Raw genomic sequence first — 54761 nt, 5'->3', positions numbered from 1 at the left:
GTGGGCCTTGGTGATGAGGCGTGGGGACTCGCCGCCGCCGACGCTCTCCTTGGTCACGATAACCTTGGTGATGTCGAGGTCGCTCGGCAGGTCGAACATCGTGTCCTGCAGCGTGGCCTCGCAGATGGCGCGCAGGCCACGCGCGCCGGTGCCGCGCTCGAGCGCCTGGCGCGCGATCTCCACGAGCGCGTCATCCTCGAACTCCAGCTCAACGCCCTCGAGCTCGAACATGCGACGGTACTGCTTCACCAGCGCGTTTCGCGGCTGCGTGAGGATGGACACGAGGTCGTCCTCGGTGAGCTCACGGGTGGCGGTGATCACGGGGATGCGGCCGAGGAGCTCGGGGATCATGCCGAACTTGTGCAGGTCCTGAGGCATGACCTGCGCCATGAGGTAGTCCTCGTCCTTCTCGGCGTTGCGACCGACCTCGGCGTTGAAGCCGATGCCCTTCTTGCCGATGCGGTCGGCCACGATCTTGTCCAGCCCGACGAAGGCGCCGCCGCAGATAAACAGGATGTTGGTGGTGTCAATGCGAATGAGCTCCTGCTGGGGATGCTTACGGCCGCCCTGGGGTGGGACGCTCGCCTCGGTGCCCTCGAGGATCTTGAGCAGCGCCTGCTGCACGCCCTCGCCGGAGACGTCGCGCGTGATGGAGAGGTTCTCGGCCTTGCGCGCGATCTTGTCGATCTCGTCGACGTAGACGATGCCCACCTGCGCGCGCTCCACGTCGCCGTCCGCAGCGGTGATGAGCTTGAGCAGGATGTTCTCGACGTCCTCGCCCACGTAGCCGGCCTCAGTGAGGGTGGTGGCGTCGGCGATGGCAAAGGGCACCTCGAGGAAGCGCGCGAGGGTCTGCGCGAGCAGCGTCTTACCGGTGCCGGTGGGGCCGAGCAGCAAGATGTTGCTCTTTGCGATCTCGACCTCCTCGACGCCCTCGGCGACCTCGTCGTTTCCGGACAGGATGCGGCGATAGTGGTTGTAGACCGCCACGCTCATGGCGCGCTTGGCCTGCTCCTGGCCCATCACGTACTGGGAGAGCTCGTCGTAGATCTCATGCGGCGTGGGCAGGTCCTTGATGGGGAGCTCGTCGGCGGGAAGCTCCGTGACGTCGTCGGCGGCGTCGAACTCCGCCTCGTCGATCATGTCGGAGCAGGCATGGACGCACTCGTCGCAGATGAAGACCCCGCCGGGCCCCGCGATGAGCTTGCTCACCTGGCTGCGGCTCTTGCCGCAGAAGGAGCAGTGCACCTCGTTGCCCGGGAAGCCGGGACCGGACTGGTCGAAGTTGGACATGCGCTACTCCTGGCTCTGGTCGACGCGAGAGGAGATGACCTTGTCGACAAGGCCGTAGGCGCAGGCCTCGGCGGCGCGCATGTAGTTGTCGCGCTCGGTGTCGGCGTTGATCTTCTCGATGGGCTGGCCCGTGGCGTCGGCGAGGATCTCGTTCAGGCGCTGGCGGATCCAGCGGGTCTCGTCGGCGACGATCTGGATGTCGGTCTGCTGGCCGGAGACGCCGGAGCTCGGCTGGTGGATGAGCACCATCGAGTTGGGAAGCGCGAGGCGCTTGCCCTTGGCGCCGCAGGCGAGGATGGCCGCGCCCATGGAGGCCGCCATGCCCACGCAGATGGTGGAGACGTCGGGCTTGATGAAGTTCATCGTGTCGATGATGCCCAGGCCCGCGTAGACGTCGCCGCCGGGCGAGTCGATGTAGAGCGAGATGTCCTTGTCGGGGTCCTGGCTCTCGAGGTGGAGGAGCTGGGCGATCACGAGGTTGGCTGAGTCGCGCGTGACCTCCTCGCCGAGAAACACGATGCGGTCGTTGAGCAGGCGCGAGTAGATGTCGTAGCTGCGCTCGCCGCGCGGCGTCTGCTCGACCACGTACGGGATGAGCGGGATGTTGGTGGGCTGGTGCATTCGAACTCCGTTCGTTCGACGTTTTTTGTAGAAAGCCCCGGACGAGTTGCTCGCCCGGGGCTCCGTGAACGTGAGAGAGAGGCTACTCGGCGTCCTCGTTCTTCTCGGCCGCGGCGGCGCGCTCGGCGACCTCGTCGACGACGGTCACCTTGCAGTTGTCGACGAGCCACTCGAGGGCCTTGGTGCGACGGATGGAGTCGCGGACGGCGGGCAGACGGCCCTCGTTCTTCCACTCCTTGTAGGAGGCGTCGACGTCCTCGACGCCGGCGCGCTCGAACTCGCCGCGGACCTCGTCCTCGGTGACCTCGAGGCCGAGCTTGGCGGCCACGGCGTCGAGCGCGAGGGACTGACGCGCGCGCTCCTCGGCCTGGACGCGCAGGTCGGCGATGAAGTCGTCGGACTTGATGCCGCGGGCGCGCAGGAACATGTCGAGGGAGACGTTCTGACGCTGAAGCTGGCCGAGAAACTCTTGGGCGAGCTCGTTGAAGATCTCGTTCTGATAGGCCTCGGGCACGGTCTCGAGGTCGAGCAGCTTGCCCACGGCCTCGACGACGCGGTCCTCCTTGAGGTTGGGGATCGTGGTCTTCTTGTCGCCCTCGATCTCCTCCTTCACGGCCTCCTTGAAGGCGTCGACGGAGTCGTAGCCGTACTTCTTGGCCATCTCGTCGTCGAGCTCAGGAGTGACGGCCTTCTTGATGGCGTTGAGGGTGACCTTGACGGAGAAGGTGTGGGAGATGGTCTCGCCGTCGTGCTCGTGGGAGCGCGTCCACTCGATGGCCTTCTCCTCGCCCTTCTTCATGCCCTCGATGCCCTCCTGGAGCTGCTCGGGGAGCTGCTGGCCGTCAAGGGCGAGCAGGCGGTTCTTGCCGGCGAGGTGGCCGGCGCCCTCGACGTTCTCGATGTCGACGGAGACGATGTCGCCGGGTTCGGCGGCGCGGTCCTCCTCGACGTCCTCGTAGGTCACCTGGTAGCTGAGGAGCTGGTTGATCTGCCAGTCGATCTCCGCCTCGGTGGCCTCCTCGGGCGGGAGGTTGATCTCGGGGGCGTCATAGGAGGTGAGCTCCGCGGTGGGGCGCACGCCGATGGTGGCGTCGACGACGTAGTCGGTGCCCTCGGCGGCGAGCTCGGGGTCGGCGCCCTCGGGGCCAAAGCTCACGCGGCCCACGGGGGTGACGTCGAGCTCCTCGAGCATCATGGGCTCGAGGGCGGTGAGCAGGTCGTTGGTGGCCTGGGCGAGCACGGCCTCGCGGCCGATGATGCCGTCGATCACCGGACGGGGCGCGTGGCCGCGGCGGAAGCCCTGGAAGTTGTACTTCTTGGCGATGTCCTTGTAGGTCTTCTTGATGGCTGCGTTGACGTCGGCGGCGGGAACGGTGACCTTGGCGGCCATCTTCTCGTCGACGGGCTTCTCAGCGGTGACGGTGATCTTCAACGTTCCTCCAGTGTCTCGTGCCTGGCGGGCCTGCCCCGCCATGTTTCCTTGCGTGGTGCGGGCGAAAGGACTCGAACCTTCACGGGGTCTCCCCCACTGGAACCTAAATCCAGCGTGTCTACCAGTTCCACCACGCCCGCGGATTTCACAGCCTTCATATAGTAGCAAACTTCCGCAGGAAGGCCGCGTCTCGGCAGATATTTCACGGTTGGGGGCGGCGCGAGGCTCCGGAGCGAAGCTCCCTTGCGGGCGAGGGCATTTGAGGGTATGTACACCGCCCCTTCAAGGTATGTACACCCCGGTCAGAGGCTCCTCTCGCAAATCCGCAGCTCAAAGGCCTGGGCGATAAGAACCTCTCTCCCGTGATCGTACATACCCTGAAGGGCGGTGTACATACCCTGTGGGCTGTGCCGGCGGGCGCTCACTCCTCGTCCGGGACGTACTCCAGGATGTCCCCGGGCTGGCAGTCCAGCACGCGGCAGATCGCGTCGAGCGTGGAGAAGCGCACCGCGGAGATGCGCCCGGTCTTGATGCGGGAGAGGTTGACCTCGGAGATGCCCACCCGCTCGGCGAGCTCCTTCGAGCGCATCTTGCGGTCCGCCAGCACACGGTCGAGGCGCAGCACAATCATCGCGCGGCCCTCACAGCGTCTCGTCGTCCTGCTTCTGCAGGATGCAGCCGTATTCGAAGACCCGGCCCACCAGCACCAGCACGATCCCCAGCGAGACGAGCATCAGGTCCTGCGGCTCGAAGCTCGCCGTGAGCGCGTAGCTCAGCATCTCGCCGGACTCCACCAGGGCGTTGACCACCGCGGCCGCGATGGCCTCCAGGACCATGTGGAGCAGCGTGGGCGCGCACCCGGCGAGAAGGACCAGCCACCCCACGCGCCCCAGCTCACGCGCGCGCTCGGGCGCAAACGGCACGCCGGTCTGACGGATCTTGGAGCACATGAGCGCCGCGAGGGCAAACGCCGCGCACGCCAGGCCGCCAAAGACGACGCCGTTGGCGAGGCTCGAGATTGGACTGCCGGAATAGGAGACCTCGCCACCCATGACCTGCGAGCGACCGACCTCGTTGCCGCCCTCGTCGTAACGAATCTCCGGCGGCTGCTCGTCCGTCTCGCTCACGAGGAAATTGCCGCTCGCATCGCTCGTGGTAAAGAAGGCGGTCGCAGCGTCACGGCCGGACTCCCGCATCGAGGCGGTCGTGAGGAAGACCGTCGACCACGCGTTGAACAGGGCCAGGAGCAGGGCCACCAGGGCGGCGACCCAGCAAAAGCACGTCGCCACGCGCGCGGCGCCGCGGATGCGCCCGTCCGCCTGCGCCCTTGTCAGCATCTCGTGTTTCATCGCAACCCCTCCATTCTTCTCGTCTGTCTGCTCTTATCGTTCTTGTACCACTAATTATCGTTTGTCGATAAAGTCGAGAAGAACGTCCGGCAGACGGCATCATCCGCTCGGCAGACGCGCGCCTAGCCCCCCACGCTGGGTACAAGCTTGGAAACGGCAGCGATTCGGCTGCCGGCCCTTACGAAAGGGGCGACCATGTACGAGAAACCTCCGGTCACGATGAACTCGCCCAAGATGCGCGAGAATCTGCGGGCGCGCGGCTATAGCAAGCGGACGGCGGCAGTGATTGCGGTGCTTATCGCGGTGTTTCTCGTGGTCAACGTCGTGCAGTTTGCGGTGCGGTTTGGGAGCAGCGTCTCGGAGCAGCTTGACGCTCCGACAGAGGACCGCGTCGCGCTCCCCTATTACGAGCTCACCGCAGACGAGCGGGCCGCCGTGGACGCGACGGGCGAGAGACTCTCCGCCCTGAAAGAGAAGCCGAGTTCCAGCGACCTGGCCGCCGAGCTTGCGGGCTGGCTCGAGGGCAGGCTCAGGCGGGGCCTGCGCCACACGCCCGAGGACCTGGGGATCGACGCCGAGGCGTGGGCGGGTCAAATGGTCTCCCGGCTCACGTACTCCATCGAGGACGTCGGGCTCTCCGGCGACGCAGCGGTCGTCGGCGTGCACGTCTGGGCGCCCCGGGCCGGCGAGATCGTATCCAAGGCCAGCGAGGGCATGAGCACCTACTTCTACAACCAGGGCGTACGCGACGGGGAGCCGCTCTCGGAGGATCTTCAGGAGGACGTCCTCCGCACATTCGAAACCGCGACGGAGGCGGCTCCCGTCGAGGAACGCACGCTTGACGTTGTCCTCACACGCTCCGACGACGGATTCGTCGTCGACGAGAGGGCTCTCGAGAAGGACCTCCTGAACGCATTTGGCGCGGTCGCGTGAATGTTGCGAAGGGACTGTCCCTTCGTATCACAGCGGGAGGCTATCGCTCATCGATCTTTGTGTCGAGCATCACCTATGCAACGGTCACTCCGCGAATCGGAGCGAGAAACTCATCAACGTCAAAGTAGAGATTGCTCAAAATGGGGACGAGGTCGATGTACTCCTCGACCGGCTCCGGGCAGCCATCGTATTCTGCGTTGACCACGAGATAGCCCTTGTACCATTCCCGAACATCAACGTACCTGACGAGGTTCTTGGGCGTTCGAAAACGAATGTCATGTCCGCCGAACGAGAAGCTCGTATAGGGACCATCGCAGCTCAGAACTGCACAGCTGGAAGATGAGACACCCATAGCCTCTCTCTCGTCGTCTTTACTGAACTAGGCCGAGCGCGTCGCCCAACCTTTTGCACATGGTACCCAAGCGGGGGGCAGGCGCCCCGGCTCGGCAGGCAGCTCTCGAGGAGCGGTCGACAACATACCTCGCACGACGCCCATTTTTGTAGAGAGAAACCGTAAGAAATCGGGCGTCGTGCGAGGTGTGCTTTTTACAAATCGCGCCTCAGCATGACGAACTCATCGCTGCGCCACTCCTCGACGAAGCCGTGACGCAGGAAGAGACCGATAGCCGGGTTGTCCAAGGCGACGTTGTCGCGCAGCGTCGCGACGCCGCGTCCGCGGGCCGCGTCGCAGAGGAGCTCGAGCCCAGCGGCGCCGTACCCGCGCCCGCGGAAGCGGGCGTGGACGAGCACGTCCGTGATGAAGCTGTCGTAGTCCGGGTCCCAGCGGTAGGCGACCTCACCAACGAACTCACCGGCGTCTAGCTCGCGCAGGTAGCGGTAGAAGCGCCGCCCCTCGCCCTCGCGCGCGACCCACGCGTCGTGCCAGCGGCCCCAGAGGTCCTCCGGGAAGTCGACGGTCCCTCCCCAGGCTCGGTTGTAGGACATCGTGGCCTCGTCGGCCAGGAGGTCCCGCTTGAACCAGAGGTCATGCACGGCGGGACGATAGAGCTCGAGGTTCATGAGCGTGCCTCCTTCTGAAGCAGGTCGGTCCGGGAGAACGCAAGGTTGACGGCGCCGAGGAGGGCCAACGAGGTCGCGAGCAGCGCCACCATGGCGAGCCTCATGTCCAGAAGGTCCGAGAGCCAGCCGAAGAGCGGCTGCGAGACGGCCGAGAGCAGCGACACCGCAATCGAGGCGAACGAGAGCGCCGTCACGCGGTAGCGCGGGTCCAGCGCGACGTTGAGTACCTTGGTGCGCACGGGGTTCACGAGGCAAACCGCCGCAAGCCCGGCCATGTAGAGCGCCACGGCAGCGCGGGGCTCCGAGCAGAGCGAGAACGCAAGGAAGAGCGCGACCACGGCGAGAGGGCCGAGCCGCGCCACGCGCGCGTCCCCCAGGCGCCGCGCGAGGCGGGCGCTGCCCAGCCCCGCGAGACTCGTGAGCGCGAACTGCGCCGCCACGACCGCGCCCACCGCCGGCAGCGGGACCCCGAAGTACCCGTTGAGGTAGTTGTTGTAGAAGTCGTCCACGGGCACCATCGACCACGCGACGGCACCCTCCACCAGCACGTAGCAGAGCACGGGGCGGCACCCCGCCACGTAGCGCGCGGCGTCGAGCGGCCGGACCGGGGCCGCGGGCGCGCCGCCCCTCTCGCTCGCCCGATCGTCGCGCATGAGGAGCACGCAGATGAGTGCGCCCGCGAGCGACGCGATGGAGAGCGCGAAGACGAGCCTGTAGCCCACCTCAGCGAGCAGGCCGGCCGCGAGCGCCGAGAGCCCGTAGCAGCAGTAGAAGACGACGCGCGAGACGGCGCTCACGCGGGTGAGCTCGCCCTCGCGGCCGCGGGCGATGAGGTGGTCGGCGACGATCGCCGTCGCGCAGCCCGTGGTGAGCGTGTAGGCCGCCGCGAGAATCGCCATGACGCCGAGCATCGCCGGGAGACCGCGCGTCACGAGCATGAGCAGGTAGCCTGCCATCTCGAGCGCCACCGCCGCAATCAGGCTCGCGCGGCTCCCAAAGCGGTCCGCGACGAAGCCCGTGGGCACCTCGAGCAGGGTCTTGCCCAGCTGGAGCGCCCCGAAAAGCACCCCGATGCCCGCGAGCGAGAACCCGACGTGCTCGAGGTAGAGGCCCATGACCGTGGAGACCATGGATAGGTTTGAGAACGCCACGTAGGCGTAGTAGAGGGGAATCAAGTTGATTTGCCTTTCACGCGAGGGCGACTGATGAAAAGTGACAGTCCCTTTTCATCACCTGCGGTCGGATCCCTCGGGGAGGCCGGCGGCACGACAAGGTCCGCCCGCCTACGCGGGCGTCATCGGGTCACGCTGGGAACGGGCCTCCCTAGCGGAGGGTCTCCTCGTTCGTCCGCCTCATCGCTGCCTCCTTCTGATCGACGGAAAGGCCGCGTCTAGGATAGCACGTCCCGGGCGTGGCGAGGGACGCGGCAGCCTTCTGGTAGAGTGGGGTAACCCTACCGAGGGAGGCGCCATGAAGCGACGTGAGTTCCTTCTCGCCCTGCTGTGCGCGATCTACCTGGCCGTGCTACCCGGCTGCTCGGACAACGAGCTCACGGTTGGCGGAGAGAACGGTCCCATCAGTCACAACGAGCGGGCGCTCGTCCTCTCGGTGGACGAGGAGAGCCAGACCGCCGAGGTGCGCATCCTCGAGCGACCGGATGGCCTCACGCTCACGTGGGGCACGCACCCGGCGGGCGCAGAGGGCACGGCGGACTTCTCCGAGTGGGGCTCGTCCGGTCTCCCCGAGGTGGGCGACGACGTGATCCTCAAGTGGATCGGGATTCCGGCCGAGGAGAGCTCCTTCCCAATCCTGGTCAACAGCTGGGAGCCCACCGTCAGCTTCTACGAGGCGCTCGGCGACGCACACGAGGTGCGCCTCCCCGCTTCCATGCTGAGGTTCTTCTCTCAGACGGCCGAGGAGCTGGTCGCGGACTTTGCGGAGTCGCCGGAGCTCGCGCTCGAGGCGTGCGCGGAAGGCGAGGACCTTGTGCTCACGTTCACCGGCAAGCAGCTTGCGGACTACCGCTCGGACGTTGAGCAGAGCCTCGACGAGAGCGTGGCCTCGCTGCTGGAGTCGGAGGACGTGGACGCCGTGGAGGTCGCCGACGACAACGCGTCCGTCACCATCACGGCCTCGCCCGCGCTTCTCGACAAGCCGCTGCTCGTGGGCCAGGCATTCATGGCCGTCCCCGGGATGTGCGCCACCCTGCAGGCGCTCGACGGAACCACGGACTGGCACGTAGAGGTCGCGGTCATCGACGCCGAGAAGAGCGTGGAGGTCGCGCCCGTCACGCTCCCTGACGAGTCCGTGACCATCACGGCCGAGAGCTGGGCCGAGGCCGTTGCCGAGTGATGAAAAGGGACAGTCCCTTTTCATCACTACATGCCAAATCATGTAGCAATCGGCCTCCCGAGGACCATTATGCCCAGCAGACCCCCGTTACCCCCTTCTTTTCCAGGGGGCAACGGGGGCCTTCGTTCCAGCTCAGGTCACGCGGCCACGGCACAGAGGCCGGCGAAGTAGCCGCCCGCGGACGTGAGCTCGGCGTACGTGCCGCGCTCGACCACACGTCCCTCGCGCAGGACGAAGATCTCGTCGTAGCGCGCGAGCAGCGCCGGCTCCAGCCGGTGCGTCACCACCAGGCGCGTCGGCCCCTCGAGGTCCAGGATCTCGCCCGCCACCTCGGAGGCAGTCCTCGCGTCCAGCGCCGACGTCGCCTCATCGACGAGAAGGACCGGCGTCTTTCGCAGGAGCGCACGCGCGATGGAGACGCGCTGCCGCTCGCCGCCCGAGAGGTTGGCGCCGCCCTCGCCGCATTCGTACCCCAGGCCCTTCTCGGCGACGAGCCCTCCCAGACCGGCGCGGCGGCACGCGTCCAGAACGGCCTCCTCGGGGAAGTCGCGGAACATCGTCACGTTGTTTCGCAGCGTATCGTCAAAGAGGAAGACCTGCTGGTCGATGAGGCCCATGAGGTCGCAGAGGCTCCCGGCGTCAATGCAGCGCAGCTCGTGGCAGCCCACGCGGATGCTGCCCGTATAGCCGTCCTCCCCGCCCATGAGGAGGTTGAGCAGCGTCGACTTGCCGCTGCCGGAGGCGCCCACGAGCGCGTAGCGGCCTCCGGGGCGCAGCGTGAGGCTCACACCAGAGAGCACGGGCTCCCCGCCGTCGTAGGCAAAGCCCACGCCATCCAGCACAACGCCGCCCGCAAGACCGTGCCCGACCTTCTCGCCCCGGCGCGCCTCGTTCCTCTCGGCCGCCTCCGCGAGCTTCTCGATGAGGCCCGCGGCGGCCCGGCGGCTCGCGAGGAACTGAGGCAGCATGTTGATGGGCATGATGAGGTAGTTGCACAGGTTCACGAAGACGAGCACCGTGCCGGCCGTGACCTCGCCCGTCACGGCGAGCCACGCGCCCGCGAGGAAGACGCCGAACTGCAGGAGCGACCCGCAGAGGTTCTCGCTCACCGCGCCGATCAGGCACTCCCACCAGTAGCGTCGGCGCTTGAGGCCCTCGACCTCGGCATTGGCTGCGTCGAAGAGCCGGCGTGCCTCGGCCTCCGCGCGGAAGGCCTTGACCACGGAGAAGCCCGCGAGCAGGTCGCGCAGCCGGGAGACGAAGCGCTCGTTGCCGGCCGAGACCGCCTGCTCGCGCTCCCCCATCTCGCGCCCCATGACCACGGACACCGCGAGCGGCACCGCACTGAGCGCCACGGCCACCACCGTGAGCGGCACCGAGAACGCGAGCATCATCGCGAGCGACCCCGCGAGCAGAAGCGCATGGTAGACGATGAGGAAGCCGCGCTTGAGGTAGCCCTCTTCGATGGAGGCCACGTCGTTGGTGAGCAGCGAGAGGTAGCTGCCCGTGTTCTCCCGGGCGAAGGCGCGCACGCCCTTCTCGGAGAGGCGCTCGAACGCGAGCGACTTGTACTGCGCGAGCGCGCGATAGATGAACGCGCACTTGGCGCGATACATCCCAAGGCTCACGGCGAGCGATGCCAGCAGAAAGGCGCCGCAGAACATGGCCAGGCGCGCGAGCTCGGAGGCGTCGCCGGTGCCGATGACGTCGATGATTCGGCCGAGCAGCCACGACCCCACGAGCGCGGCGGGCACGTCGAGCACTGTGAGCGCGAGGGCGGCGGCAAGGTTGAGGCGGTTGTCGCGATAGAATGCGCGGACGTAGTCGCGCGCGGCGGCGGACATGGTCGACTTCATGGTCTTCTCCCATCAGGCGGAACTGATATGTCGAGAAGGACCTAGAGCATGTCGACCTTTCGCCCGGTGCAGTACGTTACCACCCTACAATGCAGCTCCGACACTGACAAGCCTTACTCGGCCAGCGGAGGCGAGCGACAAAAAGGCTACCTGCCGGCACTTATAAGTGTCGGCTCGTCAGGGCATCCAAGATCACACTTCTCGGCAAACGCCGAGAAGGACCCGGCACTTCTCGCTCCAAAGCATCAAATATGCCGACACTCATATGTGTCGGCCGCACAGCGACCTTCCAGCGGAAAGCGTTATCGAACGCCTATCTTTCACTATGATTGACGCGTCGAAGGGACTCCCATGGCTCAGATACTTCCCCTCGCCCCCGAGGACATCCCGGAGAAGGCGGCAGTCCATGCGCAGACGTGGCAGGAGACATACCGGGGACTGCTTCCGGACGAGCTCAACGACACAATCACGCCGCGATTTGCCGAGGAAGTCACTCGCCGGCTCACCAGCCTGCGCACGCTCGTGGCGAAGGTCGATGGAAGGGTCGTCGGCTATATCGCATGGTCGAATAGCTGCCGCTCGCACTTCAGCGTCGACGGCGCGGCCGAGGTCGGCAACCTCTATGTCCTCCGGGAGTTCCAGGGCCGAGGCGTCGGCCGCGCACTCCTTGAGTCGGCCCTCGCGCGCATCGGCGAGCGAGACGTCGTGCTGAGCGCATTCTCCTCGAACGCCGCCGCACTCGGCTTCTACGAGCACATGGGGTTCGAGAGGACCGGGGTCACCTTCGACGAGGGGTCCATGGAGGAGACCGAACTGGTCCTTCGGCACAAGGGTGGCGCTTGACCGCACGCGCCCCGGATAGACGACAAGGAAGGGCGGGCCGCTCGGACGGCTCGCCCCTCCCGCAGCGCACGGTTGTCGCAGCTCTATGCGGTGTTCACGGGAATCTCCACGTCGCCCACGGTCACGCTGACGACGTCGCCCGCGGCCACGATGCGGTCGTAGGTCGTCGCCTTGGAGACGGTTGTCGTGCCGTCACTGTGCTTCGCCGAAGAGCCGTTGGCGTCCGTGGCGTCGAACGTCGTCCCGTCTGCAAAGGTCACGACCACGGGGAGGCCCGTCACAGCAGCCTGCTCGGCCAGGGCCTCTTCGCTCACCTCGCCGGGAAGCGCGAGGTCGCGCGTCTGCCGGTTGATCGTGTAGTCCACCGTGACGCCGAGGGAGGATACCGCCACGGAGTCGATCGTAACGTCCGAGCCCTGCCACGTTGTTGTCTGGCTCGCTGGCAGGTCGACGGTCGTGTCCACGTAGTTCATCTCAAACTTGAGGTTCCAGTCACCGGCCGCCAGCGTCTTGAACTCCCCCTCATCGGTGAAGATCTCGAGCTTGCTCATCGAGAAGCGCGCTGTGCGGCCCACAATGCCCGCGTCGTTCCACGTATGTATCCCCATGACCTGCACGAGCTGCAGCGTGTTGTCACCGGGGTCGGCATCGTAGAGCCGGACGAGACCGCCGCCGCTCATCGCGCCGTCCACACGCAGGAACGCGTCCCCCACGTACGTCAGCGTGCCGCCCTCGTGGAACTCGATCCCCTCGAGCGCGGCGGGATCCTCGAACTCAATCGAGTAGGCCACGGCGTAGTTGAACCGGTCGCCTGCCACGGCCTCGGCCGTCACGGTGACGCCGTTCGAGGTCGCGCTCGCACCGATCGGCCGGCCCACCTCGTTCAGGAGCTCGGTCTGGGCCGGCGCGCCGCCGAAGACGTCCGAGAGCACGTCGGCCGGGTTGGGCAGCACGCCCGCTGCCACGGCGACGGTGCCGCCCCCGCCCAGCGCGAGTGCCAGCGCGAGCCCGGCGGCGACGCGCGCCCAGCGGCGGGTGCGGCGCTTGGGAGGGCGCGCGGGCATGGTCAGGACCTCGGCAGGTGCCTCAGACCGAGCGTTCTTCTCGGCACTCTTTGCATCCGCGGCCGCGCGCAGGCCCTCGGTCATGCGCGCCTTTGCCTCATCGGAAAAGTGCAGGTCGCCCATCGAGGCGGTGTAGCTATCAAGCGGGGAAGTCATCGTAGTCTCCCTTCAGGTCGTCTCTGAGGCTCGCGCGGGCGCGGCTCAGGCGCTGGCGCACGGCGGCGTCCGTGGCGCCCACGATCCGCGCGACCTCGCGCGTTGGGTAGCCCTCGTAGTAGTGCAGGTAGACCGCCTCGCGCTGCGGCAGCGGGAGCGCCATCACGGCGCCGAGCACGCGCTCGTCGCGCCTCCGGAGCGCGTCCTCGCCGGGCGATTGTGCTGCAGCGGGCTCCGCCACGTCTGCGAGGGGTACCACGGTATGCGCGCCGCGGTCGCGCAGCAGGTTCCTGCAGGCGTTTATCGCCACGCGTATGACCCAGGCGCGCTCGTGGCCGAGGTCGCGAAACGGCTCCTCGCGGCAGATGAGCTTCACGAGCGTGTCCTGGCAGACGTCCTCGGCGTCGGCCGTCGAGCGCAGGTAGGTGTAGCACACACGCAGGACGAGGTCAGCGTAGTCGCGCACGAGCCGCTCGGGGTCGCGGTCGGGTGCATTGCGGGGGATCTGCATCGGCCAGCCTCCTCTCATGTCCGTCTCTTCGTCTCTGGGATGCGGCCGCCATCCCGTCGCCTATCACACACGCCCGCACGCGAAACGTGACAGCCCAAACGAATCCTAGGGTGAGTCTCACGGCTCCATTTCCGCTATCGGCAAACTAGTCGTCGAAGAAGTCAACAGAATCTCGTGGTTATTCCGCCGATAACGAAGGATAGCCATGGAGTTGCCCTCAGTTGCAAAGGACTCACGACTTGGGACGTCATCGCCAACGTTCAACAACGTACGGGCCCCAGAGCATCCAATCTTAGTCGGCAAAATGCGCGATAATCCCCTCGGATAACTAAGGAGGCGTCATGGACATCCCGCGCAGGCCATACCTCAAGTTCAATGAGTTCGGTGGGACGTCGCTCTGGTTCACGGGCGTCCCCGACCCTCCCTGCGACGTTCCGGACATCGAGGAAAAGGTCGAGGAGGCAACCGAGGAGATTCGACGGCTTGAGAGGCGGATGCAGGAGAGGCACGATGACGCCGAGCGTGCTTGACATAGATCATGACCTGCGGCTCGTTCGACTGGACGCGCCGCCAGCCGAGGCGCTGTCGTGGTACCAGGACCCCGAGACGCTCTGGATGGTCGACGGGAAGCCCGAGCCCTACACGCCGGAGCGACTCGCGCGGATGTACGACTGGCTCTCGGAGCGCGGCGAGCTCTGGTTCATCGAGGTGCGCGACGAAGGCGCGGACTCCGGCTGGCGCGCGGTCGGCGACGTCACGCTCTGCCCGGGCGACCTCCCCATCGTCATCGGCGAGAAGGACCTGCGGTCGCGCCACGCCGTGCGGCGCGTGATCGAGGCGCTCTGCGAGCGTGCGCGCAGCCTCGGCTGGCGCGAGGTCCTCGTTGGCGAGATCTACGACTGGAACGTCGCGTCCCAGAGGTGCTTCTCGGCCGCCGGCTTTGAGCCCTACGAGCGCACCGACCGCGGTGCCCGCTGGCGGCGGGAACTGTAGTCAATGACGTAAGACGGCGAGGGGCCGCAAACGCTTGCGCTAGCGGCCCCGAACCCAAAGACGACGCTGCCTGGGCTTCCCCACGTAGGTCGCCGTCGAGCTCCTTGTACCCTACCGAGGCGCGCGTCAATCAGAGGACCGACGACAATAGCGCACCACGGCCACGGCCGAGAAGAGCGTCGCCCAGACCATGAGGAATGCAGCGCCAAAGAACCAGCCGTTGACCGTGTCCAAAATCGACGAATCGTCGACGACCGTGTTGCCCCACAGCACCGACGTAAGACACAGCGCAAGGAAGAAGTAGCCCGTCGCAACCAGCCCCAGCGTGCGGGCGCCAGGCCTGACGGTCGCGGCAGCCACAGGCAGCACGAGCACGGGGAGTCCAAGAGCAAAGGGAAGCATGGGCACTCCTTTCGGTCTGGGAACACTATAGCCCGCTGCCGCGGCCGGCCGCGCGAAAGAATTGCCGAGAAGAGCATCATCCCAGCTCGCGGCCATAGCAAAACCCTTTGCCATGCCTCTCGCCGCTGCTCGGGCACCCCTGGGCGAACGGGCGGGTACACTTGCCTCAAGGGAGGCACCATGGACGAGCAGACCACCGAGAGGGCAACCGACCAGGCGACCGCGCAGCGAATCATCGGCGCGCGCATCCGCGAGTTTCGCGAGGCCGCGGGGCTCTCCCAGGCCGAGCTCGCGCGGCGCGTCTACGTCTCGCGGCAGACGGTCGGAAACTGGGAGGCTGGGCGCACGCTGGCGGACGTGCAGAGCCTCGTCCTTCTCAGCCAGGTCTTTGGGACGACGGTCGACGCAATCATAGGCGAGAAGGGCGCGCGGGCCGTGCGGTCGACCGCCAACGAGCGCCACGAGCTCCTGCGACTGCTCGCCCACCGCGCAACGCTGCTCGTCGTCTGCATCGTCCTCGTCTTCGTGCGCTACCTGCTCTCGCCTCTGCGAAACACGAACCCGACGATCGAGCCGCTGCGCGACCTCATGTTTCTGGTCATAATCGTCTGCGAGGCCATCCTCGCGCTCCGCGCCGTCCCTCGCCTCCGCGCGTTCATGCGCGAGCACGACCTTGCGGGCGCCGTCGCTGCGACGGCGTTTCTCGAGGGGCGCAACCCGGCGGAGGAGGTTCCACATGACTTCCTGTTTCGCTGGTTCATCCCCTACTGGAAGGTCTGGCTGGTCGCGATCGTGGCCTTTGCCCTGGTTGCCGTTGCGCTCTATGTGGGAGAGCTTCCCTAGGGCCGACGTGAGATACTGGCATCGTCGCCGTTGCCGTCCGAGGGTATGTACACCTCCCTTTGAGGGTATGTACGCCCCGCCATCGAGTGCGGGCAGCAAACCTGCAGGTCAGAGAGTTGCCGAGAAGAACGCGCGCTCGAGGAAGTGTACATACCCTAAGAGCTGGGTGTACATACCCTCGAAAGGGCGTCAGGTCAGGCGCCCCTCTGTTAATTGGGGACTGTCCCCAACGTGCAGGTGAGGGTGGAGGCGGAGAGGCGGGCGGTGAGGGTCATGCCCTGGGCCTCGGCGAGCTTGGCGGCTACGGAGAGGCCAAGGCCCGAGCCCGCCGTCGAGCGAGAGGCGTCGGCCTGGTAGAAGCGCTCAAAGAGGCGGTCGACGTCGATGGCCGAGGGGTCGGCGACGGGGTTGGAGAACTCCACGACCACGCCGTTCTTCTCGCCGTCCTTCTCGCCCGCTGGTCGAACGCGCACCGCAAGCGGACCCGAGCCGTGCCGCAGCGCGTTCACCACGAGGTTCTCGACGATGCGAGCAAGCGCCTCCCTATCTGCTGTCACGACGACATCCCCGCAGTCGAGCTCCGGCTCCCAGCCGCGCGCCTCGAACTCCGGGTAATGGCCGAGAAGCACCTGCTCCAGCACCGGTCTCAGCGCAACCGGGCCCAGCTCAAGCGGGGTATCCGGGTCCGCCGCACGGGCGTACGAGAAGAGCTCGTCCAAAAGCCCGGACATTGCAGCCAGACGCGCGTCCGCAGCCGCGAGCTGCTCGTCCTTGCGCGCCGAATCCGTCTCTTCGCGCGCAAGCTGCAGGTAGCCCCGTGCGCCGGTGAGCGGCGTGCGCACGTCGTGGCTGAGCGCGGAGAGCCCGCGCGAGAACTCGTCGGCAGCAAGCAGCGCCTCCACGCGCTCGGCGTCAGACGCGTCGATCTCGGCGTTCACGGCGTCGACCATAGCGACCATGCCCGGCAGACGGCTGCCGCAGGTGAGCCGCGCGTTGCTCAGGCGCTCGCGGCGCGCCAGGAAGCGAGCCTGGCGCCCGAGCTCGGTCGCATAGCACACACAGACGAAGAACGCCCCGAGCCCCAGGCCCACGAGCAGCAGCGCCGCGACCACGATTCCCTCGACCATCCGAAACCTCTCGACGACACCGACCCACGACCCCATGGTAGAGCTTGCGAGCAACCACTCCGCGACCGACCGAAGCCAGCGGTAGAGCGGCTCGAGGAACGCGCTGGACATCATGCGACGTCGCGCCTCGAGCCCACGAGGGTTCCGAGCGCGCCGCACGCCGCACAGAGAGGCGCGCAGACGATGAGCGCACGAACGGCGGGCGCGAACCCCGTGACGTCGACGGCGAGCATGTCCGCGGCGCCGTTGCCGACTGCAGCCGTGGTGACGTAGGGCATCCAGGCGATGGCGGCCTCGAGCGCAGGGCCCCACCCTAGGCCGAACGCGTCGCTCACAAGCAGGAGGAAGCTAAAGAACCCCTGTTCCACGGCACCCGAGAGCAGCAGGAACGAGACTATCACGGCAATCGCCTTGACGCGCGTGAGCTGCCCCACGAGCAGCACGACGAGAGCATAGGCGCACGCCACAAGCCAGCCCTCCCCCGCCCACGCCACGACCTGCCAGAGCGGCTCGACGTTTTCCACGGGGCGCATGGTCACGATGACGCCGACGCCGCTGAACGCAAGGTAGGCAAGCAGGATGACGCCCGTGACGATGACCACGAGCAGATACTTCTCGGTAAAGTAGGCGACGCGGACGCGCAGGGACGAGAGGAGCGTGCGATCAAAGCCGGCGTCGGAGTCCGCGCACGAGAGATGGGCGGCCATGAACACGGCGACCATCTGGACGAGCGTGATGCTCGCGCCGCGACCGGCGAGGCGCAACGCGCCGGCGCGACCGGTCAGGCCGTCGTAGACGACGCCGGGCTCGAGCGGCCACCAGATTGTGAGGATGGCCGACCCCAGCGTCACCAGCGCGACGAGCGCGAGCACGGCCCATGGCCATCGGGACCGCGCCATACGGTAAAGATCCGAGCGAAGCAGCGCCATCATGCGGCATCCCTCCTCGAGACGAGCAGCGCGTCGGCTGCGATGGCGGCCACGGCGACCGGCAGGCACACGACAAGCGCGCGCAGGGCGGGCGCAAGCTGTACGGCGTTCTCTGCAGAGAGCATCGTCTGCGCGCCCGCTCCCACCGCAGACGCGATCTCCGCGGGCAGCCACGGGCCCACGGCGGCCGTCACCGTGAGGAACTCGCCGCCGAGAAGCGCGTACAGGAAGTCGATCCCGATGAGCAGGCCACCCTCAAGCAGGCCCCCGGCACCGAGCACCGCGAACACCGTTGTCACGCCCTCGCTGCGCGTGAGGTGGGCCACGAGCACCGTGAGCGCGACGTAGGGCGCGGCGCAGAGCCACGTGCAGCCGAGCCAGGCCGCAACCTGCCACGCGGGCTCGGGACTTGCCACCGGAACCCCGGAGACCAGCAGGCCGAGAAGACCCATCACGAACGTAAACGCAATAAGAACCGCGGAGAGCGCCAGCGAGAAGACGCACTTCTCGGCAAACCAGACCATGCGGGCGCGCTCGCCGAGGGACGAGAGGACCGAGCGGGCGAACCCGATGTCAGTCCGGTCGCCGCATACGATGGACGCCATGGCCGCAGCGAGGATCTGGACGCCCGTCATGGGGAGCGCCGAGCCGGTGAGGTCGTCGTAGGAGACGGGCCCCATGCTGGCCCAGCGCATCACGAGGGCCGGCGCAAGCAGGAGAAACGCAACGATGCCGGCGGTGGCCCAGATCCAACGGGAATGAAGGACGCGATAGGCGTCCGAGCGGAGCAGGGCGATCATCGGGCGCCACCGTCCTTCTCGCCGTCTGCGCCGCCCATGAGCTCGACGAAGTACTCCTCGATGTCGCGCTCCTGCTGGGCGAGCTCGCGGACCTCGACGCCGGCCGAGAAGCACGCGGAGCTGACCTCATCGAGCGAAGCGCCGGTCACCACGAGCGCGCCGTCCGGCTCCGCGCGGAAGGCCGCAGCCGGCAGTGCCTGCTCGAGCAGGGCCAGGCCGCGCTCCGGCGCCGCCAAGCGCACGCGCACCGAGCTTCCGCAGCGCTCGTGGAGCTCCTCGTCCGTGAACTCTGCCGTGAGATGTCCGTCCGCGATGACGCCGAAGCGCGTGGCCACGCGGTCGAGCTGGTCGAGCACGTGGCTCGAGATCATGATCGTGACGCCGTGCTCGTGGTTAAGGCGCACGAGCGCGAGGCGCATGGCGCGCGTGGCCTCGGGGTCGAGTCCGTTGAAGGGCTCGTCAAGGAGCAGGAGGTCGGGACAGCCGACGAGCGCGAGCGCGAGTCCCAGGCGCTGCTTCATGCCGAGCGAGTAGGACTTCACGCGGCGGCGGTCCGTCGGGTCCAGGCCCACGAGGGCGAGCAGGTCGTCCGCAACGTCGCCAGCGTGCGTCATGCCGAGCGCGAGCGCCTTGGCGACGAGGTTGTCGCGCGCGGTGAGGCTGGCGAGCACGCCGGGGCTCTCGATGAGGGCGCCGATGCGCGAGAAGCCCTGCGGCGTGGCGCCGCCGCGCCCCGGGTCGCCGAAGAGGACGACCTCGCCCGCCGTGGGACGCGCGAGACCCGCGACCATCTTCATCGTGGTCGACTTGCCGGAGCCGTTCTTGCCCACGAAGCCGTAGATGTCGCCGGAGGCGACGGTCATGTCCAGGTTGTCAACGGCCAGCTTGCGCCGATAGCGCTTGGTGAGGCCATGCGTCTCGATGACGTTCACGCGAGCTCCTTTCTAGAGGCTGCCTCCCAGTCTGGCAGGCAGACCTTTAGAAACCGTGAGCCAAATCTAAAGAAAGCTTGAGGGTGAGGCGAGAGCAGGCTCACGCGAGCTTGAAGCCCATGCCCCAGACGGTCTTGACGTACTCGTCCGTGCCGGTTGCGCGCAGCTTGGCTCGGATGTTGGAGACGTGCACGGCGACCGTGGAGTCGTCGCCGGCAAACGGCTCGCCCCACGCGAGCTCGAAGAGCTCCGCCTTGGAGAAGACGCGGTTGGGCCGGCGCACGAGCGCCTCGAGGATGTTGAACTCGATCTTGGTGAGCGCGACCTCCCCGCCCTTCTCGCCATCCTCGCCGGGGGCGACCGCGAGCGTGCGCGCCTCGGGGTCAAGCGTCCAGCGCTGATGCCGGAGAACATCGCCCGCAGGGGCCTCCGTCCCGCGATGGCGCAGCTGTACCTCCACACGCACCGCGAGCTCATCGAGGTCGAAGGGCTTGGTGAGATAGTCATCGGCACCCAGGCGCAGCAGGTCGATCTTGTCAGCTGCCGTGGTACGAGCCGAAATCACGATCACGGGGGTCGCCTCGTCACACACCCGAATCAGTCCGACGAGCTCCTCGCCAGTTGCGCCCGGCAGCATGAGGTCGCAGATGACGATGTCGTATGCCGCGTTCTTCTCGCCCGCGTCACCCAGCAGCAGGCGCGCCTCGGAGCCGGAGAACGCCTGCGTCACCACGTGGCCGTCGCGCGCGAGCCGCGTCGCCACCACGTCGTTGATCGCCGCGTCGTCCTCTATGACCAGCACCCGCGCCATGATTCTCCAAAGTGATGAAGTGACCGTCCCTTCGTATCATAGCGGCATGGACTCCCAGAATGATTCAAAAGGGGACTGTCCCCTTTGAATCATTTAAGCGTTCGGCAAGCCTGCGTAAGAAGCCGGCCCGGGCGCGTCAGGCGCCCGTAAGAGACGGTCAGCGCTGCGCAAGGACTCCCCAAACGCGAAAGATTCCACCGCAAGTGGACTCTAACGTAACTCACGGCTTGGCCGGCGGCACGAAGTCGCCGGCACATGGGAAAGGGAATCGAAGGGAGCTCTTGTGAACAACATCAGCGCGTGCGGCGTCTCTCGCCGCTCCTTCCTCGGCATGCTCGGCATGGCCGGCTTCGCCTGCGCGGCGGGCCTGGGCCTCACCGGCTGCGAGGACAGCGCCGCCCCCGCGGCCGAGGCCGTGGACTACAACTCCATGTCGCTGGACGACATCATCACGCAGGCCCAGCAGGAGGGTCAGATCAACTCCGTGGGCATGCCGGACACCTGGGCCAACTGGGTCGGCACCTGGGACGACATCGAGGAGAAGTACGGCATCACGCAGGCCGACCAGGACATGTCCTCCGCCGAGGAGATCGCCATGTTCAAGCAGGAGGGCACTGACGGCACCAAGGACATCGGCGACGTGGGCCAGCAGTGGGGCCCCACGGCCGAGGCCGAGGGCGTGACCCTCAAGTACAAGACCAGCTACTGGGACGAGATTCCCGACTGGGCCAAGGACGACGACGGCGACTGGGTCGTGGGCTACTACGGCACCATGTCGATCATCTCCAACGACGACCAGGTGCCCAACCCGCCCACGACGCTCGCCGAGCTCGCCGAGGGTGACTACAAGGTCTCCATCGGCGACATCACGGCCGCAGCGGCCGCGCAGCACGCCGTGCTCGCCATCGCCGTGGCCCTGGGCGGCGGCCTTGACAACATGCAGCCCGCCTACGACTTCATCACCAAGATCGCGGAGGCCGGCCGCCTGGACGTCTCCGACGTCTCCGTCGCCCGCCTAGAGTCCGGCGAGGTGGCCGTGGGCCTCAACTGGGACTACAACTCCCTCAACTACCGCGCGCAGATCGTCGAGAACAACCCCGACGCCAAGTTCACGGTGAGCATCCCCACCGACGGCTCCGTGCAGTCCGGCTACGCCACCATCATCAACGTCAACGCGCCGCACCCCGCCGCCGCCTGCCTCGCCCGCGAGTACATCCTCTCCGACGAGGGCCAGATCAACCTCGCCCGCGGCTACGCCACGCCCATCCGCAGCTCCGTCGAGCTCCCGGAGGACGTCAAGGCGCTGCGCCTGCCGGACGAGCAGTACGGCGACCAGGTCCAGTCCATCGACTACGAGAAGTGGACCGACGTCACCAACGAGCTCGTGACCTGGTACCAGGAGAACATCATCCCCATCCTGGGCTAGTCGCGCAAACTCACGCCAGCCGCCGTCTTCGGCGCAACCGGGCGGCCTTCGGGTCGCCCTCTTCTTGGGGCGCGCCGTTCTTCTCGCCAAGGAGAAGACCTGCCGAGAAGAACGGGCGCCCACGACCCGACAACGCACAGAACATCAAAGGAGGTACCATGGCAGAGATCTCGCAGACTTCCGCGACGCTCTCCGCAGACGCCGCCGTCCCCGCCGCCCGGGTTACCGGGAGCGCGGCAGAGGCGAGCAGGCGTCCGCAGAAGACCCGCCGCTGGGTCGGCTACGTCGCCTTTCTTCCCTTCCTGCTCGTGATCGTTGGCTACGAGCTGCTGCCGCTCGCGCAGCTCGTGCTCGACAGCCTCATTGGCAAGGAGTCCGGCGCCTTTGGCCTGGAGAACTTCGTCAAGGTCTTCACCACCCCGCTCTACCAGCAGTCCATCATCAACAGCGTCTGGATCAGCCTCGTCTCGGCCGTCGTGGGCATCGTGGCGTCCTTCCTCGCCGCGCGCTTTGCCTACGAGTCGAGCGAGCGCGTTCGCAACGCCTTCACGATGATCCTCAACATGATGTCCAACTTCTCGGGCGTGCCGCTGGCCTTTGCGTTCATGATCCTCATGGGCAACTCCGGCGTGCTCACCATCCTGGGGCAGCAGTGGAACATCCCCTTCCTCGCCGACTTTGACCTCTACACCGGCGAGGGCCTGCTCGTCCTCTACATCTACTTCCAGATCCCGCTCGCCACGCTGCTGCTCCTGCCGGCGTTCAACGGCATCAAGAAGTCCTGGCGCGAGGCGGCGATCATCCTCCAGGCCACGCCGCTGGACTACTGGTTCAGGATCGTGATTCCCAACCTTATGCCGTCGATCCTGGGCACGCTCTCGGTGCTCTTCTCCAACGCCCTCGCGGCGTACGCGACGGCGTACGCCATCGTCATGAACAACTACGCGCTGCTCCCGCTGCAGATAACGTCCAAGTTCAAGGGCGACGTGCAGATCGACGCGGCCACCGGCGGCGCGCTCGCCGTGGTGCTCATCATCCTGATGGTCGTCTGCACGCTCGTCAACAACTACTTCACCAAGCGCGCGTCAAAGGGGCGTGAGATCATATGAGTTCCAAGACCAAGGCCGTCAAGGCTACCGCCCCCGGCAAGAAGACGCCGCTGGCCGCCAAGATCTTCCTGGGCATCGTTGGCCTGTACCTGCTGATTCCGTTTCTCACCACGCTTATCTACTCCCTCTTTGTCGAGTGGACCGATGTGCTTCCCTCCGGCTTCACGCTGCGCAACTACGCCGAGCTCTTCACCAACTCGACGTTCTGGTTCTCCATCGGGCGCACGCTCGTCCTGTGCCTGGTGAGCGTGGCCATCACCATCGTCCTTCTCCTCCTGGCCATGTACGTCGTGGTGGCCGTCAACCGCAGGCTGGGCCGCTTCATGCAGTTCGTCTGCATGATCCCGTACGCGCTGCAGGGCGTCATCCTCTCCATCGGCATCATCTCGCTCTACACCGGCACCGGCACGATCCTCTCCAACCGCATGTTCATGCTCTTTGGCGCCTACACGATCCTCGTGCTTCCCTACATCTACCAGGGCATCCGCAACGCGCTCAACGCCATCGACGCCAACATGCTCATCCAGGCCGCCGAGATGCTCGGCTGCGGCCGCTTCCGCGCCTACGTGCAGGTAGTGCTCCCCAACATCGTGTCGGGCATCCTGGTCTCTAGCCTTCTTGCCGAGAGCATCGTCTTTGGCGACTTTGTCCTCGCCAACAACATCGCCGGCACCAACTACCAGAACATCCAGGTGTTCCTGCAGGCCAACATGGCCCGCTCGAGCGGACTCTCCAGCGCCATCGTCGTCATCATCTTCCTGGTGGTGGCAGCGGTGACCGCAGTGGTCCTCAAGCTCCAGCACACTTCCCAGAAGCAGTAAGGAGAAGCCCAGATGGCTTACATCGAATTCAAGGACGTCGTCAAGCGCTTTGGCGACAACACCGTCCTCGACCACATCAGCTTTGGCATCCAGCAGGGAGACCTCGTGACCCTGCTCGGCCCCTCCGGCTGCGGCAAGTCCACGCTGCTGCGCTGCCTCTCCGGACTCGAGACCGTCACCGAGGGCAAGATCGTCCTCGACGGCCGCGACGTCACCAACGTGCCCGCCAGCAAGCGCAACATCGGCATGGTCTTCCAGCAGTACAGCCTCTTCCCCAACATGACCGTCGAGCAGAACGTCGCCTTTGGCCTCAAGATGAAGAAGGTCGACCCCGCCACGATTGAGAAGAAGGTCGCTGACGCCATCGCCATGGTCGAGCTCTCCGGCAAGGAGAAGGCCTACCCCGCCAACCTCTCCGGTGGCCAGCAGCAGCGCGCTGCCCTCGCCCGCTCCATCGTGACCGAGCCCTCCGTGCTGCTGCTCGACGAGCCGCTCTCCGCCATCGACGCCAAGCTCCGCAAGGCCCTGCAGTCCCGCATCCGCGAGATCCACCAGGAGCTCGGCCTCACCACGATCTTCGTCACGCACGACCAGGACGAGGCCATGGTGATGTCCGACGTCATCCAGCTCTTCCACTCCGGTCGCATCGAGCAGGCTGGTAGCCCCGTCGAGGTCTACACCAGCCCCGTTTCCGAGTTCGCCGCGAGCTTCATCGGAAGCTACAACCAGCTCTCCGCGAGCGACTTCACCGCGCTCACGGGCGTTACGGTGCCGGCGGGCAACGTGGTGGCCATCAGGCCGGAGACCATCGGCATCAGCCGCGAGAGGCCGGACGAGAAGGACGCCCACCTCGTCGACGGCACCGTGGTTGACTCCACACCGCGCGGCAACGTCCTGCGCTACACCGTGAGGCTCGAGGGCGGGACCACCGTCTTCGTTGACGTTCTCTTCCGTAGCTTCCACATGTTCGACCGCGGGAACAAGGTCTACCTCTCCCTCCCGGAGCGCGACTGCCTCGTCATCCCGGTCGACGCCGCGAGCGCCCGCCCTGCCGCGTAGCGGCAGAGGCCTCGAGCCCCTTCCTCCCACGCCCGGCCCGCGCCCTCCCCGTGCGGGTCGGGCACGCACGATTGGAGACGACATGCCCTTCCATGACCAGACGTGCCTTCCGGAGGACCTCCCCCGCTTCAAGGGGAACCTCCACAGCCACACTACCAACTCCGACGGCCACCTCACGCCGGCGGAGTCCGTCGCAGCCTTCCGAGCACGCGGCTACGACTTCCTCTGCCTCTCCGAGCACGACCTCTACACGGACCTCTCGGGGCAGTTCGACGACGAGGGATTCGTGATTCTCCCCGGGCTCGAGGCCTCGGCGTACCTGTACGCGGACGAGTCCGAGGCGCTGCGGCTCAAGTGCCATCACATGCACGGTATCCTCGGCACGAGCGAGATGGTCGCCTCCGCAAAGAAGCGCTTCTCGCACATGGAGCGGCTGGAGCCCCTGCGCTTCCACGGCTCCTGGGACGGGGAGGCAGTCGCGACGCAGCTCGCCTGCGCACTTGAGGAGCGCGGCTGCATCGTGACCTACAACCACCCCATCTGGAGCCGCGTGGAGCCCGACGAGTTCTGCGGCGCCGAGGGGTACTTCGCGCTCGAGATCTTCAACTACGACACCGTCAACGAGTCAGGCACGGGGTACGACACCACCTACTGGGACCTCATGCTGCGACGCGGCAAGCGCGTATGGGGCTTTGCCTCGGACGACAACCACAACGAGGGGATCTTCGACGACTCCTTTGGCGGGTGGGTGGTCGCGAGCGCGCCCGCACTCACGAGAGACGCCCTGGTGAGGTCGCTCCTGGCGGGGACCTTCTACTCGAGTTCCGGGCCCGACATCATCAACTGGGGCGTGCGCGACGGCCGCGTCTGGGTGGACTGCAGCCCCTGTGAGCGCGTCAGCCTTGTCGCGGGCGGCCCGGTCAACGCAGGGGCAACCGTAATAGCGCCCGAGGGCGAGCCGCTCACGCACGCCGAGTTCCCGCTCGCCGGAAACGAGACCTACCTGCGCCTGGAGTGCACGGACGAGCGCGGCCGCACCGCGTGGTCCAACCCCATCTTCACAGACTAGCTGTTCAGCCACGTGCAATGGGGCCGTGCAAAAATGCCTGCCCCCTTTGCACGGTCACCCTTACTGTAGCGGCAGGGACTCCCAGGAGCCGTCTGCGCGCGGGACCTCTATCGCACGATAGCCCACGTTCCAGGCATGAGCGTAGGCCTCGCGGATTCCGTCGCACATGTCGCCGGGAACGTGCGCGTCCGACCCAACCGTGATGGGCACGCCGGCACGGCAGAAGCGCTCGAGCAGGCCACGAGCGGGATAGTAGTCCCCCACCCCCTTGCGCCAGCCGGCAGTGGAGAGCTCCACGCGCCGGCCGGTGTCGTGTGCGCAGCCGACCATCTCGTCCCAGAGCGGAGCGAGGTCGATTGTGGGGGCGAATCCAGCATTGACGAACCTCATGGCTAGATCCGGGTGAGCCATGGTGCCAAAGGGCAGCGGGCTCTCGCACGCGCGACACCAGGTCTGCGCATAGCGGCGCCAGACCTCGTCCGGACCCAGCTCGTGCCAGATGTGCTGGTCCGTGGGGTCATCGATCCACGCGCCGTCGTCCTGCTCGCCCAACCAGTGCACGCTGCCCAGAAGCACCTGCGCGCCAGCGGCCCAGCGACGGACGTTCTCCTCGCAGCCGGGATACCAGTCACACTCGAAACCGTAGATCATCTCCAGCTCGGGGTGAGCGTCGCGCGCGGCCTCCCACTCTGCCCGGTGGGCGGCGAGCTCGGCCTCCACCACCTGGACCTCCCCCGCAGGGTCCATCTCCGCAGGCAGCGTGAGATGATCGGTCGAGACCAGCACGGAACAGCCCGCCGCCACCGCGGCGCAAGCGTTCTCCTCGAAGGTCCCCACGCCATCCGAGAAGTACGTGTGGGTGTGCGTGTCGACAATCGAACCTGGGGCGAGGGGCATACTCATGGGGTCTCCTTCGGAGGCAGATAATTAACGTACTTTGGTTTCCTGAAAATTCACGTTATCCCAGTTGGCGATTTCCCGCCTCAGTTTCAAAGTACGTTAATTATAGGCGGCGAGGCAGTAGGACACAAAAGAGGGGCCGCCGGGCGAAAAACCCGACGGCCCTGTCACATCAAAAATGTGTGCTAATTGGGGACTGTCCCCAATTTACAGGTCCTGGAGGGCGTTGACGGAGAGCGGCCCCTCGCGCAGCGCCGCGATGGCCTGGACCAGCGCCACCGCGCCGGACATGGTCGTGGCCATGTCGATGCCGCGGCTCACGGCCTCGCTCCTCATCTTGGTTCCGTCACCGCGGGAGCTGTGGCCCTTGGGCGTGTTGATGAGGAAGGAGATCTTGCCGTCGGCCATGAGGTCGAGGACGTTGGGCGAGCCCTCGGAGATGGTCTTCACGACCTCGCACGGGATGCCCGCGGCGCGCAGCGTCTTGGCGGTGCCGCGCGTGGCAAGCAGGTCGTAGCCGAGGTTGCGCAGCGACAGCGCCACCGGTGCCACGGAGCGCTTGTCACGGTCGCAGACCGAGATGAAGACGCTACCGGACTGCGGCACGTCGTACTCGATGGCCTCGCGCGTCTTGGCGTACGCCTTGGGGAAGGTGACGTCGAGACCCATGACCTCGCCGGTGGACTTCATCTCCGGCCCGAGCGTGACGTCGGCGCCCGGGAAGCGGCTCCACGGCATGACGGCCTCCTTGACCGCATAGAAGCCAAGGTCGCGACCCTCCTCCGGAAGGCCGAGGTCACAGATCTTCTCGCCGCTCATGATGCGCGCGGCGCACTTGGCCAGCGGCACGCCGGTGGCCTTGGACGAGAAGGGCACGGTGCGCGACGCACGCGGGTTGAGCTCGATCACGAAGACCTGCTCGTCGCGGACGGCATACTGCACGTTGAGGAGGCCCTGGATGTGGCAGGAGAGCGCCAGGCGACGCGTGGTCTCGCGGACCTTGGCCACGATCTTGTCGGAGAGCGAGAAGGGAGGGAAGCAGCAGGCGGAGTCGCCGGAGTGGATGCCGCACTCCTCGATGTGCTCGAGGACCGCGCCCACGTAGCACTGCTCGGTGTCGCAGAGGGCGTCGACGTCGAGCTCGATGGCGTCCTCGAGGAACGCGTCGAGGTAGACGGGGTGGTCCGGGGAGACCTTGGTGGCCTCCTCCATGTAGCTCACGAGGTCGTCGTCATCGTAGACGATGCCCATGCCGCGGCCGCCCAGGACGTAGCTCGGGCGGACGAGCAGCGGGTAGCCCACGCGGCGCGCCACGGCCTTGGCCTCGTCGACGGTCTCGGCCGTGCTCGAGGGCGGGTAGGCGATCTCGAGGCGGTCGAGCAGGCTCGCGAAGCGGTCGCGGTCCTCGGCGAGGTCGATGGCCTCGGGCTGGGTGCCCATGATCGGCACGCCGGCCGCCTTGAGCCGCTTGGCGAGGTTGATCGGGGTCTGGCCGCCGAGGGTGACGATCACGCCCACGGGCTTCTCGACCTCGATCACGTTCATGACGTCCTCGAAGGTGAGCGGCTCGAAGTAGAGGCGATCGGAGGTGTCGTAGTCCGTGGAGACGGTCTCCGGGTTGCAGTTGACCATGACGGTCTCGAAGCCCTTGGCCGCGAGCGCGTAGGCCGCGTGCACGCAGCAGTAGTCGAACTCGATGCCCTGGCCGATGCGGTTGGGGCCGGCGGAGAGGATGACCACGCGCGGCATCTCCGCCTCGTGGAACTCGGTCACGCCGCCCTTCTCGTAGGTGAGGTAGTGGTAGCTCGTGCGGGCCGCGAACTCGCCGGCGCAGGTGTCGACGGTCTTGATGCACGGACGCACGCCGAGGACCTCGCGCACGGCGCGCACGGTGTCCTCGCGCTGGCCGGTGAGGTGCGCGATCTGGGCATCGGAGAAGCCCAGCTGCTTGGCAGCCATCATGTGGTCGGCGTCGAGGCCCGCGATGCCAAGCTCGGAGATGACCTTCTCGGCGGAGACGATGTCCTTGATGCGGTTGAGGAACCAGTGGTCGATCTTGGTGAGGTCGAAGACGCGCTCGACGGTCCAGCCGCGGCGCAGCGCCTCGGCCACGTAGAGGATGCGGTCGGGCGTGGGCGTGCTCACGCGCTGCTCGAACTCGGCCTTGGAGAGGCCGGAGAAGTCGACGCTGCCGTCCGCGCCGAGGCCGGCGTGGCCCTGCTCGAGCGAGCGCATGGCCTTCTGCATGGCCTCCTCGAAGGTGGCGCCGATGGACATGACCTCGCCGACGGCCTTCATGCGCGTGGTGAGCGTGTCGTCGGTGCCCTTGAACTTCTCGAAGGCAAAGCGCGGGACCTTGACAACGCAGTAGTCGATCGAGGGCTCGAAGCAGGCAGGCGTCTCGCGCGTGATGTCGTTCTCGATCTCATCGAGAGTGTAGCCCACGGAGAGCAGCGCCGCCATCTTGGCGATCGGGAAGCCCGTGGCCTTGGAGGCGAGCGCCGAGGAGCGCGAGACGCGCGGGTTCATCTCGATGACGATGACGCGGCCGTCATCGGGGTTCACGGCAAACTGCACGTTGGAGCCGCCGCAGGCGACGCCGACGCGCTCGAGGATGGCGATGGAGTAGTCGCGCAGGCGCTGGAGCTCGAAGTCGTTCAAGGTCTGGCAGGGCGCCACGGTGATGGAGTCGCCGGTGTGGACGCCCATCGGGTCGAGGTTCTCGATGGAGCAGATGACGACGCCGTTGCCCGCGGAGTCGCGCATCACCTCCATCTCGATCTCCTTCCAGCCCTCGACGGACTGCTCCACGAGGACCTCGCTCTCGGGCGAGAGCGCGAGGCCCTGCTCGGCAATGCGCACGAGGTCATCGTGGTCGTAGGCCATGCCGCCGCCGGCGCCGCCCAAGGTGAAGGCCGGGCGCAGGACCACCGGGTAGCCGAGCTCCTCGGCGATCTTCTCGCACTCCTCGACGGTGTGCGCGATGCCGGACTTGGCGACCTCGAGGCCGATGTCGCGCATGGCGTTGGCAAAGAGCTCGCGGTCCTCGCCGGTCTCGATGGAGTTCACGTCGCAGCCGATGACCTCGACGCCGTACTTCTCGAGGATGCCCGCCTTGCCGAGGGCGACGGCGCAGTTGAGGCCCGTCTGGCCGCCCATGTTGGGCAGCAGCGCGTCCGGGCGCTCCTTCTCGATGACCTTGGTCACGGACTCGACGGTGATGGGCTCGATGTAGGTGCGGTCGGCGGTCTCCGGGTCGGTCATGATGGTGGCCGGGTTGGAGTTGACGAGCACGACCTCGTAGCCCTCCGAGCGCAGGGCCTTGCAGGCCTGGGTGCCGGAGTAGTCGAACTCGCAGGCCTGGCCGATGACGATGGGGCCGGAGCCGATGATCAGGATCTTCTTGATGTCGGTGCGCTTGGGCATCTAGAAGCGCCTCCCCTCGCGGACGTCGATGGCGAGGTAGTCGTCCTCGCCGCGCATGAGCTTGGCAAACGCCGAGAAGGCGTAGGTGGAGTCGTTGGGGCCGGGCTTGGCCTCAGGGTGGTACTGCATGGAGAAGGCCGGGATGTCGAGGAACTGGATGCCCTCGGGCGTGCCGTCGTTGAGGTTGACGTGCGTGAGGCGCACGCGCCCGTACTTCTCGGTCTGGACGACGGGCGCCACGTGGCGGCGGGACCAGAAGCGCAGGTCCTCGTCGGCCGGGTGCTCGCTCACGCCGTCGGAGAGCTCCGGCACGAGCGGCCCGAAGGTCGAGAAGACCGGTCCGTAGTTGTGGTTCTGGGCGGTGATCTCAACCTTGCCGGTGAGCAGGTTCATCACGGGCTCGTTGCCGCCGTGGTGACCATACGGAAGCTTCTCGATGGTGGCGCCGGCGGCCATGGAGACGACCTGGTTGCCGAGGCAGATGCCAAAGACGGGGAGCTTGCCCAGGCACGCGCGCACGGCGTCGACCACGGGAGGCACGGAGACCGGGTCGCCGGGGCCGTTGGAGAAGAACACGCCGTCGGGGTTCATCTCGAGGACCTTCTCGGCGGGCGTGTCCCACGGCACGACGGTGACCTCGCAGCCGGCGGCGGAGAGGCGCTTGGCGATGCCCCTCTTCTCGCCGCAGTCGTAGGCGACGACGTGCAGGCGGCGCTGGCCGTCGGAGTCCTGGCCGGGAACCGTGAAGGGCTCGCGCGTGGAGACGTCCGCGACGTAGTTGTGCTCGGCGATGGCCGGGGCCGCCTTGACGCGAGCGATGAGGCTCTCAGGGTCGAGGTCGGTCGTGGAGATGGCCGCCTTCATGGCGCCGCCCTCGCGGATGGCCAGGGTCAGCGCGCGCGTGTCGACGTCCTCGATGGCCACGACGCCGCGCTGGACGAGGAAGTTGGGCAGGGACTCGACGCTCTGCCAGTTGCTCGGCGTGTAGCACATGTCGTGCACCACGAGGCCGGCCAGGTTGAGCGGGTCGCCCTGCATGTCCTTATCGTTGATGCCGTAGTTGCCGATCTGGGGATAGGTGAGCGTGACGATCTGGCCCGCGTAGGACGGGTCGGAGATGATCTCCTGGTAGCCCACCATCGAGGTGTTGAACACGATCTCGCCGAAGGCCTCTCCCTCGGCGCCCGCGGAGCGCCCGAAGAAGTGCATCCCGTTCTCGAGCGCGAGAAGCGCCCTCGGATGCCTGCCGTTGTCCACCAGTAGGTTCACAGCAACACCGCCCTTTCGTCGCGCGCCCAGAGGGGCCCTGCCCACAGCCACAAAAAACGGAGCGACCGCCGGCTGGCGGAGACTCCGAATAAGGCAGCTGCGATGAGGTTGTGGACGCCTTTTCGGTCTCTCGTACCGTCTTAAAGGTCGTGGAATAGCATAGCAGTTCGGGCGTTGGTTGTGGCGCGGCGCAACGCCTTCGCAAAAAACCCGGGCCAAGGGCGAGAAGGACCTCGACGGAAAGCCGCCCCGGAGCCCAAGAGCTCCGGGGCGGCGCCAAGACGAAGGTTCCTCTCGCCCGCTAGCAGACGCCCTGGGCCATCATGGCCTCGGCGACCTTGGTGAAGCCGGCGATGTTGGCGCCCATCACGAAGTTGCCCTCGTGGCCGTAGGCGCTCGCCGTGTCGGCGACGTTGTGGAACATGCCGCGCATGAGGCTCTCGAGCTTGCCGTCGACCTCCTCGAAGGTCCAGGAGAGGTGCTCGGCGTTCTGGCTCATCTCGAGGCCGGAGACGAGCACGCCGCCGGCGTTGGCAGCCTTGCCGGGCATGAAGGCCACGCCGTTCTCCATGAGGTAGGTGGTGGCGTCGGGCGTGGTGGGCATGTTCGCGCCCTCGCCGACGACCTTGCAGCCTCCCGCCACGAGCGCCTGGGCGTCCTCGAGGGTGAGCGTGTTCTCGCGGGCGCAGGGCAGAGCGATGTCGCAGGGGAGCTGCCAGACGCCGCGGCCGTCGCCCTCGTGCCAGGTGGCGTCGGGGCGCGCGTCGACGTACATCGCGAGGCTCACGCCCTGGTCGTGGCCGGAGCGCTTCTTGTTGTAGATGTCCTCGAGCACCTTGTAGTCGATGCCGGCCTGGTCCTCGACCCAGCCCTTGGTGTCGGAGCAGGCGATGACGGTGCCGCCGAGCTGCGCGACCTTCTGGATGGCGTAGATGGCGACGTTGCCGGAGCCGTGGACGACGACCTTCTTGCCCTCGAAGGAGTCGCCGGCGCTCTTGAGGTACTCGTCGACGAAGTAGACCAGGCCGTAGCCGGTGGCCTCGGTGCGGGCGAGCGAGCCGCCGAAGGTGAGGCCCTTGCCCGTGAGGACGCCGGTCCACTCGTTCTTGAGGCGCTTGTACTGGCCGAACATGTAGGCGACCTCGCGGCCGCCGACGCCCAGGTCGCCGGCGGGGACGTCGGTGTTGGGGCCGATGTGGCGGAAGAGCTCGGTCATGAAGGACTGGCAGAAGGCCATGACCTCGCGGTTGGACTTGCCCTTGGGGTCGAAGTCAGCGCCGCCCTTGCCGCCGCCCATGGGCAGCGTTGTCAGGCTGTTCTTGAAGATCTGCTCGAAGCCGAGGAACTTGAGCATGCCCAGCGTGACCGTGGGGTTGAAGCGCAGGCCGCCCTTGTAGGGGCCGATGGCGGAGTTGAACTCCACGCGGTAGCCGCGGTTGACCTGGACCTTGCCCTCGTCATCGACCCAGGGCACGCGGAACATGACCACGCGCTCGGGCTCGACGAGGCGCTCGAGCAGGGCGTTCTCCTCGTACTCGGGGTGGGCGTCGAGCGCGGGCTGCAGGGTCTCGAGGACCTCCTTGGCCGCCTGGATGAACTCGGCCTGCTCGGGGTAGCGAGCCTCGAGGTCGGCGATGATCTTCTCGGAATACGTCATGGGATCTCCCTCCTCCTGCGGCCGCGGCCGCGACGAAAGTTCCGGAAGAGAGAATACGTGCGAGAAACGCGTCTGTGCAAATTGAGCATGCGAAGCGTAACGGCATCGAACCTCGAACGAAATCAGCCGTACACACGAAACACAGGCGCAATCCACACGCGCTTTTCTGTTAATTGGGGACAGTCCCCAACGTGCAGCAAATTGGGGACAGTCCCCAACGTGCAGGTAGCCTGTCATAACAGAAAGCCCGGGCGCGAGGCCCGGGCCTTGTCTCGAATGGAGCGGGTGACGGGAATCGAACCCGCGTCATCAGCTTGGAAGGCTGAGGTTCTACCATTGAACCACACCCGCGTGCGTGGTCGGGGCGACTGGATTCGAACCAGCGACCCTCTGCTCCCAAAGCAGATGCGCTACCAAGCTGCGCCACGCCCCGGTCGCAAGTGCTAAGTATAGGCGAGCGTCGCCGGTCGGGCAATCTGTTAATTGGGGACAGTCCCCATTATTCAGCCAAAACACTCTACAACGCAATACTACATAACACCAGCTCAGGACGCCTTTCCCTCAACACTTCGAAACGCTAGAAAACGCTCCAATCAGGATTTCTCTTGACCGCATTCTTGACCGCAAGAATGCGGTCAAGAGGTCCGACAGGAGCCGAGGAAGGAAGGATGGCCATGCTGAGCAACACTGAGTGGGCAGCCCTGGAAGAGGCCGAGGACCACGCCTACTTCATGGCGGAGCTCATGGAGATCTCGCCCGAGAGCTTCACCCTCGAGGAGAAGAAGCGGATCCTGCACGACATGATCGCGAGCTCCTCCGCCATCGAGAACGCGCTGCGCGACGAGTTCGCCGAGCTCGACGAGGTCTCTCAGACCCGCTTGATCGACGCCCTCGCCGCAGAGGGCCCGAGGAGCAGGGAGTGGTGGTACGAAAGGCTCGTAGACGGGCCCCGCCACCGAGACTTCCCGACGCTCTCCGACGAACCCATCGTGAGGAACTAGCGCGGGAGGCCCTCGTCCAGCAACGGACGAGGGCCTCCTCCCTGTGAATAGTTTTGTGAAGTGCCGCTGACCGACAATTCGCCCACTCAGTGGTGGTATCAACGGATAATTGAGCCAACGTCGCGTCAAAGGGGCAAGAGATGATCGGTTCGGCAGCTGGCGCATCAGGAAAGCGGGAAGCGATACGCGCCCTCCTCCTCTCGCTGCTTCTCGCCGTGGCCCTCCTCGCCCTGCCGGCGTGCTCGGAAGGCGAGGACGCCGACGCCGGCACCCAGCGGGAGGCCGTGAGCCAGGAGGCAGAGCCCCAGGGGGAGGAAGAGCCGGCGGAGAAGAATCCGCCCGCGGAGGAGCAGGAGCCAGCCGAGCCCGAGGAAGCCCCCGCGGAGGAGCGGCAGCCCGCCACGGAGACCGAGGACGCCCCCGCGCCAGCCGCCTTCGACCTGTCACAGGTCCCCGCCTACTCCGGGTCGCCCTACGCCACGATCAACGGCAACGTCCCCTCCCTCAGCGAGGCCGACGCGCCCGCCCAGAGCGAGTCCTACTCGTCCCTCGACCACCTCGGCCGCTGTGGCACCGCGATCGCCGTCGTGAGCCCGTCCACCATGCCCGCAGAGGGTGAGGAGCGCGGCTCGATAGGCATGGTCAAGCCCAGCGGATGGCACACGGTTCGCTACGACGACCTCGTGGACGGCCGCTACCTCTACAACCGCTGCCACCTCATCGGCTGGCAGCTCACCGCCGAGAACGCCAACGTGCGCAACCTCGTCACCGGCACGCGCTACATGAACGTCGAGGGCATGCTGCCCTTCGAGAACGAGGTCGCCGACTACGTCGAGCGCACCGGCGGTCGCGTCCTCTACCGCTCCACGCCAATCTTCCAGGGCGACGAGCCCCTCTGCCGCGGCGTCCACCTCGAGGCCCTCTCGCTCGACGACGGCGGCCTCGGCGTGGCCTTCAACGTCTTCTGCTACAACGTCCAGCCCGGCGTCGGCATCGACTACGCCACGGGGGACAGCTGGCGCGAGCAGTCCGCCGCGCCACAGGAGCAGCCCGCCCCGGAGCAGTCCGAGCAGATGACCTACATACTCAACACCAACACCCACAAGTTCCACTACCCGGAGTGCCGCTCAGTCGACCAGATGAGCGAGAAGAACAAGCGCGAGTTCACCGGCACGCGCGACGAGGCCATCGCCCAGGGCTACGAGCCCTGCGGAAACTGCAACCCGTAGCCCAACAGGACGAGACGCCCCGCGCAGGACGTGGGGCGTCATCACGTGTGCCCCCCTGCGAGGCGGCGGAGCCTCAGGACAGCATCTCGTTCACACGCGCCTGGACCGCGTCGTAGAGGCTGTCGAGGCGGCGCCTGCGCTCCGCCCCGTTGCCGTAGTCCCCGCGGATCACCGCACGGGCTAGGGTGTCGACGTCGGGCGCAGCGGGCTGCGCGGGCGCGCCCGAGCCCCCGGCCAGGATGCGGTTCACCTCCGCCTGCACCTCGTCGTAGCGGCTCCCCAGGGCCGCGCGCCGCGCGTCCCCGTTGCCGAACTCGCCGGCGATGACGCGCCGCGCGAGATCCGAGACCGCGCCCTCCGGGGCTGCCGCAGTCGTCCCGCCGGACGCCGCCCCGCCCGTGATCGCGGCCCTGAGCGCCGCCCACTTGGACGCGGCAACGTAGGGCGCCGGGCAGAGCTTGCCCGTCACGTCGTAGTGGCGGATGACCCCGGAGGCGCCGATGCCGTACTTGGCCATGAGCCTCTTGACCAGCCAGCCCAGCTTCTCGACCTCGGTCGCGCTGAAGTCCTCGCCGGCCGAGACGACCTCGATGCCGATCGCGCGGCAGTTCATCTGCCAGTCGCCCGCGTGCCAGGCGGTGTCGCCCTCGGCCACGCTCTGGTAGATCTCGGGCGTGACGTCGTCGACGAAGTAGTGCGCGGAGGCGCCCTGGCCCTCGTTGCGGGCGAAGTACGTCGCGTTGTTGCGCGCGCTCGCCAGGGTGGCGGTGAAGTGCACCACGATGCGGTCGACCGCGCGGGAGCGCCCCCGCGTCATGTGGTCGCTCCCGCACTGCTTGAAGAGGATGCTATACGCCATCGGGCGCCTCCTCGAAGCCGCCGTCCTCGCCCTCGCCGGGCTCCCAGCCGTCCGGCGCGGCCGCCTCGACGCCCTCGGCGCGCAGCGCCTCCCAGCGCTCCTCCTCGCTCGCGAACTCGCGCTCACTCATGGGAGCCACCGCCCGACGGCAGCGCCGCACCGAGCTCCGCCATCACCGGCGACAGCACGGCCATCACGAGCGCTACCACGATCGCCCGCCACTCGGGCTCCAGCACCGCGCAGCCCACGAGCATGTCCACGTTGGCCACGACCACGCCGAGCACGCCCTGCACGACGGTTCGCGCGAGTCTCCACGGCCACTCGTTGGATGTCAGGAAAGCCTCCATCATTGTCCCTTCCTCAGGTTGTCGATCTCCGCCTTCACGACGGCGACGTCCTGCTCCAGGGCGTAGGTGCGCTCGACGAGGCAGTTGTGCCTCTCGACCTGACGCGTCAGGTTGTCGATCTTGACCTCCATGACCGCGCGGCTGCGCGAGTTGGACACGAGCACCCCGGCGAGGGTGAGCACCCCCGTCACGAGCGCCGCCACGACCGACTCCATGCGCGCCTCCTCCCTCGAGCGGGAACGACCCGCCCCTCGGGAGAAGTGTCCGATGCGGTCACAAACGACTATGTCTAGCTGCGGTAATGTTGCGAAGCGTCGCCTTCCGTCGCTTCACAAAGGAGTTCACAATAAAGCGACCCGAGAAGGGTCGCTTATACAGAAGGTTGCTTGGCTAAGTTTAGCTCTTGCTTGGGAGCTTCAAGTTGAACTTACCCCCAAGGAACACGACCGCTGCTACCGAAACAATTCCCGACGCGGCAAGAAGGAGCTTCTGGCTATCGAGAATGAACTTCTTGTTCTCCGAATCCTTTGCGCGCATCTTCTCGCGCTCCATCTCCATGCGCTCAATCACCTGCATCTTCTGCTCAAACGTGTAATCCGGGTTCTTGAGCAGCTCGTCACAACCGTCGAAGACGCGCATGCTGGCAGATGCGCACTCCCTCATGCTCTCGTCGTTGCTCTCGATTGACCTCTCGGCGAGTTCTCTGTTCTCGGTGAGGGCTTGCGACAAGAGGCTCTTGAATTCGGGGAACTGTCTAATCGCCTCCTTGGCGACCTCCGGATTCATTTCGTTAATCACCGAAGCGAACTGCATGACTTTATCCTTGGTCATGTGCCGAAAGTCCGGAAGGTCGAGGTATTCCAGTACGCCCTTCTCTGTGCTCAGGTCAGCCATTAGAAGCCACTTCTCCATCCAGGCTCGTCATATCTTTCTCAGGATGGCGTTCAGCCACATCTCGCGGGAGCGTCCGGGTCTCACGTCCGCGCTCATCCAGACACGCTCGATCGTCAGGCCATCAACCACGGAGATAACTTCACGCAGCGCAACCTCGTCCATGTCGTTGAACCAGCGTCCGTTGCGCTCGCCCTCGAAGCTCCCCAGCTTGAAGGACACATAGAGAACTCCGTTCGACTTTAGCGCCCTAGTCGCCTTGGCGAGGATTCCCGGCAACTCTCCGCTTGTCGCGTGAAGCAGCGACGCGCTCGCCCATATGCCGTCGAACGCACCTACGTCATCGAGGTCAGAGAAGGCCTCGCGGCGCACGGTGAGCCCGGTGAGCGCCTCGGTAGCATCAGCCATGGCGTTGGAGAGATCTGTAGGGACGACTTCGTAGCCCGCCCTCGCCATCGAAAGCGTGTCGCGACCTGAACCGCAGCCCCAGTCGAGCACCCTGCCACCATGCGGGACGAGTCCAAGGAACGCGGAGAGGAGCGGCCCCATATCTGCGCCCACGGTCGAGGAGACGAAGCGCTCGGCGTTAGCGTCGTAGTATTCGATGGTTCCCGGATGCATACCCCTCCCCATGATGACTGACCGCTTAAAGTATGATTGTATATCTTCGTAGGGGACCTAAGGAGGGGATGAGGTGGCAAACCAGCTGAGAATCGCGCAGTTTCAGGAAGAGTCACCCTCCCTGGAGTCGTACTGGCGCTCCGCCATCCTCTTCGGCAGGAACACCTCCACATACAAGTTCGCACTCGCGCGCTCGCTTGAGGACATCGCGCGCGAGGGTCGCTCTTCGGCGACGCTCGAGGAGCTCGCCAAGCCATTCTCCCGCCACATGTGCGAGCACCTCGCGGTCGCGCCGAAGCAGGCGACGGGCAGGTCGGGGAAGTTCATCGATGCCTGCGCTGGCTTCAACGCGGGAACGGTCAGAGAGCGAGAACTCGTCGACGCGGCGGTATCAAACGGTTTCGCCTACGTTCTCGATGCCTACCACAACGTCAACGGCGCCGAGCTGCCCGTACGCTTCTTCGAGGCGTCAGGCCGTGGTCGCGGCAGGACCGTTACGATCACTGACGACCTGTTCCGCGTGCTGGAGGCCGCCCCTTCAGTCGGCCTTGAGGCAGAAGCTCGCTGGGGCCTCGTCGAGCATGCTTGGGAGGTCGGCGTGTCCTCTGCGCTCGTAAGCATTGCATATGATGGAGATACTGGTATGTTCCGTGCGGCGGAGAAGGGCGTGCGGAGAAGAAGCCTCGCCTCAGCCCGACACGCCCTAAACGGCTACCAAAAGGGGCAGTGTTTCTACTGCTACGGAAAGATCGAGCTTGAGGGCGCGAAGGCGTGCGACGTCGATCACTTCTTCCCCCATGTGCTCGCGCCCGCGCTCCAGGAAGTCAACATCGATGGCGTGTGGAACCTCGTGCTCGCATGCCCGGAGTGCAACCGCGGCGAAGGGGGGAAGTTCGCGCGAGTGCCGGCGATCGAATACCTCGAGCGCCTGTCCAAAAGGAATGAGTTCCTCATAAGCAGCCACCACCCACTGCGTGAAGCAATCATCGCCCAAACCGGCGCAACAGAGGACGACCGCCGCTCATTTCTTTCCCGCGTGGACCGCGAGGCTGTGAACGTGCTGATTCACCGTTGGAGAGCGCCGACAAGAGGCATAGCAATGTTTTGATTGGGCGCCCCGCCCCTCGCGCCGCCCGCATGGCGGGCTCGTCCCGAGCCCCTCCGGCGGCGCGTCCACCCCTCCGGCACATGCGGCGCGGGCGCCGCACGCGCCGGAGGGGTGCCTGTCAGGAGCCCTTCGCCGTGAGGTAGCCGGCGCCGCCCACGCCGTCGATCCTCATGTACTGGTAGCCCGCCCGCGAGCTCGCGTAGGTCGTGCCCGCCCCGCCCACGAGCGAGGCGCACTGGTAGAACGTCTGGAAGCCGGAGACGCCGGAGGACGGCAGAGCCCAGTCGGCGTCCGCCCAGATCGTCACGAGAGAGCCGCACCCGCCGAAGGTGTAGGCGAGGTCCTCGAGGGAGGACGGGTCGAGCCCGGAGAGGTCGATCTCGGTGAGGCCCTCGCAGCTGTTGAAGGTGTGCTGCATCTCGCGCACGCCGCAGAGGTTGCCCATGCCCGTCACGCTTGCGATCTCCCCGTGCCCGTAGAACCAGTAGTTCGTGTTCACGTGGTCGTAGGTCGCCATGTCGGCGGCGATCTCCACCGCCTCCACGTCGTGCCGGTGCTCGTACCACGGCTGGTATCCCACCGAGTTGTACCGGGCGTTCGCGCACAGGCGCCCCGATGACACGAGCTCCCGCCCCGCCTCGGGCTCGGTTGCCGCCGTCAGCACGAGCTCTCCGTCGGCGTAGAGGAAGCAGCGGAACCACTCGCGCCGGTCGTCGTCGGGGTCGGTCAGCACGCCGTCCTCGCCGTAGTTGAGCTCCGCGTGGTTGTCCATCTGCCCCGGCACGTAGCCCCGGCCCCCGACGAGCCTGCTGCACCCGCTGAACATGAGCGACCCGCTCGCGGCGGACGAGGTGAACCCGTCCGCCCAGATCGTCTCGAGCGAGGGGCAGCTCACGAACATCTGGTTCATGCTGGTCGCGCCGGAGAGCTCCTCGAAGCCCTCCACCTCCACGAGGTTCTCGAACCCGTGGAAGAGGTAGCTGGCGTTGGCGAGCCCGCCCTCGGAGAAGTCGCCGTCGAAGACTACGCGCGTCACGGAGAGCTTGACGTCGTCCCAGGGTCGGGCGCCGGCCGACGAGTAGCCCGCCGGGTCCACCTCCCAGGCGTCCAGGATCACCGCTCCGGGAACGTCGGAGGAGCGACCGTCGCGGTAGTTGAACTCGAGCGTGCCGTCCGCGAGCAGGATCGCGCGCATCTTCACGCCCACGTCCCACACGAGCGCCAGGATTGCCGGCGCCATCTCGGAGGGCCTGTAGGTCTCCGAGAGTCCGTTCTGCGCGCGGATCGCGTCGGCGATGCCGCCGAAGACGGTATCCGAGATCACGCCCGCGCCGTCGCCCGGCGTCGCCTGGAAAGGCGCACCCGCCTTGGTGCCGTCGAGCGCGAGCACCGCCGCCGCCATCTCCGAGGGCAGATAGGTGCCCGTGCCGCCGTTCTGGACGCGGATCGCGTTCGCGATGTCGGTGAGCACGCTCCTCTGGATCGTCCCCACGGCCATCAGAACTCCACCTCGCTCAGGTCGTCCAGGGCAGCGATCGCCTGGTCGACGTACTGCTTCGTCGCGTATGCCGAGAGGTCGGGCGTCGCGCCGGGCGCGCCGTCCTCGCCGTCCTGTCCGGGCGCGCCCTGCGGCCCCTGCTCGCCGACCTCGCCCTTGAGGCCGGAGAAGGCGAAGGCGAACGTGCGCGCCCCCGGCGTGCCGCCGAGCGTCACGGTCACCGACGGCGTTCCCGTGGAGGCGTCCACCGTGGCGGTCGCCCCCGTGATCTCGGCGTCCGCGCCGTCCTGGCCGTTAGCGCCGGGCGCGCCGTCGGCCCCGTCCGCGCCGCGCAGCCCCTCGAGCTGCTCGGCGGTGAAGTCCGCGTAGGTGAAGGCGTCGCCCTTCGGGCCGCGCAGGTCCGCCGAGCTCGTGCCGCTCGCGCTCGTCACCGTGAGCACGGAGCCGGACCACGAGTGCGTGCAGCTGACGCCGTCGGCCCCGTCTGCTCCCGGCGCGCCGTCCTGCCCGTCCTCGCCGTCGGAGCCCGGCGGGCCCTGCACGCCCTGCGGGCCCCTCAGCGCCTCCAGCTGCGTCGAGGTGAAGTCCGAGTAGGTGAACGCCTCGCCGGGCTCTCCCTGCGGGCCCGGCGGCCCTTGGACTCCCTGGGGCCCGCGAAGCGCATCGAGCTGTTCCGTGGTGAAGTCGGAGTAGGTGAACGGGTCGCCCTTGTCCCCCTTCTCGCCGCGAAGGGCCTGGACCTCGTCCTCCGTGAGGTCGTCGAACGTCATCTTGTCGCCCTTGGGGCCGCGCAGGGCCTCCAGCTGCTCGGCGGTGAAGTCGGCGTACTCGAATGGGTCCCCCTTGTCGCCCCTCTCGCCGTCGTCGCCCTTGTCGCCCTTCGGTCCGTGCGAGAGCGTCGCCGTGGTGGTGCCCGTCGCGTCCGTGACCGTCACCACCGCGCCCGTCTCGGTCTGCTCGACCTTCGCCGTGGGGCTCACGCCGTCGGCGCCGTCCCGCCCGTCCGCGCCGGGCGCCCCGTCCGCGCCGTCGGCTCCCGGCAGGCCGTCCGCCCCGTCGAAGTCGCCACGCTCGGCGGCGGCGAGCAGATCGTCCTTCGCCTGCGTCGCGGCAGCGGCGGCCGCGTTGGCGGCGGCGACCGCGCCGGAGGCGCCCTGCGCCGCCTCGACCGCCTGCCCCGCCGTGGCCACCGCGCCCTGGGCCGTCGTGACGGCATCCTGCGCCTTGGCCACGGCGTCGGCGATGACGCCGTCCGCGTCCTCGAACTTCTTGAGGGCGTCGAGGAAGAGCGAGTATCCGTCCGAGCCCCCGCCCTCGCCGCCGACGAGCGCGGGCCCCACCAGCACCGTGAAGGAGAGCGAGGAGAGCGCCCGCTCGTCCCAGGAGACCATGACCTGGGCGTCGACGGTGCCCTCGGCGCGCGCCATGGCGGCGGGCCAGTAGACCCTGAACTTGCCGGCCTCGGCGTCGACCTCCTCGAGGGGCTCGCAGCCGCGCACGCGCAGCTCGCGGTGGCGCCACAGCAGGTAGAGCGAGGCGCCCGTCAGGTCCGCCGCCTCGCCGCCGCGCGTCACCGAGAGCGCTATCCCGCGCCCCTCCGTGTCCGCGGGCGAGGCGACGAACGGCCCCGCGAAGGGCGCGTCGCACTCGTCCCAGACCACCTCGCGCAGCCCGTCGCCGTCCAGCGGGAACGTGCTCTCGTCAGCCATGTCAGAACTCCCTCTCGCCCAGGTCCTCGTAGGACGCTACCGTGTCGGAGGCGGCCGCAGCCGTCTCCTCGACCGCCGTCATGCGCGCGGCCACGTCGGCCGAGGCCGCCCACGTCGTGCGCTCGACCGTGCCCAGCGTGAGCCGCACCGAGGGCGCGCCCTCGCCGAGCTCGCGCACGCGCCGCACGCAGCGGGCGCGCAGGTGCCACTCGGGCGAGCGCGACGAGTCGATCACCGCCACGTCGTCGCCCAGCCGCACGCCCGCGCCCCCGTCAACGGCCGCGACGTCCACCTCGTAGGAAACGCGCGGCTCGCACGCCGCCGCGAGCGCCGCCTCGGTCAGCGCCTTCAGCTCGGTGGCGTCCTCGCAGTCCGGGAACACCACGTGCCCGAACCGGTGCGCCTTCCCGCCCGCGCCGTCGGGGCGCCCCCACACCAGGCGCGCGGCCTCGTCGCCCACCCAGTTGGCGCCGCCGTTCACGGAGCCGAAGGTGAGCCGCCTCGTGAACCCGCCCGTGGGCGCCCCCGTCTCGTCGTAGATCGGCAGGCCCTTGCCGTAGCCGTAGAGCGCCGTGAACACCTCGTCCTCGAGCACCGTGCGCGTGCACGCCGCGAGCGTCTTGCCGTAGCTGAAGCGCGCGCCCCGCCACGTGCCCCGCCGCGCGGGCAGCCTCACCGTCCGCGACCCCACGCGCCTGTTCTCAACGGAGATCACGGCCTCGGCCTCGCCGCCCCAGACCTCCTCGACGCGCCTGAGCGCGGCGAGCGCGTTCACGTGGTAGAGGAGGCACCCGCGCGCCGCGTCGCCGACGCCCACCTCGCCCGCGGACCAGCGCGTCACCCCGAGCACGGAGGCGAGCGCCTGCGCGGCCGTCTTGCTCACGAGCTGGATCTCCTCGACGAAGTCGCCCAGGAGCTCGCAGAGCGAGGACTCCGCGTAGACGTGCGCCGGCGCGCCCAGCGGCTCATCGGTGCGCACCACCACGTGCTCGCGCCAGACGCCGTCGGTCGGGTCGCGCCACAGCAGCCGCTCGCCCTTCTCGGGGGCGAGCGCGCAGTCGAACTCGACCGTGTCCTCGCCGCCCAGCTCCTCGGTGTGCGTCACCGCGCCCACGGCCGGCAGGATCCCCAGCCGCGCGTCGAAGCGGTCGAAGAGGTAGAGCGTCGGCACCATCAGAGCCACCTCTCCACCCACGCCACCGTGTGCGCCGAGCACCCGGAGAAGGCCAGGGTGTGAGATCCCGGGGAAAGCGAGAAGAACGTGCTCTCCACGGCCACGTCGGCGGAGGCGTCCTCGCCCTCCACCGTCACGGCCTCGGACGCGAAGTCGAGAAGAACCACGTCCCCGGCTGCGAACTCGCGCTCCACCAGCACGTATCGCCCCAGGCCGTCGGCCACCTTCACCGAGGAGCCCGCGAGCGCCGTCATCTCCACCACCGGCCACGTCGCCCACGTGCCGCCGACCGTCAGCGTGCTAGCCGCGCTCGACTTCCCCTCCCCGTAGGCCACCGGGTCGAAGCACGTGAACGCCAGCTCGCAGCTGCCGTCCTCGAAGAGAGAGTCCCAGTCGGAGGCGTCCGTCACCACGGCGTCGCGCCACGAGAGCCCCGGCTCGCCGGGCAGCTCGAGCTCGGCGCCCGAGGGCGCCACGAGCCACCCGTACAGCACGTGACGGATCTCCGAGCGCTCGTCCGCACCGAGAGAAATGCCCGCGTCGAGGAAGAGCCGCACGCGCAGGACGCGCGGCGACAGCTCCGAGCCCAAGAGCGCCGCGCCCGGCCGCCCCGGCACCATGAGCGCCCTCGGCGAGAGCGCGTGCCCCGCCGGCTCCACCAGCTCGGCCGTCACGTAATCGGAGAAGTCGTGCCCGTTGTAGGTGAGAGAGCTCACAGCCGACCCCGCGCCCGCCCGTAGGCCGTCGCTCGGCGCTGCTGCTCGCGCCCCATGCGGTCGGTCTCCGCCGAGCCGGCCCGCTGCTCGCGCGACCCCTGGGCCGCACGCTGCAGGGGGTTGCTCTTGCGAACCACGTCGCGGTCGTCCACGCCGCGACCGGCCCTAACCCTGTCCGCCAAAGTCGATCACCACCGTCAGAATCAGCGTGAACCCCCAGAGCCAGCGCCCGGAGCCGTCGCGGCCCCTCGGCGCCGAGCCCCCGGAGTCCACGGCCGCCACCCTGCAGCGCCAGCCCTCGCCGGAGCCCGTCCAGGAGTCTCGGCGCAGGTCGCGCTCCACCGCGCGGCACGTCGCCTCGGCGTCGCGCGCCGCCTCGCAGCACACGAGCACATCCACGGGCACCCGCCCGCGCTCCGCGCCGTCCGCGAGCCGCGCCTCGCGCTCGAGCGCGCCCTGCGTCAGCACGATCGGCTCGCAGCAGAGGCGCGCCGGGGGCGGCGAGCAGAACGCGTTGCCGTAGCCCAGCGCTCGGAGCAGCGCGGCCGCCGCGCCGGCGACCCCGCCGCCCTCGGCGTCCCAGTCGTCCGGCACGTATGCGCCGAGGGGCTCGTCGCATGCCATCAGCCCACCTCCAGCTCCCAGTGGTGCACCTGGCCGCGCACCACGCAGCATCGCCGGCACGCGCGCACCAGCATCGACGGCCCCGCGCCGATCAGCACGCGCGCCCCGGCCGGCACCTCGAGCGCGCCCTCGCTGTTGACCGCGTCCACGAACACGGTCCCGTGCCCCGCGTCGGCCGAGCGGTGCGCGTCCGCCACCGCGGACTCCTCCCGCTCGAACCTCACGTGGCGCACCAGGCGGCTCTCGCCGCGCCCGCCGCCCTCCGCGGGCAGGAACACCAGCATGTCGTCGGGCAGCAGCCTTTTGGGTATCGGCCTCAGGTAGCGCATCAGCGCACCCCCGCGAAGGCGAGGCCCGTCCCCGCGAGCTCCGCGAGCGCGGCCTCCCGCGCCACCACCGAGCCGGTCGTCCCCTCGTCGCGATAGTTGGTCACCGAGAAGGACCCGATGGAGAAGCCGCCCACGCGCCCCTCGCCGTACTCGGCGAAGGCGTCGGCGGCCGCGCACACAGCGCGCCGCCACGCGTCTGCGACGCCCTCGTCCCATCGGGGGTCGGGCTCGCGCCGCCCGGTCAGGCCGCCCACGCACCGCACCGCCGCCGGCAGCGCCTCCGCGAGCGCCTCGGCGGAAAGCGCCCCGCCGTACCCGTCCTGGTAGAACCCGTAGGAGACGGGCGCGGGGCCGCAGCCCGCCGCGCCCGTCGCCCCGTCCACTAGGCCAGCGGCGCGCAGGAGACGTGCACGCCGTCCAGCTTGTTGTCCAAAAGCTCCACGATGCCGTACTTGCGGTACTTCATCATGTAGCTGTCCAGGCTCTCCAGCTCGTCCGGGGAGAAGACCCGCGACGCCACGTGCTTGTCGAACTTGATGACGGCTGACTTCTCCACCACCATGTAGTTGATCGGCGCGCCCGCGCCCACGAGCTCGTAGTACGTGGAGAGACTGCCCGCGCTCGGGCTCGACACCTTGGAGTACGCCCCGCCGCTCTCGGTGTAGTACGTCTTTCCGGGCGTGACCGAGCTGTCCGTCGTCTTGACGTAGCTGCCCTCGGCGCGGGAGTACCCGAACTGGTCCTCCTCGCCCGAGTTCAGCGCGATGGCGGAGAAGAACCGCGTCTGCGGCACCTCCACCACGCGGCTGAAGCGCTCGAGCACGCGGTTGGATCGTGCCGGGTTCGCCAGGCTGAAGTCGTCCAGCACGCCCTTCAGGGTCGGCGTGATGAAGAGGATGCGGCTCCCGGTCGTCACCTCCGCCTCGTCCATCGCGTTCGTTGCCGCGCGCAGGCTCGCCAGCACGTCCTCGGCGTCGGCGTTCGAGAAGTCCTCCTCAACGGGCGTCACGCCCTCGTGCCCCGCGATCTCGGAGAAGGTGAACGCGTCGGCCTCCGGCGCCACCTGCGTGCGCTGGAGCTCCGAGCCCGCCGCCACGAAGCAGTCGAGCACGCCCGCCTCCTCGACGTCCATCACGTCCGCGAGCAGCCTGATGCCGCGGTCGTAGTTGAACGTCTTCGTCTCGAACTCGTAGGTGATCGACCCGGTCTTGTAGCCCACGTTGCGGGTGTAGTCGCCGAGGCCCGTCACCTCGATCTTGGGGACCATGATCTCCTTGGCGTTGCGCCCGGCGCGCGCCATGCGGCGCGGCGAGTTCAGGCACGCCGAGCACGCGGCCCTCTTGTAGACCTCGTCCAGGACGGCCGTGTAGTTCTTGGTGTACGCGATGCTGTTCGCCATCTGCTACTCCTCGCTCTCGGGAAGGCCGGCGATCTTGCGCCAGCGGCTCATCTGCGTGGACTCGTCGGCCCCGGCGGCGCCGGCGCTCGGGAGGCCCGTCGCGCCGGTCGGCGCGGGGGCGGCGGGTGCCGAGAAGAGCCAGGGCTCCGCGGCCTTCAGCTTCTCTATGTCGCCGTCGTGGTCGGGCAGGAGCGCGCGGGCGGCCTTGGCGTTGCGCGCCCCGGCGAGCTGAAGCTCGAAGTCGACGCGCTCCTCGTCGCCCTTCCGGCGCAGCTCGTCCATCTCGGCGCGCAGCTTCTCCGCGCCCTCGGCGGTCTTGGCCGCCTCCGCGATCTCGCCCTCGAGCTCCGCGATCCGCGCGTCGCGCTCCGCGAGCGCCGCCTCGTAGTCCGCGCGCGCCTTGGCGGCGCTGTCGTCGGCCACGGGGGGCGCGGCGGCGCCATCGTCGCCGCTCACCTGCGACGGCGCGCCCTGCGGCTCCTGCGCCGCGCCCTGCCCCTCGAGCCTCGCCTCGTCCTGCAAGCCATCCATCTGCCCGTCCTTCCAGTAAGGCGGGCAAAGAAATAGCCCGCACCCAAACGATGGGTACAGGCTATGGGCGTGTCACAAAGACCCGACGCGGGGATAATGGGGAGAAGGACGAGGGCGAGAGGAGGCCACGATGTGCGTGAGGATGTGCCCGCTCACGATGGAGGAGGCGCAGGCGGTGCTGGACGCGCGCGCCACTCCCGGCACGCACGCGATCCGCTACATAGAGCGCCCGGACCCCCTGCGCGACGTCCGCCCCGGTAGCCTCGTTCCCGTGTACGTTCCAAAGGACGATGGACTTGCCGTAGCTCGCCTCACATGGGGCTTCCCGCTCGACGGAAAGCCCAACGCCGTCTTCAACACGCGCATCGAGTCCGCCCTCGAGCAGCTGCGCCTGGGCAGGCGCGGCATGTGGGCGAAGGCCATAGCGGAAGGCCGCTGCCTCGTGCCCGTGCGCGCCTTCTACGAGGGGCACATGACCGAGAAGGTCGAGAGCGAGAGGACCGGCAGGCCGGTTCGCCGGCAGTACCTGTTCCGGCTTCCCGGCGCCAGGGCGTTCCTGCTCGCCGCCGTGCGCGAGGGCGACCGGTTCTCGATCGTCACCACCAGGCCGAACGCCAGCGTGTCGCCCGTCCACGACCGCATGCCACTCGTTCTCGGGCACGGGGAGTCGGGCGTGTGGCTCGGACCGGACTTTCCAACACTAGGGAGGCGAGACGGCATTTCGCTTATTTCAAGACCGGAGCCCTAGCGCCCAAGAGATTAAAACGGGATATACCAGTCGTTTCGGTCAAGTATGGTTCTAATTCGACTAGCCAAACGTTTCCTGAGAGACTCGCGACCCGCTTCGTTGTTTTCATACACGAGCACGCGGTGATGCTTGACGTCAAAGGGGACGTCATCGATGGACTGAGAGACTGGGATGACTTCCTTTCCCAAGGCGTGCGCGACACCGGTCTCGTACATTACGTTGGGGTTCTTGCCCGAGAAATCGACGATCACGATACACGCCGTCCGTATCAGATTCATTATGTCATCGATGAGGATGGATTCCTCCCAGACGTCATCCGCAGCCTTCAGCGTCAAGTGGTTCTCTCGGCATGCCCGGGCCATGGCGTTTCTGACGTCATCGAATTGTGGGGTGAATGGAATCATCACCGCAGCCATCGAGATGTCGAGTTTTGAAGCGGCGGATGTTGGGTTCATGGGCCCTCCGTTCGTGCCTTCGGGATGTGATTGGTCTCCGGCGCTCTTGTCGGCAAGCATCTTCTCAACCAGTGCCAGTGAGTCGGGGTCCTTGCTGTAGAGCTGCCCAATGACGGAAGCGACACATGACGGATAGTCTTCGTCCCCAAAATAGAGGCTCCTCAGGAGCCTGTCGTGGCCAGTGATGATCGTGCCGTAATTCCCTAGGTACATGGCAAGAAGCTGCCAATCGCCGTTGTCGAAGGTGTCTATGACCCTCCTTACGACTCGATCGATAAGCTCAACACGCCTCATGTCAATCATTGGTGCCCCCAAGATCGTCTCATCGGACTCATTCAGTCAACCGGCAGCCCGCGAATTATCAGTCTTCCCTCAAGCAGAAGCTTGTGCATGAGGTTCTTGCCATGATCTGAGTTGTCCATGGTTGCCCCATATGCAACCAGCAGGTTGTTGATCGAGTTTGCGAGCTTCGAGCGCCGCTCGTTGTTGATCCTCTCCGAGTTATCTGAACTGTCCAGCGGGAAATAGAAGACGAGCACAGTCTCACTCTCGTAAAGATCAACGCCGTCGAATATTGACTGGAAGTAGGAGTAGTCTGCCCTGCCGAGCGAGTGCCCGTAGAACTTAATGACGTCGGTCGCATCCTGAAGGTTTGAGCTGTTTGCAGTGCTTATCAGACCACCAGTCCTCGACCCGCCACGCAGCATGAGACGGTACGTCTTGGTGAACGGGACTGCGACGGGGTTGTCCATGCAGTCCTTGCCGTCTATGCCGAATATGATGTCTTCCCCAAGCTTTCCGTGGATGTTGACGAACACGCCGTCGTCGCCCTTGTCGAAGTGGTCTTCGGCAACGCTCGTGTAGTTGAAGCTCAGAACGGAAGTCGACACATAGAAGTCCTCGTCGCTCTGCTTGCCGTCCTCAACAATCATCCGGCAGAGGTTCCTACATTCCCCGACATACTCGTTGTTGTCGTCAATCTCCTTGGATAGATGGGCACCGAAAGCCCGCTCGAGCCTTCCCAGATCTCGTTTAAGCAGCTTGACGAAAAACTCTGGAGTGCATTGCTCGTCGGAGAGCTCGGGGTTGATTGTTAGGACGTAGCGAGCGATGTTGCAAAAGAGATGGGTCCTGTCATCCTCTTCGCCCGCAAGGCGTCTGCCGCCTTCGCGCCACACGGTGCATGTCATCCCGTCAGTGAACAGGTCCGCGCGCTTCACTGCCTTAAGCGCGCCCCAGAACAACGACGTCTTGGAGTTTTGGTCAGAGTAGGAGAGAATCCACCTCTCCATTTCGCCTTCGACGTCGCACCACGCGTCATCTATGTTCGCCTCGAGAATAAAGTCCCAAAGGGTCAGGTCGGAGTCTTCTAATACACTCTCCCAAGCTGCCCTGCTGTAACTTTCGATGCCAGCAATCACCTCGAATCGGGGCTTGAAGAAGTCGCCGAATCTCGAGTGGAGCCCGCACTGGAGGTCGAAGCCGTTCCCCAGGATGATGAGCTGCTGCCAGCTGGACTTCGGATATGAAGAGAGCTCACGATACATAGAAGAATGGTCAGGAATCGTGTAGTTTGGGGTCATGACCTCAAATGCTCCGCCCAGATCATAATCGGGTAGCTTTAGCGCAGAAGCATCAAAAGCCTTCGTCACCTCGTCCGTCAGAGAAGACGGGAACGAGCTGGACAGAGATCCGAAGTCTGTGCCCGCAAGAGCGTCTCGGATAGGGTCAGTTACCGAGCTGGCGATGTCTGCCAGCTTTGACGCCTGGCCAATCGCCGAACTGTCAAATTGAGGAATGTGGGAGACGACTCCCTTCGTCGCGTCAGCCGTGCGCCCCTGCCCTTCGCCTAGCTGATCCAAGCTGCCCCCTTATCCCAGAATCTCGCTGCCGAACTCCGCCAGCGTGAACGCGTTATCCGCGTCCGGCGCCTCGCGTTCGAACACCATGAAGTATCGGAACCCGGCGCCGGCCATGTCGGCCCACCGCGTTCCCAGACGCAGCTTCCGCCTGGCGTCCTCGGCCAGATGCTCGCCCTTGGTCTCTATCGCCATGAGGACGCCGTCGTCGCGCAAAGCGAGGAAGTCCGGGTAGTGGTTGACAAACCCGTTGATGCCGAACTCCCCGGGCTTGCGCTCCACCACGCGGTGCCACCACCTCACGCGTCGGTTGTTCGCGAGCAGGTCCACCATCTTTCGCTCCAGCCCGTCGACGCGGCCGTCCTCGGCCTCATAGAGCGCCCCGTCGTAGGCAGTCATAGGGGTTGCTTGCACGAACGACTCGGGGAACCGGTACGCCGGCTCGAGCCGCACGTCACCCCGCGAGAGGAGCTTTCCGAAGCGGTCCTCGCAGAAGTCGTCGGCGAGCCCGCGCACGGCGTCCGTGACGGCGCGTGCGACGCCGCCCACGCTGTGGAGGCACGCGTCCACGACGGGCGAGTCCATGTCGTCCACCACGCGGGCGATGTAGCCCGTGAGCTGGGCGCTCCCGAAGGTGTTCTTGAACTGAGAAGACATCGCCTGGAGGACGAGCGCCTTCAGGCTCTCGCGCTTGCCCTCGTCTGACATGTTGGCGAAGAGCATCGCCATGTTCTTCCTGACGTCGTCCTCGAGCCAGCGGATGCGGTACTCGTCGGAGTCCGAGGCGAGGTCGACCTCGCGCGCCTCGGAGAACGTGTCGGGGTCGACCTTCACGTCCTCGATGCCGTACTTGGACAGCCTGAAGTCCGCGAGAAGGTCCTCGCGGTCGAGCGGCTTCCACGTCTCGTCATCGGTGAACAGGCCACCGTCCACGCGGATCATGAACTGCGGGACGGCGAGCTCCCTCGCCGAGTCTGAGACCGCCTCGCGCATGCGGTATACGTTGGATCCCCCTCCCAGGCCGCCGAGCAGGGGGCCGGCGTCGCCCGAGCCGGCCTCCTCCTCGAAGCGCTCCTCGACGTGCTCGGAGGTGCCGATGATGTCGTCCACGGACGCGGGCACGGCGGCGTCGCCGGCGCTGTCGGGCACGGTCAGGTCGAGCCCGTCGAGGTCGAGGTCGTCTCCCTCGCCGCCCTCGGGGTCGTCTGCCGGCTCGTCCGGGAACTCGATCTGGTCCTGCTGCGCGGGTACTGCGGGCGCAGTCCCGGCGGCCTCGACGTCCTCGCGCGAGAATCCCACGCCGTTGAGGCCGTCGACCACCTGCGTGAGGGTCGCGTCGAAGTCCGCGGACGCCGTGAGCACGTAGGCGATGTTGAGGCTGCGCGCCCCCGCGCGAGCCGCGTGGGGCTGCCTCAGCACGCGCCCCACGATCTGCTCCACGCTCACCTGCGAGCTCTTGTTGGCGACGGTGGCCAGCACGTAGGCGAAGGGGCAGTCCCAGCCCTCGGCGAGGGCCTCCACGGTGATGATGAAGCGTATCGGACACTCGCGGCTCATGAGGTCGGCCCCGCCGATCTCGTCCACGTCGCCCGTCCGCACGGCAATCTCCTCGGCAGGGATGCCGCCCTCGACGAGCTTGTCCTTGAGCCTCTGGTAGGTCTCGGCGCCCTCCGTGCCGCGCCGCTCGGCCTGGAAGAGCACGATGGGGCGTATGTAGCGCCCGGTCCTCTTCTCGTCCTGCTCGGCTATCGCCTCGAGCCTGCGCTGGAGCGTGACGGCGTCGGCGATGGTAGTCCGCTTGTCGGGGCGGCGGTACACCACCACGGGCAGCTTCACCATCTCCTCGCGCTTGAGCTGGCGCGCGGTCGCCTGCGCGATCACGTTCGCGCCCTTGGCCGGCGTCGCCGTGAGCTCCAGCACGAAGCGGGGGTTGAGGTTGCGAAGCATGTCCAGCGAGAGCTTCGAGCGCGCGTGGTGGCTCTCGTCCACGACAACGATCGGGTTCGTGCCCGCGAGCGCGGTGATGAGCGCCGTGTCGTCCGCGCCCTCCACGTCCACGGCGGTGCCGGCGTCACGCTGGTGGGCGGTGAGGCCGGCGAGCGCCGAGTTCTCCGCGTAGGCGCGCCTCCCGTCCTTGTTCTTGAACGAGTCGTAGGAGAGCACGAAGAGCGTGAGTTGCTCGCCGACGGTCGACGCGGTGAACGAGCGGCCGCGCAGGCCGTCCTCCTTGTCGAGCACCTCCACGCGCCCGCCGAAGTCGCGGTCGAGCGCCATGCGCAGGAAGTGCCCGGGGTTGCGGAAGTTGCGGAGCGTCTGCGACAGGATCTCGCGCCTCGGCACGAGCCACGCCACGACGTTGGCGGCCGAGGGCAGCGCCTCGGTCAGCACGCGCACGGCGCTCGCGCCGATGAAGGTCTTGCCGCCGCCCGTGGGCACCTTGACGCACACCTTCGGCGCGCCGCCGAGGTCGTCGCGGTAGCGCTCGACCCCGCCCTGCCCGGGCGTGAGCCCGACCGCGTTCATGAAGACGCCGTAGGCCGTCGACGCGTCCCTGGTCATCGCGTACGTCCTCGCGAAGCGGCCGACCTCCCTGAGGACGTCCCTCTGGTACTGCTTCAGCTCCATGGCTAGATCCTCGCTATCTGGTCGGGCACGCGCTTGAAGACGACGCCCATCTCGTCGAGGCGCTCGGGCGCGATGGCGCAGCGGTCCGCGTAGATCACGGTCGGCGCGCCCTTGCGCGGGAGGCCCCGCAGAAGGTCGTAGGTGAGCGCGGTCTCCTCGCCGGGCTCCCAGGCGAGGTAGTAGACCGCTTGGGCGCGCTCGCCGAGGAGGTAGGGGTGCTCGTCCGTGAGGTCCTCGTAGGGCGCACGCGTCTCGGTCGCCCAGACGTAGCGCGCGAGGTCGCCGCGCGTGACGGCGGGGTCGATCGAGCCGTCCGCCCGGAACAGCGCGGGGCCGAGCTCGTAGTAGGAGAAGCCGGAGTCGATGCCTGCGACCGCGCTCTTGCCCTCGCCGTAGCCGTGGATGACGCGGCGCACGCGCTCGGAGGTGACGGTGTCGGCGTAGTCGTCGAGCTCCACGAGGATGAAGCGACGGGAGCCGCCGTCTTCGGCGTTCAGCCTCAGCGTAGCGTGAGCAGTTGTTCCAGAGCCGGCAAAGGAGTCGAGAACGAGCGCGTCGTCACCAGCCGCCACTTGAAGCACACGTTCTATAAGGCGTGTGGGCTTTGGAGTATCGAAAGGAATCTTTCCGTCAAAGACGGACTTAAGTTCTTTCTTTGCTTCGTCGGTGTGTCCGACTTCGCTATGAGGCCACCAATTGGTAGGAGGCAAGCCCTCGACATTGGAAAGATAGGTCTTTCGACGAACACCTCCATTCCCGCCTCGCGTGAAAAACAGGCGGGGCCATTGGCCACGCTCCATAACACTACTGGCGAGACGTCTCGCCTCTTCAAGTGGGACAGAGAGAACCAATCCGAGAACATCCTGGCGAACTTCACCAGGACGTAAATTGCAAACAAGTCCACGCTCTGCCTCATCATGAAGATTGCACAGTTCATAGGGCGCCCATCCGTTCATGATTTCGAGCAGAGATTGCTGCTGAAAACGCCAGTGAGCATCTTGCGTGGGATATATCATCTTCCCGGTAAACGGATGCTGGACTGCATAGACCATGCCCTGATGAGATGCTCCACCAGGCGCAAATGCCGAAGTATTCTGCCACGGGCCATTTGGGTCGTTGTCAGGATTTTTGTACTTAGCATCCATATCGGCCGTTCGAGGAAGTTTGTTTGGCTGCCAGCCAGCACTTTTTCCGTATACAAGAATGTGCTCGACTTCCGTGGGAATACCCTTGGAATCATTACGCATGGAGTAGGTTCTCTGCCAAGAAATATCACCTACAAAGCACAACGGGGCGAAGATCTCGTCGCAGATGAGCTTGAGGTTAGCGAGCTCCGTGTCGTCGATGCTGATGAAGATCGCCCCCGTCGGCGCGAGCAGCTTCCGCAGCAGCTGCAGCCTCGGGTACATCATGCACAGCCACTTGTCGTGGCGGCTGAAGTCCTCGCCCTCCTTGCCGACGACCTGACCGAGCCACTTCCTGATCCTCGGGTCGTTCACATTGTCGTTGTAGACCCACCCCTCGTTGCCGGTGTTGTACGGCGGATCGATGTAGACGCAGTCGACCTTCCCCTCGTACTCCGGCAGCAGCGCCTTCAGCGCCTCGAGGTTGTCGCCGTGGATGACCATGTTCCCGCAGTCAGAGCCGTGGCTGTCCAGCACGCCCTTCTCGGGCACGCGCTCGAGCACGCGATACGGGACGTCGCGGTGGTGGTTGACCACCTTCTCCTTACCCATCCAGTTGAGAGTCGGCATTGACGCACATCCAATCCGGCACACGCCGTGACGGTCCATAACACAATGCAATCATTATCCCACAGGGACCGGTCATGTTGAAAAGTCAGGGCCGTGCAAGGCGAGAAGAACGAGAAGAACGTCGGCACGTCACCATGCTCGATCCGAACGACCCGAGATAAACCCATTGCCGTAGCGACCACCTGGACGCAGCCCAATCCTGCTCGAGTTTTGCCCGCCGCCACCCGGGGTGCCGCCACCGCCGTCCGCTGCCCATCGAGGGCTGTCCGCAGCCCGCCCGC

56 protein-coding genes and 3 tRNA genes (1 of these 59 running past the window's edge) are annotated in these 54761 nt (G+C 66.8%); 15 read left to right on the top strand and 44 right to left on the bottom strand.

Translation table 11 applies throughout. The features are described from left to right. The 6 genes from clpX to NW198_RS08620 all read right to left on the bottom strand — a co-directional run. A protein-coding gene (gene clpX / locus NW198_RS08645; RefSeq protein ID WP_087316732.1) for an ATP-dependent Clp protease ATP-binding subunit ClpX crosses the window boundary here: on the bottom strand, positions 1-1293 show its 5' portion. Its footprint begins 24 nt before the window's first position; the window shows 1293 of its 1317 coding nt (coding positions 1-1293); it begins with the start codon at positions 1291-1293; the stop codon falls past the left edge of the window. A gap of 3 nt (positions 1294-1296) precedes the next feature. Then, positions 1297-1914: an ATP-dependent Clp protease proteolytic subunit gene (locus NW198_RS08640; RefSeq protein ID WP_087316734.1), complete on the bottom strand. Its 618-nt coding sequence runs from the start codon at positions 1912-1914 to the stop codon at positions 1297-1299. A gap of 82 nt (positions 1915-1996) precedes the next feature. Next, on the bottom strand, positions 1997-3346 hold the full coding sequence (tig, locus tag NW198_RS08635; RefSeq protein WP_258340801.1) for a trigger factor: 1350 nt from the start codon (positions 3344-3346) through the stop codon (positions 1997-1999). Positions 3347-3399: 53 nt separating this feature from the next. Further along, a tRNA-Leu gene (locus tag NW198_RS08630) sits at positions 3400-3486 on the bottom strand. A gap of 281 nt (positions 3487-3767) precedes the next feature. Further along, positions 3768-3977, bottom strand: coding sequence for a helix-turn-helix transcriptional regulator (locus NW198_RS08625; protein WP_087316736.1), 210 nt, complete (start codon positions 3975-3977; stop codon positions 3768-3770). Positions 3978-3987: 10 nt separating this feature from the next. Then, positions 3988-4695: a hypothetical protein gene (locus NW198_RS08620; RefSeq protein WP_258340800.1), complete on the bottom strand. Its 708-nt coding sequence runs from the start codon at positions 4693-4695 to the stop codon at positions 3988-3990. A gap of 195 nt (positions 4696-4890) precedes the next feature. Between NW198_RS08620 and NW198_RS08615 the strand changes: the two genes are divergently transcribed. Further along, positions 4891-5628 carry a hypothetical protein gene (locus tag NW198_RS08615; protein WP_258340799.1) on the top strand — a complete coding sequence of 246 codons (738 nt, stop codon included), beginning with the start codon at positions 4891-4893 and terminating at the stop codon, positions 5626-5628. A gap of 73 nt (positions 5629-5701) precedes the next feature. On the opposite strand, the gene NW198_RS08610 is transcribed toward NW198_RS08615, so the two are convergent. From NW198_RS08610 to NW198_RS08600, 3 genes are all read right to left on the bottom strand, one after another. Continuing rightward, complete coding sequence (locus NW198_RS08610; protein ID WP_258340798.1) at positions 5702-5980, bottom strand: hypothetical protein; 279 nt, start codon at positions 5978-5980, stop codon at positions 5702-5704. Between the two features lie 194 nt (positions 5981-6174). Next, on the bottom strand, positions 6175-6648 hold the full coding sequence (locus NW198_RS08605; RefSeq protein WP_258340797.1) for a GNAT family N-acetyltransferase: 474 nt from the start codon (positions 6646-6648) through the stop codon (positions 6175-6177). Continuing rightward, entirely contained in the window at positions 6645-7823 is a 1179-nt protein-coding gene (locus NW198_RS08600; protein ID WP_258340796.1) for an MFS transporter, read from the bottom strand. The genes NW198_RS08605 and NW198_RS08600 overlap by 4 nt, the downstream gene beginning before the upstream one ends. A gap of 295 nt (positions 7824-8118) precedes the next feature. On the opposite strand from NW198_RS08600, the gene NW198_RS08595 reads away from it, so the two are divergent. Then, positions 8119-9000: a hypothetical protein gene (locus NW198_RS08595; protein WP_087316748.1), complete on the top strand. Its 882-nt coding sequence runs from the start codon at positions 8119-8121 to the stop codon at positions 8998-9000. 137 nt (positions 9001-9137) lie between these two features. Here NW198_RS08595 and NW198_RS08590 read toward each other — a convergent pair whose 3' ends face one another. Continuing rightward, positions 9138-10856, bottom strand: coding sequence for an ABC transporter ATP-binding protein (locus NW198_RS08590; RefSeq protein WP_087316750.1), 1719 nt, complete (start codon positions 10854-10856; stop codon positions 9138-9140). Between the two features lie 351 nt (positions 10857-11207). Between NW198_RS08590 and NW198_RS08585 the strand changes: the two genes are divergently transcribed. Continuing rightward, entirely contained in the window at positions 11208-11699 is a 492-nt protein-coding gene (locus NW198_RS08585; protein ID WP_087316752.1) for a GNAT family N-acetyltransferase, read from the top strand. 83 nt (positions 11700-11782) lie between these two features. Here the strand turns inward: NW198_RS08585 and NW198_RS08580 are convergent, their stop codons facing one another. Continuing rightward, the gene (locus tag NW198_RS08580) at positions 11783-12919 is read right to left on the bottom strand and encodes a DUF4179 domain-containing protein (RefSeq protein ID WP_087316754.1); all 1137 of its coding nucleotides are present in this window, start codon (positions 12917-12919) and stop codon (positions 11783-11785) included. Next, on the bottom strand, positions 12903-13430 hold the full coding sequence (locus NW198_RS08575; RefSeq protein ID WP_239386862.1) for an RNA polymerase sigma factor: 528 nt from the start codon (positions 13428-13430) through the stop codon (positions 12903-12905). Before NW198_RS08575 ends, NW198_RS08580 begins: the two co-directional genes overlap by 17 nt. Before the next feature lie 341 nt (positions 13431-13771). Between NW198_RS08575 and NW198_RS08570 the strand changes: the two genes are divergently transcribed. Together NW198_RS08570 and NW198_RS08565 are read left to right on the top strand one after the other, a co-directional pair. Beyond that, on the top strand, positions 13772-13960 hold the full coding sequence (locus NW198_RS08570; RefSeq protein WP_258340795.1) for a hypothetical protein: 189 nt from the start codon (positions 13772-13774) through the stop codon (positions 13958-13960). Continuing rightward, the gene (locus NW198_RS08565) at positions 13941-14423 is read left to right on the top strand and encodes a GNAT family N-acetyltransferase (protein ID WP_258340794.1); all 483 of its coding nucleotides are present in this window, start codon (positions 13941-13943) and stop codon (positions 14421-14423) included. The genes NW198_RS08570 and NW198_RS08565 overlap by 20 nt, the downstream gene beginning before the upstream one ends. A gap of 126 nt (positions 14424-14549) precedes the next feature. Here the strand turns inward: NW198_RS08565 and NW198_RS08560 are convergent, their stop codons facing one another. Then, a complete protein-coding gene (locus tag NW198_RS08560; RefSeq protein WP_087316760.1) occupies positions 14550-14825 on the bottom strand; it encodes a hypothetical protein in 276 nt (91 codons plus the stop codon). A 180-nt stretch (positions 14826-15005) separates the two neighbouring features. On the opposite strand from NW198_RS08560, the gene NW198_RS08555 reads away from it, so the two are divergent. Beyond that, positions 15006-15668 (top strand): helix-turn-helix transcriptional regulator, encoded by a 663-nt coding sequence (locus tag NW198_RS08555; protein ID WP_258340793.1) that lies wholly within the window; start codon positions 15006-15008, stop codon positions 15666-15668. A 209-nt stretch (positions 15669-15877) separates the two neighbouring features. Here the strand turns inward: NW198_RS08555 and NW198_RS08550 are convergent, their stop codons facing one another. From NW198_RS08550 to NW198_RS08530, 5 genes are all read right to left on the bottom strand, one after another. After that, positions 15878-16909, bottom strand: a complete 1032-nt coding sequence (locus tag NW198_RS08550; RefSeq protein WP_258340792.1) for a HAMP domain-containing sensor histidine kinase — start codon at positions 16907-16909, stop codon at positions 15878-15880. Continuing rightward, positions 16906-17727, bottom strand: coding sequence for a hypothetical protein (locus NW198_RS08545; protein ID WP_258340791.1), 822 nt, complete (start codon positions 17725-17727; stop codon positions 16906-16908). Before NW198_RS08545 ends, NW198_RS08550 begins: the two co-directional genes overlap by 4 nt. Continuing rightward, positions 17724-18524 carry a hypothetical protein gene (locus NW198_RS08540; RefSeq protein ID WP_258340790.1) on the bottom strand — a complete coding sequence of 267 codons (801 nt, stop codon included), beginning with the start codon at positions 18522-18524 and terminating at the stop codon, positions 17724-17726. The genes NW198_RS08545 and NW198_RS08540 overlap by 4 nt, the downstream gene beginning before the upstream one ends. Then, entirely contained in the window at positions 18521-19456 is a 936-nt protein-coding gene (locus NW198_RS08535; protein WP_258340789.1) for an ABC transporter ATP-binding protein, read from the bottom strand. The genes NW198_RS08540 and NW198_RS08535 overlap by 4 nt, the downstream gene beginning before the upstream one ends. Before the next feature lie 100 nt (positions 19457-19556). Continuing rightward, entirely contained in the window at positions 19557-20267 is a 711-nt protein-coding gene (locus NW198_RS08530) for a response regulator transcription factor (RefSeq protein ID WP_258340788.1), read from the bottom strand. A gap of 283 nt (positions 20268-20550) precedes the next feature. On the opposite strand from NW198_RS08530, the gene NW198_RS08525 reads away from it, so the two are divergent. The 5 genes from NW198_RS08525 (at position 20551) to NW198_RS08505 (ending at position 25751) form a co-directional block, all read left to right on the top strand. Beyond that, positions 20551-21693, top strand: coding sequence for an ABC transporter substrate-binding protein (locus NW198_RS08525; RefSeq protein ID WP_258340787.1), 1143 nt, complete (start codon positions 20551-20553; stop codon positions 21691-21693). A 158-nt stretch (positions 21694-21851) separates the two neighbouring features. Then, the gene (locus tag NW198_RS08520; protein ID WP_258340786.1) at positions 21852-22802 is read left to right on the top strand and encodes an ABC transporter permease subunit; all 951 of its coding nucleotides are present in this window, start codon (positions 21852-21854) and stop codon (positions 22800-22802) included. Next, positions 22799-23623 carry an ABC transporter permease gene (locus tag NW198_RS08515; protein WP_258340785.1) on the top strand — a complete coding sequence of 275 codons (825 nt, stop codon included), beginning with the start codon at positions 22799-22801 and terminating at the stop codon, positions 23621-23623. The genes NW198_RS08520 and NW198_RS08515 overlap by 4 nt, the downstream gene beginning before the upstream one ends. Before the next feature lie 12 nt (positions 23624-23635). Continuing rightward, entirely contained in the window at positions 23636-24682 is a 1047-nt protein-coding gene (locus NW198_RS08510) for an ABC transporter ATP-binding protein (protein ID WP_087316779.1), read from the top strand. Between the two features lie 82 nt (positions 24683-24764). Continuing rightward, positions 24765-25751, top strand: a complete 987-nt coding sequence (locus tag NW198_RS08505) for a histidinol-phosphatase (protein WP_087316781.1) — start codon at positions 24765-24767, stop codon at positions 25749-25751. Positions 25752-25811: 60 nt separating this feature from the next. Here the strand turns inward: NW198_RS08505 and NW198_RS08500 are convergent, their stop codons facing one another. The 6 genes from NW198_RS08500 to NW198_RS08475 form a co-directional block, all read right to left on the bottom strand. Continuing rightward, positions 25812-26654 carry a PHP domain-containing protein gene (locus tag NW198_RS08500; protein WP_258340783.1) on the bottom strand — a complete coding sequence of 281 codons (843 nt, stop codon included), beginning with the start codon at positions 26652-26654 and terminating at the stop codon, positions 25812-25814. Positions 26655-26858: 204 nt separating this feature from the next. Continuing rightward, positions 26859-30077, bottom strand: a complete 3219-nt coding sequence (gene carB / locus NW198_RS08495) for a carbamoyl-phosphate synthase large subunit (RefSeq protein WP_258340781.1) — start codon at positions 30075-30077, stop codon at positions 26859-26861. Further along, the gene (gene carA / locus NW198_RS08490) at positions 30078-31346 is read right to left on the bottom strand and encodes a glutamine-hydrolyzing carbamoyl-phosphate synthase small subunit (RefSeq protein ID WP_258340780.1); all 1269 of its coding nucleotides are present in this window, start codon (positions 31344-31346) and stop codon (positions 30078-30080) included. A gap of 301 nt (positions 31347-31647) precedes the next feature. After that, positions 31648-33003, bottom strand: a complete 1356-nt coding sequence (gene gdhA, locus NW198_RS08485) for an NADP-specific glutamate dehydrogenase (RefSeq protein WP_258340779.1) — start codon at positions 33001-33003, stop codon at positions 31648-31650. Between the two features lie 277 nt (positions 33004-33280). Beyond that, positions 33281-33354 (bottom strand) — tRNA-Gly (locus NW198_RS08480). 5 nt (positions 33355-33359) lie between these two features. Next, a tRNA-Pro gene (locus NW198_RS08475) sits at positions 33360-33436 on the bottom strand. Positions 33437-33677: 241 nt separating this feature from the next. Here NW198_RS08475 and NW198_RS08470 point away from each other — a divergent pair. Both NW198_RS08470 and NW198_RS08465 read left to right on the top strand, forming a co-directional pair. Then, positions 33678-34004: a hypothetical protein gene (locus NW198_RS08470; protein WP_258340778.1), complete on the top strand. Its 327-nt coding sequence runs from the start codon at positions 33678-33680 to the stop codon at positions 34002-34004. Positions 34005-34144: 140 nt separating this feature from the next. Then, a complete protein-coding gene (locus NW198_RS08465; RefSeq protein WP_258340777.1) occupies positions 34145-35233 on the top strand; it encodes a DNA/RNA non-specific endonuclease in 1089 nt (362 codons plus the stop codon). A 73-nt stretch (positions 35234-35306) separates the two neighbouring features. Here the strand turns inward: NW198_RS08465 and NW198_RS08460 are convergent, their stop codons facing one another. The 6 genes from NW198_RS08460 to NW198_RS08435 form a co-directional block, all read right to left on the bottom strand. Next, entirely contained in the window at positions 35307-36092 is a 786-nt protein-coding gene (locus NW198_RS08460) for an N-acetylmuramoyl-L-alanine amidase (protein ID WP_258340775.1), read from the bottom strand. Further along, entirely contained in the window at positions 36082-36222 is a 141-nt protein-coding gene (locus tag NW198_RS08455; protein ID WP_258340774.1) for a hypothetical protein, read from the bottom strand. Before NW198_RS08455 ends, NW198_RS08460 begins: the two co-directional genes overlap by 11 nt. Further along, positions 36215-36442 (bottom strand): hypothetical protein, encoded by a 228-nt coding sequence (locus NW198_RS08450; protein WP_258340773.1) that lies wholly within the window; start codon positions 36440-36442, stop codon positions 36215-36217. The genes NW198_RS08455 and NW198_RS08450 overlap by 8 nt, the downstream gene beginning before the upstream one ends. Then, positions 36439-36654, bottom strand: a complete 216-nt coding sequence (locus NW198_RS08445; protein ID WP_072374353.1) for a hypothetical protein — start codon at positions 36652-36654, stop codon at positions 36439-36441. Before NW198_RS08445 ends, NW198_RS08450 begins: the two co-directional genes overlap by 4 nt. 181 nt (positions 36655-36835) lie before the next feature. After that, entirely contained in the window at positions 36836-37351 is a 516-nt protein-coding gene (locus tag NW198_RS08440; RefSeq protein ID WP_258340772.1) for a hypothetical protein, read from the bottom strand. A gap of 9 nt (positions 37352-37360) precedes the next feature. After that, positions 37361-37951 carry a bifunctional 2-polyprenyl-6-hydroxyphenol methylase/3-demethylubiquinol 3-O-methyltransferase UbiG gene (locus NW198_RS08435; RefSeq protein ID WP_258340770.1) on the bottom strand — a complete coding sequence of 197 codons (591 nt, stop codon included), beginning with the start codon at positions 37949-37951 and terminating at the stop codon, positions 37361-37363. 73 nt (positions 37952-38024) lie between these two features. Here NW198_RS08435 and NW198_RS08430 point away from each other — a divergent pair, with 73 nt between their 5' ends. Further along, positions 38025-39059, top strand: a complete 1035-nt coding sequence (locus NW198_RS08430) for an HNH endonuclease domain-containing protein (RefSeq protein WP_258340769.1) — start codon at positions 38025-38027, stop codon at positions 39057-39059. A 118-nt stretch (positions 39060-39177) separates the two neighbouring features. Here NW198_RS08430 and NW198_RS08425 read toward each other — a convergent pair whose 3' ends face one another. The 10 genes from NW198_RS08425 to NW198_RS08380 are packed head-to-tail and all read right to left on the bottom strand — an operon-like array spanning position 39178 to position 47039. Beyond that, positions 39178-40557, bottom strand: coding sequence for a hypothetical protein (locus NW198_RS08425; RefSeq protein WP_258340768.1), 1380 nt, complete (start codon positions 40555-40557; stop codon positions 39178-39180). Next, positions 40557-42266: a BppU family phage baseplate upper protein gene (locus NW198_RS08420; protein WP_258340767.1), complete on the bottom strand. Its 1710-nt coding sequence runs from the start codon at positions 42264-42266 to the stop codon at positions 40557-40559. Before NW198_RS08420 ends, NW198_RS08425 begins: the two co-directional genes overlap by 1 nt. Position 42267: 1 nt before the next feature. Beyond that, the gene (locus NW198_RS08415; RefSeq protein ID WP_258340766.1) at positions 42268-43440 is read right to left on the bottom strand and encodes a phage tail protein; all 1173 of its coding nucleotides are present in this window, start codon (positions 43438-43440) and stop codon (positions 42268-42270) included. Then, positions 43440-44156: a distal tail protein Dit gene (locus NW198_RS08410; protein ID WP_258340765.1), complete on the bottom strand. Its 717-nt coding sequence runs from the start codon at positions 44154-44156 to the stop codon at positions 43440-43442. Before NW198_RS08410 ends, NW198_RS08415 begins: the two co-directional genes overlap by 1 nt. Beyond that, positions 44153-44338 carry a hypothetical protein gene (locus NW198_RS08405; protein WP_258340764.1) on the bottom strand — a complete coding sequence of 62 codons (186 nt, stop codon included), beginning with the start codon at positions 44336-44338 and terminating at the stop codon, positions 44153-44155. Before NW198_RS08405 ends, NW198_RS08410 begins: the two co-directional genes overlap by 4 nt. Then, the gene (locus NW198_RS08400; protein ID WP_258340763.1) at positions 44322-44780 is read right to left on the bottom strand and encodes a hypothetical protein; all 459 of its coding nucleotides are present in this window, start codon (positions 44778-44780) and stop codon (positions 44322-44324) included. The genes NW198_RS08405 and NW198_RS08400 overlap by 17 nt, the downstream gene beginning before the upstream one ends. Further along, positions 44780-45109: a putative minor capsid protein gene (locus NW198_RS08395; RefSeq protein WP_258340762.1), complete on the bottom strand. Its 330-nt coding sequence runs from the start codon at positions 45107-45109 to the stop codon at positions 44780-44782. Before NW198_RS08395 ends, NW198_RS08400 begins: the two co-directional genes overlap by 1 nt. Then, a complete protein-coding gene (locus NW198_RS08390; RefSeq protein ID WP_258340761.1) occupies positions 45109-45492 on the bottom strand; it encodes a hypothetical protein in 384 nt (127 codons plus the stop codon). Before NW198_RS08390 ends, NW198_RS08395 begins: the two co-directional genes overlap by 1 nt. Beyond that, the gene (locus NW198_RS08385) at positions 45492-46508 is read right to left on the bottom strand and encodes a hypothetical protein (protein ID WP_258340760.1); all 1017 of its coding nucleotides are present in this window, start codon (positions 46506-46508) and stop codon (positions 45492-45494) included. The genes NW198_RS08390 and NW198_RS08385 overlap by 1 nt, the downstream gene beginning before the upstream one ends. Positions 46509-46511: 3 nt before the next feature. Beyond that, the gene (locus NW198_RS08380; RefSeq protein ID WP_258340759.1) at positions 46512-47039 is read right to left on the bottom strand and encodes a hypothetical protein; all 528 of its coding nucleotides are present in this window, start codon (positions 47037-47039) and stop codon (positions 46512-46514) included. A 130-nt stretch (positions 47040-47169) separates the two neighbouring features. Between NW198_RS08380 and NW198_RS08375 the strand changes: the two genes are divergently transcribed. Next, the gene (locus tag NW198_RS08375; RefSeq protein WP_258340758.1) at positions 47170-47787 is read left to right on the top strand and encodes an SOS response-associated peptidase; all 618 of its coding nucleotides are present in this window, start codon (positions 47170-47172) and stop codon (positions 47785-47787) included. Positions 47788-47798: 11 nt separating this feature from the next. Here NW198_RS08375 and NW198_RS08370 read toward each other — a convergent pair whose 3' ends face one another. The 4 genes from NW198_RS08370 to NW198_RS08355 are packed head-to-tail and all read right to left on the bottom strand — an operon-like array spanning position 47799 to position 54480. Continuing rightward, the gene (locus NW198_RS08370) at positions 47799-48545 is read right to left on the bottom strand and encodes a hypothetical protein (RefSeq protein WP_083526987.1); all 747 of its coding nucleotides are present in this window, start codon (positions 48543-48545) and stop codon (positions 47799-47801) included. 32 nt (positions 48546-48577) lie between these two features. Continuing rightward, on the bottom strand, positions 48578-50104 hold the full coding sequence (locus NW198_RS08365) for an AbiH family protein (RefSeq protein ID WP_087220863.1): 1527 nt from the start codon (positions 50102-50104) through the stop codon (positions 48578-48580). Between the two features lie 9 nt (positions 50105-50113). After that, on the bottom strand, positions 50114-52726 hold the full coding sequence (locus NW198_RS08360; protein WP_258340757.1) for a DEAD/DEAH box helicase: 2613 nt from the start codon (positions 52724-52726) through the stop codon (positions 50114-50116). A gap of 2 nt (positions 52727-52728) precedes the next feature. Continuing rightward, the gene (locus NW198_RS08355) at positions 52729-54480 is read right to left on the bottom strand and encodes a site-specific DNA-methyltransferase (RefSeq protein WP_258340755.1); all 1752 of its coding nucleotides are present in this window, start codon (positions 54478-54480) and stop codon (positions 52729-52731) included. Between the last annotated feature and the right edge of the window lie 281 nt (positions 54481-54761).

Origin of the sequence: Thermophilibacter sp. ET337 (genome assembly GCF_024733715.1) — a bacterium.
Classification (GTDB): Bacteria; Actinomycetota; Coriobacteriia; order Coriobacteriales; family Atopobiaceae; genus Thermophilibacter.
This window is presented reverse-complemented; position numbering and strand designations above follow the sequence as displayed.

What these genes read in the sequence shown, in the direction of transcription:
- NW198_RS08640 (WP_087316734.1), bottom strand. Translation starts at nt 1,914, where the DNA reads ATGCACCAGCCCACCAACATCCCGCTCATCCCGTACGTGGTCGAGCAG.
- NW198_RS08625 (WP_087316736.1), bottom strand. Translation starts at nt 3,977, where the DNA reads ATGATTGTGCTGCGCCTCGACCGTGTGCTGGCGGACCGCAAGATGCGC.
- NW198_RS08620 (WP_258340800.1), bottom strand. Translation starts at nt 4,695, where the DNA reads ATGAAACACGAGATGCTGACAAGGGCGCAGGCGGACGGGCGCATCCGC.
- NW198_RS08615 (WP_258340799.1), top strand. Translation starts at nt 4,891, where the DNA reads ATGTACGAGAAACCTCCGGTCACGATGAACTCGCCCAAGATGCGCGAG.
- NW198_RS08610 (WP_258340798.1), bottom strand. Translation starts at nt 5,980, where the DNA reads ATGGGTGTCTCATCTTCCAGCTGTGCAGTTCTGAGCTGCGATGGTCCC.
- NW198_RS08605 (WP_258340797.1), bottom strand. Translation starts at nt 6,648, where the DNA reads ATGAACCTCGAGCTCTATCGTCCCGCCGTGCATGACCTCTGGTTCAAG.
- NW198_RS08595 (WP_087316748.1), top strand. Translation starts at nt 8,119, where the DNA reads ATGAAGCGACGTGAGTTCCTTCTCGCCCTGCTGTGCGCGATCTACCTG.
- NW198_RS08590 (WP_087316750.1), bottom strand. Translation starts at nt 10,856, where the DNA reads ATGAAGTCGACCATGTCCGCCGCCGCGCGCGACTACGTCCGCGCATTC.
- NW198_RS08585 (WP_087316752.1), top strand. Translation starts at nt 11,208, where the DNA reads ATGGCTCAGATACTTCCCCTCGCCCCCGAGGACATCCCGGAGAAGGCG.
- NW198_RS08580 (WP_087316754.1), bottom strand. Translation starts at nt 12,919, where the DNA reads ATGACTTCCCCGCTTGATAGCTACACCGCCTCGATGGGCGACCTGCAC.
- NW198_RS08575 (WP_239386862.1), bottom strand. Translation starts at nt 13,430, where the DNA reads ATGCAGATCCCCCGCAATGCACCCGACCGCGACCCCGAGCGGCTCGTG.
- NW198_RS08570 (WP_258340795.1), top strand. Translation starts at nt 13,772, where the DNA reads ATGGACATCCCGCGCAGGCCATACCTCAAGTTCAATGAGTTCGGTGGG.
- NW198_RS08565 (WP_258340794.1), top strand. Translation starts at nt 13,941, where the DNA reads ATGACGCCGAGCGTGCTTGACATAGATCATGACCTGCGGCTCGTTCGA.
- NW198_RS08560 (WP_087316760.1), bottom strand. Translation starts at nt 14,825, where the DNA reads ATGCTTCCCTTTGCTCTTGGACTCCCCGTGCTCGTGCTGCCTGTGGCT.
- NW198_RS08555 (WP_258340793.1), top strand. Translation starts at nt 15,006, where the DNA reads ATGGACGAGCAGACCACCGAGAGGGCAACCGACCAGGCGACCGCGCAG.
- NW198_RS08550 (WP_258340792.1), bottom strand. Translation starts at nt 16,909, where the DNA reads ATGATGTCCAGCGCGTTCCTCGAGCCGCTCTACCGCTGGCTTCGGTCG.
- NW198_RS08545 (WP_258340791.1), bottom strand. Translation starts at nt 17,727, where the DNA reads ATGATGGCGCTGCTTCGCTCGGATCTTTACCGTATGGCGCGGTCCCGA.
- NW198_RS08540 (WP_258340790.1), bottom strand. Translation starts at nt 18,524, where the DNA reads ATGATCGCCCTGCTCCGCTCGGACGCCTATCGCGTCCTTCATTCCCGT.
- NW198_RS08530 (WP_258340788.1), bottom strand. Translation starts at nt 20,267, where the DNA reads ATGGCGCGGGTGCTGGTCATAGAGGACGACGCGGCGATCAACGACGTG.
- NW198_RS08520 (WP_258340786.1), top strand. Translation starts at nt 21,852, where the DNA reads ATGGCAGAGATCTCGCAGACTTCCGCGACGCTCTCCGCAGACGCCGCC.
- NW198_RS08515 (WP_258340785.1), top strand. Translation starts at nt 22,799, where the DNA reads ATGAGTTCCAAGACCAAGGCCGTCAAGGCTACCGCCCCCGGCAAGAAG.
- NW198_RS08510 (WP_087316779.1), top strand. Translation starts at nt 23,636, where the DNA reads ATGGCTTACATCGAATTCAAGGACGTCGTCAAGCGCTTTGGCGACAAC.
- NW198_RS08505 (WP_087316781.1), top strand. Translation starts at nt 24,765, where the DNA reads ATGCCCTTCCATGACCAGACGTGCCTTCCGGAGGACCTCCCCCGCTTC.
- NW198_RS08500 (WP_258340783.1), bottom strand. Translation starts at nt 26,654, where the DNA reads ATGAGTATGCCCCTCGCCCCAGGTTCGATTGTCGACACGCACACCCAC.
- carB (WP_258340781.1), bottom strand. Translation starts at nt 30,077, where the DNA reads ATGCCCAAGCGCACCGACATCAAGAAGATCCTGATCATCGGCTCCGGC.
- gdhA (WP_258340779.1), bottom strand. Translation starts at nt 33,003, where the DNA reads ATGACGTATTCCGAGAAGATCATCGCCGACCTCGAGGCTCGCTACCCC.
- NW198_RS08470 (WP_258340778.1), top strand. Translation starts at nt 33,678, where the DNA reads ATGCTGAGCAACACTGAGTGGGCAGCCCTGGAAGAGGCCGAGGACCAC.
- NW198_RS08465 (WP_258340777.1), top strand. Translation starts at nt 34,145, where the DNA reads ATGATCGGTTCGGCAGCTGGCGCATCAGGAAAGCGGGAAGCGATACGC.
- NW198_RS08460 (WP_258340775.1), bottom strand. Translation starts at nt 36,092, where the DNA reads ATGGCGTATAGCATCCTCTTCAAGCAGTGCGGGAGCGACCACATGACG.
- NW198_RS08455 (WP_258340774.1), bottom strand. Translation starts at nt 36,222, where the DNA reads ATGAGTGAGCGCGAGTTCGCGAGCGAGGAGGAGCGCTGGGAGGCGCTG.
- NW198_RS08450 (WP_258340773.1), bottom strand. Translation starts at nt 36,442, where the DNA reads ATGATGGAGGCTTTCCTGACATCCAACGAGTGGCCGTGGAGACTCGCG.
- NW198_RS08445 (WP_072374353.1), bottom strand. Translation starts at nt 36,654, where the DNA reads ATGGAGTCGGTCGTGGCGGCGCTCGTGACGGGGGTGCTCACCCTCGCC.
- NW198_RS08440 (WP_258340772.1), bottom strand. Translation starts at nt 37,351, where the DNA reads ATGGAGAAGTGGCTTCTAATGGCTGACCTGAGCACAGAGAAGGGCGTA.
- NW198_RS08435 (WP_258340770.1), bottom strand. Translation starts at nt 37,951, where the DNA reads ATGCATCCGGGAACCATCGAATACTACGACGCTAACGCCGAGCGCTTC.
- NW198_RS08425 (WP_258340768.1), bottom strand. Translation starts at nt 40,557, where the DNA reads ATGGCCGTGGGGACGATCCAGAGGAGCGTGCTCACCGACATCGCGAAC.
- NW198_RS08420 (WP_258340767.1), bottom strand. Translation starts at nt 42,266, where the DNA reads ATGGCTGACGAGAGCACGTTCCCGCTGGACGGCGACGGGCTGCGCGAG.
- NW198_RS08415 (WP_258340766.1), bottom strand. Translation starts at nt 43,440, where the DNA reads ATGGTGCCGACGCTCTACCTCTTCGACCGCTTCGACGCGCGGCTGGGG.
- NW198_RS08400 (WP_258340763.1), bottom strand. Translation starts at nt 44,780, where the DNA reads ATGGCATGCGACGAGCCCCTCGGCGCATACGTGCCGGACGACTGGGAC.
- NW198_RS08395 (WP_258340762.1), bottom strand. Translation starts at nt 45,109, where the DNA reads ATGCGCTACCTGAGGCCGATACCCAAAAGGCTGCTGCCCGACGACATG.
- NW198_RS08385 (WP_258340760.1), bottom strand. Translation starts at nt 46,508, where the DNA reads ATGGCGAACAGCATCGCGTACACCAAGAACTACACGGCCGTCCTGGAC.
- NW198_RS08380 (WP_258340759.1), bottom strand. Translation starts at nt 47,039, where the DNA reads ATGGATGGCTTGCAGGACGAGGCGAGGCTCGAGGGGCAGGGCGCGGCG.
- NW198_RS08375 (WP_258340758.1), top strand. Translation starts at nt 47,170, where the DNA reads ATGTGCGTGAGGATGTGCCCGCTCACGATGGAGGAGGCGCAGGCGGTG.
- NW198_RS08370 (WP_083526987.1), bottom strand. Translation starts at nt 48,545, where the DNA reads ATGATTGACATGAGGCGTGTTGAGCTTATCGATCGAGTCGTAAGGAGG.
- NW198_RS08360 (WP_258340757.1), bottom strand. Translation starts at nt 52,726, where the DNA reads ATGGAGCTGAAGCAGTACCAGAGGGACGTCCTCAGGGAGGTCGGCCGC.
- NW198_RS08355 (WP_258340755.1), bottom strand. Translation starts at nt 54,480, where the DNA reads ATGCCGACTCTCAACTGGATGGGTAAGGAGAAGGTGGTCAACCACCAC.